The sequence below is a fragment of the Rhizobacter koreensis genome, from assembly GCF_013366375.1.
Taxonomy (GTDB): Bacteria; Pseudomonadota; Gammaproteobacteria; order Burkholderiales; family Burkholderiaceae_C; genus Schlegelella_A; species Schlegelella_A koreensis.
In genome coordinates this window covers 221136-276569 of the sequence record NZ_JABWMJ010000006.1, presented here as the reverse complement: position 1 = coordinate 276569, position 55434 = coordinate 221136, and the positions used below count along the sequence as shown (strand labels likewise).

The following is a 55434-nucleotide window of genomic DNA, read 5'->3' as shown; positions in this document are numbered from 1 at the left end:
CGCCCCGCTGCGCACCACTTCGGCGCTGCGCTCCGCGGCGTCGCCCGAGCCCCTCGAGCCGCGCATGACCTCGCACCCACCGTCGCGTCTGAGCCGCACCCTGCCGCCGATGTACGCGGCGGCGGCCACTCGCGCCGCGCTGCCGCTCCTGGTGCTGCCGTTGCTCGCGTCGCGTATCGGCGCCGAGGCGTTCGGGCGGCTCGGCTTCATCCTGGTCTGGTCAGGGCTGCTGTCGACGCTCGTCGAAGGCGGCTTCCTGGCCGCGGCGACGCGCGTCGCGGTGCACGCCGACGCCGCCGAGCGCTGGCGCCTCGCGCGCCAGGTGTTCAGCGCACGCTGCGTTCTGGCGCTGCCGGCGACGCTGCTCGCGTTCGCCGCGGTGCACTGGATCGCCCCGCAGGCGACGCACCCGTGGGCCGACGGTGCGGCGATCGCCGGGCTCGCCTGCGCCCTCGGCGCGCCGGCGACCTGGTACCTGCAGGCGACGCAGCAGCTCGGCCGCTGGGCGCGCGTCGAGCTCGTCGTCTACGGCCTGCTGCTCGGCGCGTGCTGGGCATTCGCGACCAGCGTGGCGGCGTTCGTGCTGCTGCAGCTCGCCGCCTCGGCATGCCTGGCGTGGGCCGGCTGGCGCTGGCTGCGCCGCGACCTCGCCGGCGCCGCCGAGGCGCACCGCCTGTGGTCCGCGCCGGCGGTGCTGCCGGGCCTGCGCCTCGGCGCGCGCATGCTGCCGGTGGCGATCGCCGGTGCCGCGTACTCGTTCGCGCTGCCTGCAGCCGCGTCGGCGCAGCTCGCGCGCGCCGAGCTCGGCGTCTACGTGATGGTCGACCGCATCGTGCGCGTCTTCCTCGCGGCCGCCGAGCCGATCTTCGGCGTCGTCTACCCGCACATCGTGGTGCTGTTCCAGACCGGCGCGCGCGCGGCGCTCCGCCTCGCGCTGCGCTGGGCCGTGCTCGGCGCCGCGACCGGGGTGGTGTTGATGCTGCTCGCGCACGCGCTCTGGCCGTGGCTCGAGCCGATCGCGTCGCGGCGCCTCGCGGGGTTCGACCCGGCGCTGCTCGCCGCGACCTTCACGGTCCTCGCGTGGCTCTGGCCGCTGCTGCTCGGCTGGAAGTTCATCGGCTACTGGATGCTGGGCAGCGGCCGCTTCGACGCCGCCTATCGCGTCGCGATGGTCGCCGGCGCGGTGGTCGGCGTCCTCGCCGCCGCGCGCTGGTCGGGCGCATCGCGCGCGCCCGGGCTGGCGAGCGTCGCGCTGGGCGCCGAGGTCCTGGTCGCGCTGCTCTCGGTCGCCGGCATCGCCGTCACGCTGCGCGTGCGCGGCGGCGATCCTCGCTGATGGGCGTCGACGTCCATTCGCTGGCCCTGCTCGCGCATGCGCGCGACCTCGGCGCGCGCTTCGACCGCACGCTCGGCATCGGCCGCCAGGCGGTGTTCGTCGATCCGCACGACGCGGCGCGGATCCGGGGCGCCGCCGGCCTGCCGACCCTCGGCGCGCCCGCCGGCGCCTTGCCTGCGTATTTCGAGCCGCTGCTGGCGGCGGCATTCGGTGCCTCGCAGGTCGACTCGATCGACGCCTCGCCGTACGAGAACGCGACCTTCGTGCACGACATGAACCGGCCGCTCGCGGCGGGCTCGGCGCCGCTCGGCGCGTACGACGCCGTGCTCGACTTCGGCTGCCTCGAGCACGTGTTCGACTTCCCGACCGCGTGGCGCAACTGCGTCGCGGCGTGCAAGGTCGGCGGTCACCTGCTGCACGCCTTGCCGGCGAACAACCTGCTCGGGCACGGCTTCTACCAGTTCTCGCCCGAGCTGTTCTTCAGCCTCTACCGGCCCGAGCGCGGCTTCGAACTCCGTGCGATGTTCGTCGCGACCAAGGCCGAGCCGCGGCACTGGTGGCGCGTCGCCGACCCGCGCGTGCTGAAGCGCCGCGTCACCCTGCGCAACGGCCACGAGCTCTATCTCCTGGTGGTCGCGCGCAAGCTCGCCGACGTCGCCGACCTTCCAGCCCCGCAGCAGTCCGACTACGCCGAGCAGGTGTGGACCGCTCCGGCGTCCGTCGATCCCGCAGAGGCTGCGGCAATCCGACCGTCGCTGCGTCGCCGCGTCGTCGCCGGCCTGGCCGCCGCCGGCCTGCTCGACCCGCTGCGCGCGGGGCGCGAGCACCTGCGTGCGCTGCGCTCGGCCGGCTTCGACCTGCCGGCGCCGGACTTCGAGCGGGTCGACGTGCTGGCGCTGCTGCGGGAGGGGCGCCGCGCATGAGTCGGGCGGCCGGCGCGGCGCCGCGCGTGCTGCTGATCGCCGATCGGCTGGACGTCGCCGGCGGCGTCGAGCGCTTCGTGTCGCGCCTGGCGGACGCGCTCCACGGCGAAGGCCTGGCGGTCGCGCTCGGCAGCGTCGACACGACGCGCGAGCGGCTCGCGTTCCCGGTGGGCGCCGGCGTGCCGGTGGTCGTGGCGCGCCGCCTGCCGCGCCTGCCCGCCGGCGTCGCCGAGCCGGCGCTCGGTGCCTGGGGCATCCTGCGCCGGCAATGGCGGATCGGCCGGGCGCTTGGCCGCCTGATCCGCCGCGAGCGGCCGGACGTGGTCGTCCTGAACGGCCTCGTGACCGCGCTGTCGGTGCTCGCGCTCAGCCCGCGCGTTGCGCCGCGCGCGATCTGCTGCGACCACAACCATTTCGACGCCCGCTCGCGGCCGTGGCGCGCGTTGCGGCGCCGGCTCTACCCGCGCGTCGGCGCGGTCGTGAGCCTGACCGAGGCCGATGCCGCGCGCTTTCGCACGCTCAACCGCCACGTGCGCGTGATCCCCAACGTGTCGACGCTGCGCGCCGACGCGCCGGCGCTGCCGACGGCGCCGCTCGTGCTGGCGATCGGACGTCACGTCGCGCAGAAGGGGCTCGACCTGCTGCTGCACGCGTGGGTCGACGTCGCTGCGGCTATCCAGGATGCGACGCTGCGCATCGTCGGTAGCGGCCCGCTCGAACGCGAGCTGCACGCGCTCGCCGATCGGCTCGGCATCGGCGCGAGCGTCGAGTGGGTCGCGCACAGCGACGACGTCGCTGCCGAGCTGCGTGCCGCCGCCGTGTTCGTGCTGCCCTCGCGCTACGAGGGGATGCCGCTCGCGCTGCTCGAGGCACAGGCGCTCGGCGTACCGGCGGTCGCGTTCGACTGCCCGACCGGCCCCCGTGAGATCGTCGCGCCGGAAACCGGGATCGTGGTCGCACCCGGCGACACGCGCGCGCTCGGCGCCGCGGTGATCCGGCTGCTGCGCGACCCGGCGCTGCGCGCCTCGATGGCGCACGCGGCCATCGCGCGCAGCCATGCGCATTTCGACGAGGCGGCGCAGGGGCGCCGCTGGGCCGAGCTGGTGCGCGAGGTGGCGGCCCGGGGAGCACGCGATGGCGGCTGAGGGCATCGATGCCGCGAGCGGACTCCGCACGGTGTCGGTGATCGCGCCGTGCCGCAACGAGCGCCGCCACATCGGCGCGTTCGTCGCGAGCGCGCTCGCCCAGCAGGTGCCGCCGGGCTGGCGTCTCGAACTCGTGGTCGCCGACGGGCAGAGCGACGACGGCACGCGCGACGAGCTCGCGCGGCTCGCCGCCGCCGACGCGCGCCTGCGCTGGATCGACAACCCGGGCCGCATCGTCTCGGCCGGGCTCAACCGCATGCTCGCCGCGGCGAGCGGCGACGTGATCGTGCGGATGGACATCCACAGCGAATACGCGCCCGACTACGTCGCGCAGTGCATCGCCGCGCTCGAGCGCAGCCGGGCCGACAACGTCGGCGGACCCTGGCGCGCCGAGCCCGACGCCGGCGCGGGGCCGTTGCAGCACGCGGTCGCGGCGGCGTTCCAATCGCCGGCAGTCGCGGGTGGCGCGCGTTCGCGCCGGCTCGACTACGAGGGGCCGGTCGACACGGTCTACCTCGGCGCGTGGCCGCGCAAGACGTTCGAGCGCTTCGGCGGCTTCGACGAGCAGCTGGTGCGCAACCAGGACGACGAGCACAACCTGCGAGTCGTCAAGGGCGGCGGCCGCGTCTGGCAGTCGAGAGCGATCCGCAGCGTGTACCGGCCGCGGGCGCGGCTCGGCCAGGTCGCGCGCCAGTACCTGCAGTACGGCTACTGGAAGCCGTTCGTGATGCGAAAGCACGGCCAGCCGGCGGCGCTGCGCCACCTGGTGCCGGCCCTGTTCGTCGCGGCACTCGGCGCCGGCGTGCTCGCGCTGCTGCTGGGGGCCGCGTGGCCGCTGCTGGCGCTGCTGCTCGCCTACGCCGCCGCGGTGCTCGCGATGACCGCCGGTGTCGCGCGCAGCCAGCGCGTCCATGCGCCCGTGCTGCTGCGGGTGCCGGCCGTGATCGTCGTCTATCACCTCGCCTACGGCGCCGGCTCGCTGGTCGGGTGGTGGGACGTGACGCGGCGCCGATCGCCGCGAGCGGGCTTCGGCAGCCTGACCCGATGAGCACGGCGCCCGAACCCGACGAGGCCGCCGAGGTCCGCGCGCGCTACGCGCGTCGTCATGCCGCCGACCGCCGCTACAGCCTGCTCGAGCCGGCCGCGCTGCTCGCCTCGCAGGAGCGCCAGCGCGCGCTGCAGCGCGCGTTCCGCACGGCCGGCATCGACGACGTCGCGCGGGTCACGCTGCTCGAGGTCGGCAGCGGCGGTGGTGGCAACCTGCTCGAGATGCTGTGGCTCGGCTTCGCGGCCGAGAACCTCGCCGGCGTCGAACTGCTTGCCGAGCGCCACGCGACGGCGCGCGCCCGCCTGCCCGAAGCGGTGCGGCTCACGCTCGGCGACGCCACGACCGCACCGCTCGGCGCGTCCGACGTCGTCTACGTCAGCACGGTGTTCTCGTCACTGCTCGACGACGCGTTCCAGCAGCGCCTCGCCGCCGCGATCTGGGCGGCGGTGAAGCCGGGCGGGGCGGTCCTCTGGTACGACTTCACCGTCGACAACCCGCGCAACCCTGACGTGCGTGGTGTTCCGCTCACGCGCGTGCGCGCGCTTTTTCCGCACGGCCGCGTCGGCGCGCGGCGGACGACCCTCGCGCCGCCGATCGCGCGCCGCGTCTGTCGCCTGCATCCGGCCCTCTACACTTGGCTGAACGCGCTGCCGTTCCTGCGCACCCACGTCGTCGCGTGGATTGCCAAGCCGCCGCTTCCCTCGCCATGAGCGCTGCCCGCCCCGACTTCCTGCCGTTTGCCCGCCCCGAGATCGGCGAGGACGAGATCGTCGAAGTGGTCGACACGCTGCGCTCGGGCTGGATCACCACCGGCGCCAAGGCGCAGCGCTTCGAAGCCGATTTCGCCGCATTCCTGGGTGACAAAGCGCTGCACGCGATCGCGGTCAATTCGGCGACCGCCGGCCTGCACCTCGCGCTCGAGGCGCTCGGCATCGGCCCGGGTGACGACGTGATCACGACGACGCACACCTTCACCGCGACCGCCGAGGTGGTGCGCTACCTCGGCGCCGACGTGAAGCTGGTCGACATCGATCCGGCGACGCTCTGCATCGACCCGGCGGCGGTCGAGCGTGCCGTCGGCCCCGCGACGCGCGCGATCCTGCCGGTGCACTACGGCGGGCGCGCCGCCGACATGGCGCCGCTGCAGGCGATCGCCGGGCGCCACGGCCTCGCGATCGTAGAGGACGCCGCCCACGCGCTGCCGACGACGTGCGGCGGGCGCCTCGTCGGCACGCTCGACAGCGCGGCGACGGTGTTCAGCTTCTACGCCAACAAGACCATCACCACCGGCGAGGGCGGCATGGTCGTGACGCGCGATGCCGCGCTCGCCAGGCGGATGAAGACGATGCGCCTGCACGGCATGAGCCGCGACGCGTTCGATCGCTTCACGGCGACGCGGCCGAGCTGGTACTACGAGATCGTCGCGCCGGGCTTCAAGTACAACCTCACCGACATCGCGGCGGCGCTCGGCATCCATCAGCTCAGGCGCGCGCACGCGTTCCAGCAGCGGCGCGCCGCGATCGCCGCTCGCTACACGGCGGCGCTCGCCGACCTGCCGCTCGTGGTGCCGCCAGGCCCGGCCGATGGCGACACCCATGCCTGGCACCTCTACCCGGTGCGGCTGACGGACGAGGCGCCGCTCGACCGCGATGGGCTCGTCGAACGCCTCTACGCCGCCGGCATCGGCTGCAGCGTGCACTACATCCCGCTGCACCAGCAGCCGTACTGGCGCGATCGCTACGGCCTCGACGCGCGCGACTTCCCGCATTCGCAGCACGCCTACGAGCGGATGCTGAGCCTGCCGATCTACACGGCGATGCGGGATGCCGACGTCGAGCGTGTGGTCGCGGCGCTGCGCGCCGCTCTCGCGTGACGCAGCCGCTCGGCGCGCGCGCCGCCAAGCGGGCGCTCGACGTCGTCGCGGCGGCCGTCGGCCTGCTGCTGCTGGCGCCGCTGCTCGTCGGCATCGCCCTGTGGGTGCGGCTCGATTCGCCCGGGCCGGCGCTGTTCCGGCAGGCGCGCGTCGGGCGCCACGGCCGCGTGTTCCGCATCCACAAGTTCCGCACCATGCGCGAGGCACCGCCGCCGCGGGGTGCGCCGGCCGGCATCACGGTGGGCGCCGACCCGCGCATCACGCGCGCCGGCGCGTTCCTGCGCCGCAGCAAGCTCGACGAGCTGCCGCAGCTGATCGACGTGCTGCTCGGTGACATGAGCCTCGTCGGCCCGCGCCCGGAGCTGCCGCGCTGGGTCGCGACCTACCCCGACGCCCTGCGCGCCAAGGTGCTGAGCGTGCGCCCCGGCATCACCGACCCGGCGTCGCTGCAGTTCAGCGACGAGAGCGAGCAGCTCGCGCGCGCGGCCGATCCCGAGCGCGAGTACGCCGACGTCGTGCTGCCGGCGAAGCTGCGCCTCGCGGTCGACTACGTCGACCATGCGACGCTGGTCACCGACCTGCACGTGCTCGGTCGCACGCTGCGTCTGCTGTTCCGCTGACCGACGATGAGCAGCACCGGGTTCTGGAGCCGCGTCGACGCCGGGCTGGCGCGCCTGCGCGTGCACCGCGTGCCGCTGATCGTCGCGGTCGACGCGCTCGTGGTCTGCTTCGCCTGGAATTTCACGTACCTGTTCCGGCTCGGCTTCGAGCGCTGGTGGTCGGCGCGGCCCGGCTACGACGCCTGGGTGATGCTCGGCGTCGCGCTCGTCTATTCGATCGCCTTCGTGGCGTCGCGCATCCCGCTCGGCATGTGGCGCTTCTCTGGCTTCGCCGAGGTCAAGCGGCTCAGCCTCGCGTGCCTGGTGGCGGGCGCACTGAGCGCGGCGGTGGTGATGGGGCTCGAGCTGCGCGCGGTGCCGCGCGCGGTGCTCGCGCTGCACCCCGTCGTCACGCTGATGAGCCTGTGCATCGTGCGCCTGGTCTATCGCGCGCTCTACGAGCACGCGCGCGCGCAGAGCCGCGGCAAGGCCGGCGATGCGAAGCGGGCGGTCGTGATGGGTGCCGGCGCGGCGGCGCGCCTGCTGCTCGCGGGCCTGCACGACGAGGGCTGGGACGTGCTCGCGCTGCTCGACGACGACCCGGCCAAGCGCGGCGCGCGCGTCGCCGGCGTGTCGGTGCGGGGCACGCTCGCCGACGTGGCCTCGGAGGCGATCCGCGGCCATGCCACGCACGTGATCGTCGCGATGCCGGGCGTCGCGCTGACCGCCCGCCGGCGCGCCATCGAGCTCGCGTCGGCGACCGGCCTCGCGGTGCTGACGGTGCCTTCCATGAGCGAGCTGCACGACGAGCGCGCGCCGATCGAGCGGGTGCGCCGCATCGAGCCCGAGGACGTGCTCGGCCGCGAGCCGGTCGAGCTCGACGAGCCGGGGATCGCCGGCATCATCGCCGGCAAGACGGTGCTGGTGACCGGCGCCGGCGGCTCGATCGGATCCGAGCTGTGCCGCCAGGTCGCGCGCTACGGCCCCGCGCAGCTGGTGCTCTTCGAGGCCAGCGAGTTCGCGCTCTACCAGATCGAGCAGTCGCTCGGCGCGCGTCACCCCGAGCTGCCGCTGGTGCGCCTGATCGGCGACGTGCGCAGCGGTGAGCAGCTGCGCAGCACCTTTCAGCGCCATCGACCCCAGCTGGTGCTGCACGCGGCGGCCTACAAGCACGTCCCGCTGATGGAGGACGACAACGCCTGGGCCGCGCTCACCAACAACACGCTGGGCACCGTGCGCGCGGCGCGCGCCGCCGCCGAGGCAGGCGTCGAGCGCTTCGTGCTGATCTCGACCGACAAGGCGGTCAATCCGACCAGCGTGATGGGCGCCAGCAAGCGGGCCGCCGAGATGGCGCTCTCGTACCTGGCGACGGAGGGCCACGCCACGCGCTTCTCGGCGGTGCGCTTCGGCAACGTGCTCGGATCGAGCGGCAGCGTGATCCCGAAGTTCAAGGAGCAGATCGCCGCCGGCGGCCCGGTCACGGTGACGCACCCGGCGATGACGCGCTACTTCATGACCATTCCCGAGGCCGCGCGGCTCGTCCTGCAGGCGGCGGCGCTCGCCGAGAGCGGACAGGTCTACGTGCTCGACATGGGCGAGCCGATCCGCATCGTCGACCTCGCGCGCCAGCTGATCCGCCTCGCGGGCTACGGCGAGCGCGAGATCGAGATCGTGTTCAGCGGCCCGCGGCCGGGCGAGAAGCTGTACGAGGAACTGCTCGGCGCGGCCGATCGCACCCTGCCGGCGGCGCATCCGAGCCTGCGCATCGCGCGCCTGCGCGACCATGCCGACGACCGCTGGATGAATGCGCTGCTGGACTGGCTGGAGGGCCTCGACGCGAGCGCGTCGCCCGAGTCGGTGCGCGCGAGGCTGCGCGAGCTGGTGCCGGAATACCAGGGTTGAGGCGCGGGCCGCGGCGTAGCGGGAAGCTTCGGCGCGACGCTAGCGCCGGATGACCAGCCACCTCGGCACCCGGAACCGCACGATGCTCCAGTACATCAGCAGGTAGCTGACGATGAACAGGGCGAGAAAGCAGGTCAGCACCGCCGTGTCGTTCCACCACAGGAGCGCCGGGATCACCGACGCCAGGCAGAGCAGCCACAGGTAGGGCGACGTCATCGAGTTGCGCGCCGTCTGGCGCTTTTCCTCGGTGCGGCCGAAGGCGGCGCGCACCACGCGACGGTGGATCAGCGTGTGCAGGTGGATGCCGTCGGGCAGCCCGGTCGGGACGCCTTTCAGCACGCGGCGCCGGTACATGGTGAACAGCGTCTCGAAGATCGGATAGGCGCACAGCAACAGCGCGAAGAGCGGGGAGACCGCCGGGTTGCGTGCGAGCAGCAGCACCACCAGCTCCGACACCATGAAGCCCAGCAGGTAGGCGCCGCCGTCACCGAGGAAGATCAGCCCGGCGGGGTAGTTCCAGATGAAGAAGCCCAGCACCGCGCCGGCCGCGAGCAGCGCCGCGCTGAACACGAAGCGGTCGTGCACCTGGAACGCCACGTAGGCGATGCCGAGCACCATCATCAGCACGCACATCGACGCGAGGCCGTTGAAGCCGTCGATGATGTTGATCGAGTTGGCGACGCCGGTGACGCACAGCATCGTGAGCGCGATCGCGAACGGCGTGTAGACCATCAGCGCGTCGACGCCGGGGATGGCGGTGCGGCGCAGCACGCCGTCGAGCAGCCAGACACCCAGCCCGGCGGACATCGCCGTGAAGAAGAGACGCCGGCGCGCCGACACGTTCTTGGTCAGGTCTTCCGCGAGGCCCGACCCGAACGCCGGCAGCGACGCCGCGAGCAGCAGCCAGAGCTGGTCGCGCGCGACGTGGCCGCTGACGTGCGCCAGGACGGTGCCGGCAAGCAGCGCGAGGAAGACGCCGACCCCGCCGATCCGCGGCACCGGCCGGGTGTGGAATTTCTGCGGGCCGGTGAGATCGCTGTCGGCCGAGACGCGGCCGTGCTTGTCGGCCGAGAACACGACGAACAGGGTGACGCACAGCGACACCAGGAAGCTGACGACGAGCTGCGTCATGTGCGGGCAGCGGCGCCGCGCCGCGCCGCGGGCGCACGCGCGCGGAGGCGTGGAAGGATCGACGTGTGCATGCGACGGAAAGGCCGGCCCGCGCGACGCGCGCGTGGCGACCGTCAGCAATGTAACCGCCCGGCCGCCGCCGATGCACCGTGTCGGGTCGGCACGGCACCGTTTGGGAACGCCGCGCCGGGTGCCAGCACGCCGCCACGTACCCGCTCCCCGGGGCTGCACCGAGACTCGGCGCCGTCGCGGTCCCGCGCGCTGCCGGCGGGAAGATCAGCGCTCGACGCGCCCGTACACGTCCTCGAAGCGAACGATGTCGTCCTCGCCGAGGTAGGCGCCCGACTGCACCTCGATGATCTCGAGCGGCACGTCGCCGCGGTTGGCGAGCCGGTGCGTGCGGCCGATCGGGATGTAGGTGCTCTCGTTCTCGTGCAGCGTGATCACCTGGTCGCCGTTGGTGACCTCGGCGATGCCCGAGACCACGATCCAGTGTTCGGCACGGTGGTGGTGCATCTGCAGGCTGATCGCGGCACCCGGCTTGACCATGATGCGCTTGACCTGGAAGCGCGGGCCGTGATCGATGCTGTCGTACCAGCCCCAGGGGCGGTGCACGCGCCGGTGCAGGTTGGCCTCGCCGCGCTCGCGCTGGCCGAGCGTCGCGACGATCTTCTTGACCTGCTGGCTGCGCGCGAGGTCGGTGACCAGTACCGCGTCCGGCGTCTCGACGATCACCAGGTTCTCGAGCCCGACCGCGCTGACGAGGCGGCTGCTGGCGTGCACGTAGACGTTGCGCGAATCCTCGATCAGCGCGTCGCCGTGCAGTGCGTTGCCGTCCGCGTCGCGCGGCGCGAGCGCCCACACGGCGTCCCACGACCCGAGGTCGCTCCAGGCGGCATCGAGCTCGACCATCTTCAGCGTGCGGTGCGACGCCGGCGCGGCGGCCGGCTCCATCACCGCGTAGTCGATGCTCTCGGACGGGATCGCCTCGAACATGGCGCGGTCGGGGCGGCAGAAGGGATGATCGCTCTTGCGTGCGGCCCAGGCGGCGCGCGTCGCCTGCTCGATGTCGGGGCGGAACTCGGCGAGCGCGGCGAGCCAGGTGCTCGCGCGCAGCACGAACATGCCGCTGTTCCAGAAGTAGTCGCCCTCGGCGACGTAGCGCTTCGCCGTCGCGAGGTCGGGCTTTTCGACGAACCCGGCGACATCGAGCGAGCCGTCTCTTGCGATCGCGCCGCCGGGCTGCGTGCGGATGTAGCCGTAGCCGATCTCCGGCCGCGTCGGGCGGATGCCCAGAACGACGATGCTGCCGTCGCTCGCGGCTGCGACGGCACGCTGCAGGGCGGCGTCGAATGCAGCCAGGTCGCCGACCGCGTGGTCGGCGGCGGCGACGACGAGGATCGGGTCTTCCTCGCCGGCGAACAGCGCGGCGAGTGTGAGCGCCGGCGCCGTGTTGCGACCGACCGGCTCGAGCAGCACGCCGCCCGGCTCGACGCCGATCTCGCGCAGCTGATCGAGCACCATGAAGCGGTGCTCCTCGTTGCCGATGATGCAGGGCGGCCGCAAGGCGACGCCGCTCGCGCCGAGCGCCTCGAGGCGCAGCACCGCCTGCTGGAACAGCGTTCGGTCGGAGCCGAACGCGAGAAATTGCTTGGGGTACAGCGCCCGGCTCAGCGGCCACAGGCGCGTGCCGCTGCCGCCGGCCATGATGACCGGCAGGACCTCGGACGTGCCGTGGGAAGGGTCGGGGGAACGGGTCAAGGTCGGCCTCTGTGCAACCGCAGCGGGCTGCGCGGCGGCGCGAGTCTAGCCGCCCCGACGTGCGCCGAGGGCCTCGTCCGCGCCCTCCCATATATCACGGGCTTTGCCCAGCGGCGATAATCCGCAGATGACAGACATGTTGAAGACCGAGGACGCCGAGCGTTCGGCGCCGCACGCCACCGAAACTCCCACCGATCCCACTCCCGCGTCGCTCGAGTTCTCGAGCGTCGGCCTCGACCCGGTCCTGCAGCGCGCCGTCGCGGACCAGGGTTACACGACGATGACGCCCATCCAGGCGAAGGCGATTCCGCACGTCCTGGCCGGCCGCGACATCATGGGCGCCGCGCAGACCGGCACCGGCAAGACCGCCGCGTTCTCGCTGCCGCTGCTGCACAAGATGCTGCGGCACGAGAACGCCAGCATGTCGCCGGCGCGCCATCCGGTGCGCGCGCTCGTCATCGCACCGACGCGCGAACTCGCCGACCAGGTCGCCGCCAACATCAAGGGCTACGCCGCCCATTCGAAGCTGCGCGTGGCGGTGGTCTACGGCGGCATCGACATGAAGCCGCAGACGCTCGAGCTGAAGCAGGGCGTCGAGGTGCTGGTCGCGACGCCGGGGCGCCTGCTCGATCACATCGAGGCGAAGAACTGCGTGCTGAATCAGGTCGAGTACGTGGTGCTCGACGAGGCGGACCGCATGCTCGACATCGGCTTCCTGCCCGACCTGCAGCGCATTCTTTCGTACCTGCCGAAGCAGCGGCAGACGCTGCTGTTCTCGGCGACGTTCTCGCCCGAGATCAAGCGTCTGGCCGAGAGTTACCTGCAGAACCCGCTGCTGGTCGAGGTGGCGCGGCCCAATGCCACTGCGACCAACGTCGAGCAGCGCTTCTACAGCGTCGCGACCGACGACAAGCGGCACGCGGTGCTCAAGCTCCTCAAGGACCGCGAGCTCTCGCAGGCGATCGTTTTCGTGAACTCGAAACTCGGCTGCGCGCGTCTCGCGCGCTCGTTCGAGCGCGACGGCCTCAGGACCAACGCGCTGCACGGCGACAAGTCGCAGGACGAGCGGCTGAAGGCCCTCGACGCGTTCAAGGCCGGCAGCGTCGACGTGCTGGTGGCGACCGACGTCGCCGCGCGCGGCCTCGACATCGCCGACCTGCCGGCGGTCTTCAACTTCGACGTGCCGTTCAATGCCGAGGACTACGTGCACCGCATCGGCCGCACCGGTCGTGCCGGCGCGTCGGGCCTGGCGGTGACGCTGGTCACGCGCGAGGATGCGCGCCTGATCGGCGACATCGAAAAGCTGATCAAGAAGAAGATCGAGCTCGAGCCGCTCGAACTCGACGACGCGCCGCCCCCGCGCGCCTATCGCGAACGCTCGCGCAGCGAGGCGCCGCGCAGCGAGGCTCCGGCCGCCCCGCGTGCGGCCGAGCGCAGCGCGCCGCGCCGGCCGCCGGGCGATCCGTTCTTCGACCGTCCGTACGAGCCCAACCCGAGCGCCGGCGAGCCGTCGTGGGAAAAGGCAGCGCCTCCGGTGCCGGTGCGCGGTCTCTCGCCGAACATCAAGCCCAAGAAGCGCGTCGCCGCGCTGTTCGGCGCCAAGCTGCCCGAGCCGCAGCAGGAAACCGAGACGAACTAGGGCCGCTGCCGGGGCGCCTGCTCAGGCTGCGAACGCAAACACCGCCGGCACATCAGCCGGCAGCGTCGTCGGCGAGCGGCGCCAGTCCGCAACGCGATCGCTGCGCGTGAACGCGCCGGGCAGCGTCAGGCCGCAGCTCACCGACAGGCGCGTCGCCGGCGCGAGGCGCTCGACCAGGGCGGCGAGCAGCGCCGGGTTGCGGTAAGGCGTCTCGATCATCAGCTGGGTCTGACCGAGGCGCCGCGACAGGTCCTCGAGCTCGCGGATGCGCGCGGCACGTTCCGGCGCGCCGACCGGCAGGTAGCCGACGAACGCGAAGCTCTGGCCATCGAGACCGCTCGCCGCCAGGGCGAGCAGCAGCGAACTCGGGCCGGCCAGCGGAACCACGGCGACGCCGAGGCGATGGGCGGCGTCGACCAGCAGCGCGCCGGGGTCGGCGACCGCCGGCAGGCCTGCTTCGGAGATCAGGCCGACGTCGTGCCCGGCGAGCGCCGGCGCCAGCAAGGCTCCGAGATCCACGGGTGCCGCCGTCGGCCGCCCCTTTGGCGGGCGCGGCAATTCCAACAGCGACAGGGACTGCAACGGTGCGGCAAGCGGCACCACCGCGTCGACGCGCTTGAGGAACGCCCGCGTCGTCTTGGCGTTCTCGCAGACCCAATGCGTGAGCGCGGCGGCGCGGCGCAGCGCGCCGAGCGGCAGCACGTCGTCGAGCGCCGATCCGGCGCCGGCGACGCCGAAGTCGAGCGTGTTCGGCACCAGGTAGAGCGTGCCCTTCGGAGCGCTCATGCGTCGCGGTCGACGCCGAGCGGGTCGATGCCGGCAGCGCGCAGCAAGGCGGTGGTTCGGATCAGCGGCAGCCCGACGAGTGCGCTCGGATCATCGGACTCGACCGCGTCGAGCAGCGCGATGCCGAGCGCCTCCGACTTCGCACTGCCGGCGCAGTCGTAGGGCTGCTCGAGGCGCAGGTAGCGCTCGATCTCCGCGTCGACCAGCTGCCGGAAGCGCACGCGCACCGGAACCACCGCGACGTCGCGAAAGCCAGTTTCGCGGCAGACCACCGCCACCGCCGTGTGGAACACGACCGTTTGCCCGCGCATCGTTCGCAGCTGCTCGACTGCGCGCGCGTGGTCGCCCGGCTTGCCGATCGCGACACCGTTCAGGTCGGCAACCTGGTCCGAGCCGATCACCACCGCCGCCGCGTGCCGGGCGGCGACTGCGTCGGCCTTGGCGAGCGCAAGCCGCGGCGCGAGCTCGGCCGGCTGCTCGCCGAAACGGGGCGCCTCGTCGACGTCCGGCGACTCGACGTCGAACGGCAGCCGCAGGCGCTCGAGCAGCTCGCGCCGGTAGCGCGAGGTGGAACCGAGTACGAGGCGACGCGGTGCGGGCATGCGGCGATTGTCCCATCGGGCGCGCGGGCGCCGATCGGGTGCCCGCCGGGTCAGACGCAGGCAATGACGGTCGATCGTCGTGGACGCCTCGAACGGAAGCCGGGCCGCTGCCAGCACCAGGGAGGGCGGCAACCCGCTGGCGATCGCGCCGCGGGCGCGCTCGTACACTCGCCCGGATGACGCGTGAATTCGATCCCCGCCGCCTCGATGTCGAGGCTTTCGCCGGCGAAGGCGCCACGCTCGGTGGCGACTGGCCGCTGCACGAGTTCGAGCGACTCGCCGAATCGACGCTGCCCGAGCCGGAGTCCGACCCGGGCGTCGCCTGGCGGGCCGTCGGCGAGCAGCGCGACACGCGCGGCAAGGATGCCGAGACGTGGCTGCGCCTCTACGCGCACACGCGTGTGCACCTGCAGTGCCAGCGCTGTCTCGAACCCATGGAGCTGCCGCTCGACGTCGAGCGCGAGTTCCGCTTCGTGCACGGCGAGGACAACGCCGCCGCGCTCGATGCCGAGGACGACGATCACGACGTGCTCGCGATGACGCGCACCCTCGACCTGCACGAGCTGGTCGAGGACGAGCTCATCCTGATGCTGCCGATCGTGCCGCGCCACGACGTCTGCCCGGCGCCGCTTTCGCTTCCGGACGACACCGCTGCCGATGCGCCCGAGGCGCCGAATCCGTTCGCCGCGCTCGCCGCGCTCAAGCGCGACCGCACCGACGATTGAGGCTTTCCGGCTCCCGGGCTGGCGGCCAGAGGGCGGCTCTTGCTATACTCTTGGGCTTTACGCAAATGCCCGGGTCTTGCCGCAAACCGCGCGTCGAGTCCGCGCCGCCGGCGCCGAGAACCGATCGGCTTGGCGTCAGCGACACCGCTCTCCGACCTTGGTGAGCCTCAGGAGTTAGCCCCCATGGCCGTCCAGCAGAACAAGAAATCGCCGTCCAAGCGCGGCATGCACCGTGCGCACTACGCGCTTGCCCAGCCGGGTACCGCGATCGAGCCGACCACCGGCGAGACGCACCTGCGCCACCACATCAGCCCGACCGGTTTCTACCGTGGGCGCAAGGTCCTGAAGACGAAGGCAGACGCCTGACGTCCGTTCCCCTTGCGGGGCGGGGCTCGACGTGTCCGACGTGATACGGCTGTCGGTCGACTGCATGGGCGGCGACCATGGCCCCTCGGTCACGCTTCCGGCGTGCCGGGCGTTCCTCGCCAGCCATCCTGAAGCCGAACTGATTCTGGTCGGCCGCTCCGACGCACTCGCGCCGGCTGCCGGCTGGCCGCGCACGACCCTGGTCGCCGCGAGCGAAGTCGTCGAGATGACCGACACGCTCGAGATCGCGCTGCGCCGCAAGAAGGATTCGTCGCTCCGCGTCGCGGTGAGCCAGGTCAAGAGCGACGGCGGCGAGCCCGCGGCCGCGCACGCCTGCGTCTCGGCCGGGAACACCGCCGCGCTGATGGCAGTGTCGCGCTACGTCCTCAAGACGCTCGACGGCATCGATCGCCCGGCGATCGCGACCGTCATCCCGAACGAACGCGACGCCTACACGACGGTGCTCGACCTCGGCGCGAACATCGACTGCTCGGCCGACCACCTGCTGCAATTCGCGGTGATGGGCAGCGCGCTCGTCGATGCCGTTGCCGGCAAGCGCGAGCCGACGGTCGGCCTGCTCAACATCGGCGAAGAGGCGATCAAGGGCGGCGAGACGATCAAGCGCGCCGGCGACCTGCTCCGCAAGGCCGCCGCGAGCGGCCTCATCAACTTCCACGGCAACGTCGAAGGCAACGACATCTTCAAGGGCACGACCGATATCGTCGTCTGCGACGGTTTCGTCGGCAACGTGCTGCTGAAGGCCTCGGAAGGCCTCGCGACCATGCTCGCCGGTTTCATCCGGCAGGAGTTCACGCGCAACCTCGGCACGCGCCTGGCAGCGCTCGTCGCGCTGCCGGTGCTCAACCACTTCAAGAAGCGGGTCGATCACCGGCGCTACAACGGCGCCGCGCTGCTCGGGCTGCGCGGCCTCGTCTTCAAGAGCCACGGTTCGGCCGATGCCTTCGCCTTCGAGCACGCGCTCAATCGGGCTTATGATGCCGCGCGAAACGGCCTGCTCGACCGTGTCCACGATCGGATTCTCGCCACGCTGGCTGCCATGCCGGCCGCTGCGGAGTTGGGTGACGCGCTGGCAGCCGACGACGCCCGCGTCTGAATGACACCCACTCCCCCCCGCTACTCGAGAATCGCCGGAACCGGCAGCTACCTGCCGCCGAACCGCGTGACCAACGCGGCGCTTGCCGAACGGCTCGCCGCCGACGGCATCGAGACCTCCAACGCCTGGATCGTCGAGCGCACCGGCATCGAGTCGCGCCACTTCGCCGAGCCGGACGTCGCCTGCAGCGACCTGGCGGTGCTCGCAGCGCAGCAGGCGCTCGCCGCCGCCGACTGCGACCCGGATTCGCTCGACCTGATCATCGTCGCGACCTCGACGCCCGACATGGTGTTCCCGTCGTCGGCGTGCATCGTGCAGCGCAAGCTGGGCATCCACGGCTGCGCGGCGTTCGACGTGCAGGCCGTGTGCGCCGGCTTCGTCTACGCGCTCTCGGTCGCCGACTCGATGATCAAGAGCGGTGTCGCCTCGAAGGCGCTGGTGATCGGCTCGGAGGTGTTCTCGCGCCTCTTGGACTTCTCGGACCGCACCACCTGCGTGCTGTTCGGCGACGGGGCCGGCGCGGTGGTGCTCGAGGCGAGCGACACGCCCGGCATCCTGGCGACCGAACTGCACGCCGATGGCCGCTACGTCGACATCCTCTGCGTACCGGGGCACGTGTCGGGCGGCAACGTGCTGGGCGATCCGCTCCTCAAGATGGACGGGCCGGCGGTGTTCAAGCTCGCGGTCGGCGTGCTCGAAGAGGTCGCGCGGGCGGTGCTCGAGAAGGCGGGGCGCGCTGCGAGCGATATCGACTGGCTGATCCCGCATCAGGCCAACATTCGCATCATGCAGAGCACGGCCAAGAAGCTGAAGCTCGCGCCCGAGCGCCTCGTCGTCACGGTCGACCACCACGGCAACACGTCGGCAGCGTCGATCCCGCTGGCGCTCGACGAGGCGGTGCGCGCTGGCAAGGTGCGGCGCGGCGACACCGTCATGCTCGAGGGCGTCGGCGGCGGCTTCACCTGGGGCGCCGCGCTGCTCGACTACTAGCGGGCGGCGCGGGCGCAGCGGCGCCGCGCGGAGCTCCTGCCGGTGCGCCGGCTCCCGTCATCCCGGACTCAACCGAATCTCCGATGCAGCCATTCGCGATCGTCTTTCCCGGCCAGGGCTCGCAAGCCGTCGGCATGCTCGACGCCTGGGCCGGGCATCCGGCCGTCACCGCCACGCTCGAGGAAGCCTCGGCGGCGCTGGACACCGACGTCGCGCGCCTCATCCGCGAGGGCCCGAAGGAGCAGCTCGACCTCACGACCAACACGCAGCCCTTGATGCTGACGGCGGGCGTCGCGTGCTACCGGGCCTGGCTTGCCGAGACCGGCGCGCGCCCGATGCTGCTCGCCGGTCACTCGCTCGGCGAGTACAGCGCGTGGGTGGCGGCGGGCTCGCTGACGCTGGGCGACGCGCTGCCGCTGGTGCGCTTTCGAGCGCAGGCGATGCAGGAGGCGGTGCCGGTCGGCGTCGGCGCGATGGCGGCCATTCTCGGCCTCGAGCCGCAGGTCGTTCGCGAGCGCTGCGTCGAGGTCGCCGGGCAGACCGGCGAAGTCGTCGAGGCGGTCAACTTCAACGACCGCAGCCAGACCGTGATCGCCGGCACCAAGTCCGGCGTCGAGCGCGCCTGCGAGGTGCTCAAGGCGGCAGGCGCCAAGCGCGCGATGCTGCTGCCGGTGTCGGCGCCGTTCCACTCGCAGCTGATGCGGCCGGCCGCCGAGCGACTGAAGGAGCGCCTGGCCGGCGTCGCGATCGCCGCACCGACGATCCCGGTCGTCAACAACGTCGACGTCGCGGTCGAGAGCGACCCCGCGACGATCCGCGACGCGCTCTACCGGCAGGCGTTCGCGCCGGTGCGCTGGGTCGAGACGATCGAGGCGATGCGCGACCGCGGTGCCCGTGCGATCGTCGAGTGCGGGCCGGGCCGCGTGCTCGCCGGGCTCGTCAAGCGCATCGATGCCGGCCTGGTCGCGGCGCCGGTGTTCGACCCGGCCTCGCTGGCCGCTGCGCGCGAGGTGCTGGCATGAGCGCGCCGGGCCGCTCCCGGGCGCTCATCCCGGAGCGCGCAGCGCGGAGGGTCGCCCCATGAGCATCGAAGCCCCCAAGGATCAGGTCGCGCTCGTCACCGGCGCGTCGCGCGGCATCGGCCGGGCGATCGCCCTCACGCTCGCGGAACGCGGCTTTCGCGTCGTCGGCACCGCCACCAGCGAAGCCGGCGCGGCGGGCATTTCGGCCGAGCTCGCGCGCTTCGAGCGCTGCAGCGGCGCCGTGCTCGACGTCAACGACGCCGCCGGCGTGCAGACCCTCGTCGACCGCGTGGTCGCCGAGCACGGGGGGCTGCACGTGCTCGTCAACAACGCCGGCATCACGCGCGACACGCTCGCCATGCGGATGAAGGACGACGACTGGGACGCCGTCGTGTCGACCAACCTCAGCGCCGTGTTCCGCGTCAGCCGGGCGGCGATCCGCCCGATGATGAAGCAGCGCTACGGCCGCATCGTGAACATCACGTCGGTGGTCGGCGCGAGCGGCAACGCCGGTCAGGCCAACTACGCCGCCGCCAAGGCGGGCGTCGCGGGCATGACGCGCGCGCTGGCGCGCGAGCTCGGCAGTCGCAACATCACCGTCAACTGCGTTGCGCCGGGCTTCATCGAGACCGACATGACCAAGGCGCTGTCGGAGGCGCAGACCGCCGGCCTGATGGCGCAGATCCCGCTCGGGCGGCTGGGTCAGCCCGGCGAAATCGCCGACGCCGTGGCGTTCCTCGCGTCGCCCCAGGCGTCGTATATCACGGGGTCGGAACTGCACGTCAACGGCGGCATGTTCATGTCCTGAACCGCCGGTCGAGGGGGCTTCCGGCACGCCGCGTGCTGGGGTTTGCCAGCAGTTTGCTGGCCGTAGAATGCGGCACAACTTTTTTCACCATTTCCCGGAGGAGTCATGAGCGACATCGAAGCCCGCGTCAAGAAGATCATCGCCGAGCAGCTCGGCGTTCCTGAGGCGGACGTCGCCAACGACAAGGCCTTCGTTGCCGACCTCGGCGCCGACTCGCTCGACACCGTCGAACTCGTGATGGCGCTCGAAGACGAGTTCGGCATCGAGATTCCCGACGAGGAAGCCGAGAAGATCACGACCGTGCAGCTCGCGATCGACTACGCGGTCAAGCATCAGAAGGCTGCCTGAGCGTTGGGCCTGGGCACGAACCGGTCATCGCGCGCATGAAGCGACGCGTCGTCGTCACCGGCCTGGGCATCATCAGCCCGGTCGGCAATTCGGTCGATGAGGCCTGGGGCAATCTGCTCGCGGGCCGCTCCGGCATTGCCGACATCACGAAGTTCGACGCCTCGGGCTTCGCCTGCAAGTTCGCCGGCGAGGTCAAAGGGTTCAAGGTCGAGGACTACTTCCCCGCGAAGGAAGCGCGTCACATGGACGCGTTCATCCATTACGGGCTCGCGGCCTCGATCCAGGCGGTGCGCGACGCCGGTCTGCCGACCGGCTCGGACCTCGGCGAGGAGGAGGCGCAGCGCATCGGCTGCCTCGTCGGCTCGGGCATCGGCGGCCTGCCGCTCATCGAGGAGACGCACGCCGAGCTCGCGTCGCGCGGGCCGCGCCGGATCACGCCGTTCTTTGTGCCGGCGTCGATCATCAACATGATCTCGGGCCACGTCTCGATTGCGTTCGGCTTCCAGGGCCCGAACCTCGCCATCGTCACGGCCTGCACCACCGGTCTGCACAGCATCGGCGCGGCAGCGCGCCTGATCGCGTGCGACGACGCCGACGTGATGATCGCCGGCGGCGCCGAGGCGACCGTGTCGCCGCTCGGCGTCGGCGGCTTCGCCGCCGCGCGTGCGCTCTCGACCCGCAACGACGACCCGCAGACGGCGTCGCGGCCGTGGGATCGCGATCGCGACGGCTTCGTGCTCGGCGAGGGTGCCGGCGTGCTGGTGCTCGAGGAGTACGAGCACGCCAGGCGACGCGGCGCGAAGATCTATGCCGAGCTCGTCGGCTTCGGCATGACCGCCGACGCGTTCCACATGACCGCTCCCAACGTCGATGGCCCGAAGCGCTCGATGCAGGCGGCGCTGCGGTCGGCCGGCGTCGGCGCCGACCAGATCCAGTACCTCAACGCGCACGGCACCTCGACCCCGCTCGGCGACATCAACGAGACCAACGCGATCAAGCTCGCGTTCGGCGACCATGCGAAGCAGCTGGTCGTCAACTCCACCAAGTCGATGACCGGCCACCTGCTCGGCGGCGCGGGCGGCATCGAGTCGGTGTTCACCGTGCTGGCGCTGCAGCGCCAGGTTTCGCCGCCGACCATCAACATCTTCAACCCCGATCCGGAGTGCGATCTCGACTACTGCGCGAACACCGCGCGTGACCTGAAGATCGACTTCGCGATGAAGAACAACTTCGGCTTCGGCGGCACCAACGGCACGCTGGTCTTCAAGCGCGTCTGACCCGCCCGCGCTCGCGGCGCCGATGCGCACCTCTTCGCCGCTCCAGGTCTCGATTCGCCGCTTCGCCGTCTGGCGCGGGCTGGTCGCGACCTTCGCGGGGCTCGCGAGCGTCAGCATCGCGGCCTGGGCGGTGCTCGGGCCCGAGCCGCTGGCGCTGCGCATCGCGCTCGGCGCGCTCTGCCTCGTCGCAACCGCGTATGCCGCGCGCTGGCTGCTGCTGATCCCCGCTCACCCGGTCGACCTGCGCTGGGACGGCGCGCGCTGGCTCGTCGCTGCAGCCGACGCGCCGGCGCGGGACGCCGTGCCGACCCGCCTCGAGGTGGCGATCGATGCCGGCGGCTGGATGCTGCTCCGGCTGCAGCCCGAGCAGCCGACCATGCGTGGCGACACCCGCTGGCTGCCCGTCGAGCGCGGCGCGCTCGGCGTCGACTGGCACCTGCTGCGGTCGACCATTTACACGGCGCGCCCGGCCGACGAGGGCGCCGACGCCGGCGTGCTCGCGCCATGAACGGTCCCGATGCCGACGCCCCGCTGATCGAGCGCGTCAAGCAGGGCGACGTCCGCGCGTTCGAGATGCTGGTGGTCAAGTACCAGCGCCGCATCGAGCGCCTGATCGGGCGCATGGTGCGCGACGTCGACCTGGTGCCCGATATCGCCCAGGAAACCTTCATCCGCGCCTACCGCGCGATTCCGCAGTTCCGCGGCGAGAGCGCGTTCTACACCTGGCTCTACCGCATCGCGGTCAACACGGCCAAGAAGGCGCTGCTCGAGCTCAAGCGCGATCCGCTCGTCACCGAGGCGCTGCGCACGCCGCGCGAGGAGGGCGATGAAACTTCCCGCACGGAAAACGAACTAACCACCGGCGAGACACCCGACGCGGTGCTCGCCAGCAAGCAGATCGCCGATGCGGTGAACTTTGCGATCGAAGCCTTGTCCGACGACTTGCGCCAGGCCATCACGTTGCGCGAGATCGAAGGCCTCAGCTATGAAGAGATCGCAGAATTGATGAATTGCCCGATCGGCACCGTGCGTTCGCGCATCTTCCGGGCGCGCGAAGCGATCGCGGCCCGTCTGCGTCCGCTGCTCGACACGCGCGAGGGCGACCGCTGGTGAGCACGGCCGGCACGCAGACACCCCAGACAGGATCGTTGGAGACAGACATGCAGACCCCCGCAGGGAGCGACGCCGCCATGGAGCGCCTTTCGGCGCTCGTCGACGGCGAGCTCGACCTCATCGGCGCCGACCAGGCGTGCAGCAGCTGGCGCGACGACGCGTCGGCACGCAGCACCTGGCACGCCTACCAGCTCATCGGCGACGTGCTGCGCTCCGACGACCTTGCGTCGGACGGCGACCACGACGCCTCGTTCCTCGCCGCATTCCGCGAGCGCCTCGCTGCGGAGCCGGTGGTGCTGGCACCGGCAGCCTTGCCGGACCGGGTGCAACATGCCGACGATGCCGAGCGGGTTGGTTCGCGCACGACGTGGAAGATGCCGGTCGCGCTCGCAGCCGGATTCGTGATGGTGATCGGGGTCACGGGGCTCGTGCGCACGAACGACGCTCCGTCGACGACCGCGGCGGGGCCGATGCCGGTGGTGGCGCCTTCGATGCCGGCTCCGGCCACCGTCGCCAGCAACGGCGTGATCCGCGACCCGACGCTCGACCGCTACCTCGCGGCGCACCGCCAATTCGGCGGCACCTCGATGCTGGGTGCGTCGTCGGTGTTCGTGCGCAGTGCTGCGGCCGACGGCCCGCGCCGCTGACCCGCGATGATGCGCCGAGCCTGCGCTGCCTCGGCGCTCGCACTTTCGCTGTTCGCGCCGGTCTGCGCGCAAGTCCCTGCCAGCCGGCCGGCGAGCGCCGTCCCGCCGCGCGAGGTGCGCGCGTGGCTCATGCGCATCCATGACGCCGCCAGCCACAACAACTATCACGGCACCTTCGTGGTGAGCGGCGGCGGCAACGTGGCCAGCGCGCGCATCGTCCATTACAGCGACCGTGCCAACCAGTTCGAGCGCATCGAACCGCTCGACGGCAAGGCGCGGCGCGTGTTTCGACACAACGACGTGGTGCAGACCGTGTGGCCCGGCAGCGGTGTCGCGATGATCGAGCAGCGCGGGCTCCTCAACTCGTTTCCGGCGCTGCTGCAGGGCGGCAACGACGCCATCACCGACCACTACGACGTGGGCGTGGTCGATGAAGACCGTGTCGCGGGCCACGTGGCCAAGGTGCTCGCGGTGCGCCCGCGTGATGACCTGCGTTACGGCTACCGACTGTGGGCCGAGAAGCAGACCGGGCTCCTGCTGCGCGTCGACGTGCTCGGTGAACGGGGCGATGTGCTCGAGACGTCGGCGTTCTCGGACGTCACGATCAACGTCAAGCCGCAGCCTGCCGCGATCGTGCAGGCGATGAAGCAGCTCGACGGCTACCGGATCACCAAGCCGGTGCTCACGCGCACCGCGCTCGAGGACGAGGGCTGGAGCCTGCGGCAGGTCGCGCCCGGCTTTCGCCGCGTCAGCTGCGTGATCCGCCAGATCGGCAGCCCGCCCGACGGTCTCGAGTCAGGTGCCGAGCCGGTGCTGCAGGCGATCTATTCGGATGGTCTGACCTACGTGTCGCTTTTCATCGAGCGCTTTCGTCCCCATCTGCACGTACGGCCGACGGTCACGTCGGTCGGTGCGACGCAGACCCTCACGAAGCGGCAGGGCGACTGGTGGCTGACGGTCGTCGGCGACACCCCGGTAGCCACGCTGCGGCTTTTCGCCGATGCCCTGGAGCGCCGCAAGTGACGTGGCGATGACGCGGCTTGGCACTGCCGGTCATCGCTGCCGGCGCGCTCGCCGTTCGATCGATACGACTCCAATGCATCAACCGTGGCTTTCATGAACCTCATCAGGAACGACATGCAACGTCTTCGCTCTTTCCGCCCCTGGAGCGCCGGCCTCGGCGCGCTGCTGCTCGCCTTCGGCCTGGCGACGGGCGTCGCGCCCGCGCCGGCACACGCCCAGGGTCTGCCCGACTTCACCGAGCTCGTCGAAAAGGTCGGGCCGGCGGTCGTCAACATCCGCACCACCGAACGCGCGCGACAGATGGCGCGGCCCGGTCAGAACCCGGAGATCGACGAGGACATGCTCGAGTTCTTCCGGCGTTTCGGCATTCCGATCCCGAATCGGCCCGGGCCGCGTGGCCAGCAGCCGGCGCCGGGTGGCGGCGAGGCCCAGCCGCGCGGCGTGGGCTCGGGCTTCATCCTCACCGCCGACGGCTTCGTGATGACCAACGCCCACGTCGTCGAGGGTGCCGAGGACGTGATCGTCACGCTTGCCGACAAGCGTGAGTTCAAGGCCAAGATCGTCGGCGCCGACAAGCGCTCGGACGTCGCGCTGGTGAAGATCGACGCCAGCGGTCTGCCGTTCGTGCGCACCGGCGACGTGTCGCGCCTCAAGGCGGGCGAGTGGGTCATCGCGATCGGCTCGCCGTTCGGCCTCGAGAGCACGGTCACCGCCGGCATCGTGAGCGCCAAGTCGCGCGACACCGGCGACCTGCTGCCGCTGATCCAGACCGACGTCGCGATCAACCCCGGCAACTCGGGCGGTCCGCTGATCAACATGCGCGGCGAAGTGGTCGGCATCAACTCGCAGATCTACAGCCGCTCGGGCGGCTACATGGGCATTTCGTTCGCCATCCCGATCGACGAGGCGATTCGCGTCTCCGAGCAGCTGCGGGTCGGCGGACGCGTCATCCGCGGCCGCATCGGCGTCGTCATCGACCAGGTCACGCGCGAGGTCGCCGAGGCGATCGGCCTCGGCAAGCCCACCGGTGCGCTGGTGCGCAGCGTCGAGGCGGGCGGCCCGGCCGACAAGGCCGGCGTGGAGGCCGGCGACATCATCACCCGGGTCGACGGCCGCACCGTCGAGAGCTCGCGCGATCTGCCGCGCGTGATCGGCGCGATCAAGCCGGGGACGCGTGCCACGCTGCAGGTGTTCCGCCGCGGAGCCACGCGTGATCTGGCGGTGACGGTGGCCGAGTTCGAAGCCGAGCAGAGCGCGCGGGCGACCCCGGATAAAGGCGAGGGTGCCAAGCCGGCGCCGGTCGGTGCGCTCGGCCTTGCAGTCGCCGATCTCACCGATGCGCAAAAGCGCGAGCTGAAGGTGAAGAACGGCGTGCGCGTCGAGAGCGCCGAGGGCGTCGCGGCGCGCGCGGGTCTGCGCGAGGGCGACGTGATCATGACGATCGACAACGTCGAGATCACGAGCGCCCGCCAGTTCGCGGCAGTCACGGCCAAGCTCGACAAGAGCAAGCCGGTGACGCTGCTGGTCAAGCGCGGCGACGCCGCGACCTTCCTGATCCTGCGGCCGGCGCGCTGAACGGCGCCGTGCGGTACGTGAGCAGATGCTTACGTACTGCGATGGCGTTCGAGCCTCGCGTAGCGGGAATCAGGAGGTTCCCGCCGCCGATTCCTGCGCATGGGTCAAGAGCAGGGCAGCTGCTGTTGATATCCTGTGTACAACGCCGTTCGGCACGGCACCGGCACTGCTGGAAATCGGGTCTTTGAGGGGCTTTCGGCCAGGTCTTTTGGCTACAATGAAGCCCCAACAAGCAGTTGCCAAACGTTTTTGTTGGAAGGCGCGTCGGTTCATCGACGTGCCTTTTTTTTAGCTTCCGCACGGCGCTTCGCGCGTCGCACATCGCTTGGCGATGCGAGCCTGAGCGCTCGGACGGCCGGTCCGTCGCGCGTGCCAGACGGCTCAACCCACCTCCTCGCGACGGCATGGACCACATCCGTAATTTCTCGATCATTGCGCACATCGACCATGGCAAGTCGACGCTCGCCGACCGCCTGATCCAGCGCTGCGGCGGCCTCAGCGATCGCGAGATGGAAGCGCAGGTGCTCGACTCGATGGAGATCGAGCGCGAGCGCGGCATCACGATCAAGGCGCAGACGGCGGCACTGCAGTACGTCGCGCGGAACGGTCGGACCTACAACCTCAACCTGATCGACACCCCCGGCCACGTCGACTTCTCGTACGAGGTGAGCCGCTCGCTGTCGGCCTGCGAAGGCGCGCTGCTAGTCGTCGACGCCAGCCAGGGCGTCGAGGCGCAGACCGTCGCCAACTGCTACACCGCGCTCGACCTCGGCGTCGAGGTGGTGCCGGTGCTCAACAAGATGGACCTCCCGCAGGCCGACCCGGCTCGTGCTCGCGAGGAGATCGAGGACGTGATCGGCATCGACGCGACGGACGCGATCCCGTGCAGCGCCAAGACCGGCGAGGGCATCGACGACATCCTCGAGGCGGTGGTGCATCGCATGCCGTCGCCGCGCGGGTCCGTGGAGGCGCCGCTGCGCGCGATGATCATCGACTCGTGGTTCGACAACTACGTCGGGGTCGTCATGCTGGTGCGCGTCGTCGACGGCTCGCTCAAACGCGGCGAGCGCATCCGCCTGATGGCGAGCAACGCCGTCTACAACGCCGAGCAGCTGGGCGTCTTCACGCCCAAGGCGGTCGCGCGCGACGACCTGCACGCCGGCGAGGTGGGCTTCGTGATCGCCGGCATCAAGGAGCTGCAGGCCGCCAAGGTGGGCGACACCATAACGGTCGAGAAGAAGCTGCCGAACAACCGCGGCGTCGCCGAACAACCGCTGCCCGGCTTCAAGGAGGTCCAGCCGCAGGTGTTCGCCGGCCTCTATCCGGTCGAGGCCAGCGAGTACGACCAGCTGCGCGACGCGCTCGAGAAGCTCAAGCTCAACGACGCCTCGCTGCACTACGAGCCCGAGGTGAGCCAGGCGCTCGGCCTCGGCTTCCGCTGCGGGTTCCTCGGCCTCCTGCACATGGAGATCGTGCAGGAGCGCCTCGAGCGCGAGTTCGACCAGGACCTCATCACGACCGCGCCGTCGGTGGTCTACGAGGTCGAGCTCAACAACGGCGAGCTGCTGCACGTCGAGAACCCCTCGAAGATGCCCGACCTCGGCCGCATCAAGGAGATCCGCGAGCCGATCGTCACGGTGCACCTCTACATGCCGCAGGACTACGTGGGGCCGGTGATGACGCTGGCCAACCAGAAGCGCGGCAACCAGCTCAACATGGCCTACCACGGCCGTCAGGTCATGCTGACCTACGAGATGCCGCTCGCGGAGATCGTTCTCGACTTCTTCGACAAGCTCAAGAGCGTCTCCCGCGGCTACGCGTCGATGGACTACGAGTTTAAGGAGTACCGCGGCGCCGACGTCGTGAAGGTCGACATCCTGCTCAACGGCGATCGCGTCGATGCGCTCTCGATCATCGTCCACCGCAGCCAGAGCCAGTTCCGCGGCCGCGCCGTGGTGGCCAAGATGCGCGAGCTGATCTCGCGGCAGATGTACGACGTGGCGGTGCAGGCCGCCATCGGGGCCAACATCATCGCGCGTGAGACAATCAAGGCCCTGCGCAAGAACGTCATCGCCAAGTGCTACGGCGGCGACATCACCCGCAAGCGCAAGTTGCTGGAAAAGCAGAAGGCCGGCAAGAAACGCATGAAGCAGATCGGCTCGGTCGAGGTGCCGCAGGAGGCGTTCCTCGCCATTCTCCAGGTGGACGATTGATGGGAGCGCTTACCGCCGTCCTCTACGGCCTGCTCGGCGTGTTCCTCGCGGGCTGGTACTTCAACCGGTGGAGCGGCAACTTCTCGCTGCTGCTGTTCGTGATGACACTGGTCACGTTCGCGTACTGGCTGGCCGAGCGCTTCCATTTCGCGCCGCGCCGGGCCGCGGCGGCGCGGGCGCTCGAGGCCGAGGAGGCGCGGCGCCGCGAGCAGCTGAAGGCACAGGGCATCGACAAGGTCGACGACAACCTCGCATCGGCGAAGCAGGCCGTGCTGCTGCAGCCGTGGTGGCTCGACTGGACCGCGGGCCTCTTCCCGGTGATCCTCGCGGTGTTCCTGCTGCGCTCGTTCCTGTTCGAGCCGTTCAAGATCCCCTCCGGTTCGATGATCCCGACCCTGATGGTGGGCGACCTGATCCTCGTCAACAAGTTCCACTACGGCGTGCGGCTGCCGATCATCAACAAGAAGATCGTCGCCAACCACGACCCGCAGCGCGGCGACGTGATGGTGTTCCGCTACCCCAAGGACACCAGCACCGACTTCATCAAGCGGGTGGTCGGCGTGCCGGGCGACGAGGTGTCGTTCCGCCAGCAGCGGCTCTACATCAACGGCGCGGAGGTGCCGCGCGAGCCGCTGCCGCCGCCGGGCTACTACGACGAAGAGTCGATGCGCTACCAGCCCGCGTTCAAGGAAAAGCTCGGCACGGTGGAGCACGGCATCCTCATTAATCCGCAATCGCAGCAGTTTCATTGGGCCGATGAATCGGTCACCTTCCCGTATCGGGAGAACTGCCGCTACAGTGCCGAGGGTGTGACCTGCAAGGTGCCGCCGGGGCACTACTTCATGATGGGCGACAACCGCGACAACTCGCAGGATTCCCGCTTCTGGGGCTTCGTTCCGGACGAGAACATCGTCGGCAAGGCGTTCTACATCTGGATGAATTTCGGGAACCTGAAACGCATCGGCGCGTTTCACTGACCCATGGCTGCGTTCGACCACCAGCGACCCGTGTCCCGGCCCGCAGGGGCCGCCGAGCGCGGCATCACCCTCATCGGCCTGCTGTTCTGGGCGGCCGTGATCGGCTTCGTCGCGCTGATCGCCATGCGCGTGCTGCCGACGCTGAACGAATACTTCACGATCAAGCAGGCGGTCAACAAGATCGCCGGCGAGGGCGCCGGCACGGTCGCCGAAGTCCGCAACGCCTTCGAGAAGCAGCGCACCATCGAATACTCGATCACGTCGATCTCGGCCAAGGACCTGGCGATCACCAAGGAAGACGAGAAGATCGTGATCAGCTTCGCCTACGACAAGGAGATCGAGCTGATCAAGCCGGTCTACCTGCTCATCAAGTACGAAGGACGATCGAACCGCCAGTGACGCGTCACTGATTGCAGCGCGGCCGCAGGCTTGCGCGACACCGATTGCTCATGGACTCTCGCCTCCTTGCCCTGCAACAGCGCACGGGCCACCGCTTCGCAGACCCCGCGCTCCTGCAGCGCGCCCTCACGCACCGCAGCTTCGGCACCGATCACAACGAGCGGCTCGAATTTCTCGGCGACGCGGTGCTGAGCCTGGTGGTGTCGAGCATGCTGTTCGAGCGCTTCGCCGGCTCGGACGAAGGCGACCTCAGCCGCATCCGCGCACACCTGGTGCGCGAGGACAGCCTGCACCGCGTCGCCCTGCAGCTCGGCCTTCCCGAGCTGCTCAAGCTCGGCGAAGGCGAGGCGCGCGGCGGTGGTGCGCAACGGGCATCGATCCTCGCCAACGCGGTCGAGGCGCTGATCGGCGCCACCTTCCAGGACGGCGGCTTCGACGCTGCCCGCGCGCTGGTCCAGAACCTGTTCGGCGAGATCATCGAGACCACCGACATCGGCAGCTGGAGCAAGGACGCCAAGACCGAACTGCAGGAGTGGCTGCAGGCGCGGCGCCTGCCGGTGCCGGTCTATCGCATCAGCGCGACTCGCGGCCAGGCCCACGCGCAGACCTTCGAGGTCGAGTGCGCGGTGCCGACGCTCGGCCTCTCCGAAGCGGGCGAGGGCAAGTCGCGCCGGGCCGCCGAGCAGGAAGCCGCGCGCCGCATGCTCGACACCCTGCGCAGCAGCGACCGCCCCGGCAGCGCGCTGCAGTCCTGATGGCCAGGAAGCCCCGCTCCGTGCCGCAGGGCGTCGAGCCTGCCGCGGACGCGGGCGGCGGCGAGGCGGCACCCGAAGGCGCCGCTCCGGCCGACGCGCCCGAGGTCGATGCCGGGTCGCCAGCGCACGCTGGAGGTGTCGCGCACACGGCCGTCGAGGCGGGCCTCGACGCCACGCCTCAGCGCTGCGGCCGCGTCGCCATCATCGGTCGGCCCAATGTCGGCAAGTCGACGCTGCTGAACGCGCTGGTCGGTCAGAAGATCAGCATCACCTCCGACAAGGCGCAGACCACGCGGCACCGCATCGACGGGGTGCAGACGCGCGGCGACACGCAGTACATCTTCGTGGACACGCCGGGTTTCCAGACGCGTCGTGTGGCGGCGCTCAACCGTACGCTCAACCGCACCGTGCACGGCGTGCTGACCGACGTCGATGCGGTGCTGCTCGTCGTCGAGGCCGGCCGCTTCGGGCCCGACGACGAGAAGGTGCTCGCGCTCGTGCCGCGCGACAAGCCGGTGCTGCTGGTCGCCAACAAGCTCGACACGGTGGTGCGGCGTGCCGACCTGATGCCGTGGCTGCAGTCGATGCAGCAGCGCTTCCCGTTCGCCGAGTTCGTGCCGATGAGCGCGAAGAAGAACGCGGACGTGGAGCGCCTGTTCGACATCGTCCGGCCCTACCTGCCCGAGCAGCCCTGGATCTACGACGCCGACGCGCTCACCGACCGGACCGACCGTTTCCTGGTCAGCGAGATCGTGCGCGAGAAGCTGTTCCGCCTGACCGGCGACGAGCTGCCCTACACCTCGACCGTCGTGATCGACTCGTTCGTCGAGGAGGGCGAGCTGCGTCGCATCGCCGCGACCGTCATCGTCGAGCGCGAGAGCCACAAGGGCATCGTGATCGGCACCGGCGGCGAGCGCCTCAAGCGCATCGGCTCGGAGGCGCGTCAGGAACTCGAGCGCCTGCTCGACGCCAAGGTCTTCCTCGAGCTCTGGGTCAAGGTGCGCGCCGGCTGGGCCGACGACGAGGCCCACCTGCGCTCGTACGGCTACTGAGACGGTGTGAACGGATCCGGCATGCCCGCTCATCACGCTCAGGCACGCCCGCTCCGGCGTTGCAGATGCTCGCCGTGACGCAACGCCACGGCTGCGCCTTGCGCCTGGGCCCGCCGCGTCCGGGCGCGCTGCTCGGGCCCGCCGGGCCCATTCATATCTTCTAGCCCGCGTGGCCAAGGCTCTGCGCAGCGGCCCGATGGCCGCGTACGTGCTGCATCGCTACGACTGGAGCGAATCGAGCCTGATCCTGGACGTGTTCACGCGCGAGCGCGGCCGCGTTGCGGTTGCCGCCAAGGGCGCCAAGAAACCGTACTCGCAGCTGCGCAGCGTGCTGCTGCCGTTCCAGCGCCTGCTGCTCTCGTTCGGGCGGGCACCCGACGACGACGACAGCCGCGAGGTGCATAACCTGCGCTCGGCCGAGTGGGCCGGCGGCGGCCCGATGCTGAGCGGGGCGGCGCTGTTCAGCGGCTTCTACCTCAACGAGCTGCTGATGAAGCTGCTCGCGCGGCAGGACCCGCACCCCGTGCTGTTCGACATCTATGCGGCAACGCTCGGCACCCTCGCGCTCGCCGACGACGGCGCGATGCAGGGCGCCTTGCGCGCCTTCGAACTGGTGCTGCTGCGCGAGATCGGCTGGCTGCCGGACCTCAGCGTCGAGACGCAGACCCAGCAGGCTGTCGAGCCCGGGCGCGGCTACGCGCTGCGACCCGACGCCGGCGTTGCGGCATCGACGTCAGCCGACGCGGCGATCGGCGGCGCCGCGCTGGTCGGCCTCGAGGCGGCGCTGCGGCACGGCGACGTGCGGGCGATCCAGGCCGCCTGCGCCGGGTCGCTGGCCGAGCTGAAGAGCGTGCTGCGCGCCCAGCTTCACTATCATCTCGGCGCGCCGCTGCTGCGAACGCGGCAGGTGATGATCGACGCCCAGAACCTGGTCTGACCCTTTGCGGCGTTCGCGCCGAACACAGCCCGATGAACCCCCTCGTCAGCAGCGGCCTCGCCGCGCATCCGGCCACCGCGCTGTCGGTCAACGTGAACAAGGTGGCGCTGCTGCGCAACCAGCGCGCGCTGACGATCCCGAGCGTGACCCGCATCGCCGAGCTCGCGCTCGACGTCGGCGCGCACGGCATCACCGTGCACCCGCGCCCCGACGAGCGCCACATCCGCGCCGCCGACCTGCCGGAGCTCGCCGCGCTGCTGGCGGAGCGGCCGGGTGCCGAGTTCAACATCGAGGGCAACCCGTTCCACAACCTGATGCCGCTGGTGCGCCGCTTCCGGCCCGACCAGTGCACCTTCGTTCCCGACGCCGTCGGTCAGTCGACGTCGGACCACGGCTGGGACTTCGCGGCCGACGGCGAGCGCCTCGCTCCGCTGATCGCCGAGGCGAGGGCGCTCGGCGTGCGGGTGAGCCTCTTCGTCGACGCCGACCCGGCCGCGATGGCGACCGCGCGCGCGCTCGGCACCGACCGCGTCGAGCTCTACACGGAGCCGTATGCCGCCGCCCACGGCGCGCCACATCAGCGCGAGGTGCTGGCGCGCTTCGCCGCGGCCGCGAACGCGGCGCTTGCCGAGGGCCTTGGCGTCAATGCCGGCCACGACCTCAACCACGAGAACCTCGCCGAGTTCCTGCGCGCGGTGCCAGGGGTGCTCGAGGTGTCGATCGGGCACGCGCTGATCGCGCGCGCACTCGAGCTCGGCATCGACGCCGCGGTGCGCGAGTTGCTGCGCGCGATCGCGAGCGGCGCCCGCGGATGATCTTCGGCATCGGCACCGACATCTGCGACGTGCGACGCATCGCCGCATCGCTCGAGCGGCGCGGCGATCGCTTCGCCGAGAAGGTGCTCGCGCCCGGCGAGCTCGCGACCTTTCACGCGCGCCGCGCCAGCCACCCCGAGCGCGGCATCCGCTTCCTGGCGACGCGCTTCTCCGCCAAGGAAGCCTTCTCGAAGGCGATCGGCATGGGCATGCGGATGCCGATGACCTGGCGTGGCTGCGAAGTCGTCAAGCTGCCGAGCGGCAAGCCGGCGATCCGCCTGCACGGCGAGCTCGCGGCCTGGTTCGATGCCCGCGGCCTGGTCGCGCACGTCAGCGTCACCGACGAGACCGATTACGCGGCGAGCTTCGTCGTCGTCGAGCAGCGCGAGCCCGCGCGCTGATACCTGCCGGTGCGAGCCGCGCACCGTTTTCGCTGATCCAACCGACCCTGCCCATGACCGACCACGCCCCGATCGTCCTCGACGTCGCCGGACTCGCCCTCACGCGCGACGACCGCCGGCGCCTGAAGCACCCGCTCTGCGGCGGCGTCATCCTGTTCGGCCGCAACTGGGAGAGCCGGCACCAGCTCGTCGAGCTCACCCGCGAGATCAAGTCGGTCCGCGCGGACCTGCTGATCGCGGTCGACCACGAGGGCGGTCGCGTGCAGCGCTTCCGCACCGACGGCTTCACCCACCTGCCACCGATGCGCGTGCTCGGCGAGCAGTGGATGAACGACGGCCGTGCCGGCGCCCGCAGCGGCGCCATGCGGGCGACCGAGGCGGCGACCGCCGCGGGCTACGTCCTCGGCGCCGAGCTGCGCTCGTGCGGCGTCGACCTCAGCTTCACGCCGGTGCTCGACCTCGACCACGGGCCGAGCGCGGTCATCGGTGATCGCGCGTTCCACCGCGACCCGCGCGTGGTCACGGTGCTCGCCAAGAGCCTGATGCACGGCCTGCTGCTCGCCGGCATGGCGAACTGCGGCAAGCACTTTCCGGGGCACGGCTTCGTCGCCGCCGACAGCCACGTCGACGTGCCGGTCGACCGGCGCCCGCTGCGCGCCATCCTCGCCGACGACGCGAAGCCGTACGAGTGGCTCGGCTCGAGCCTCTCGAGCGTGATGCCGGCACACGTGATCTACCGCCGTGTCGACTCGCGCCCGGCGGGCTTCTCGGCGCGCTGGCTCAAGGACATCCTGCGCCTGCAGCTCGGCTTCGACGGCGCGATCTTCAGCGACGACCTCAGCATGGCCGGGGCGCGCCAGATCGACGGCGCCGAGCTCTCGTACGCCGACGCCGCTGCGGTCGCGCTGAGCGCCGGCTGCGACCTGGTGCTGCTTTGCAACCAGTCGGTGGGCAACGGCGATGCGCTCGATGCGCTGCTCGACGAACTCGCCGCGGCGCAGTTGAACGGCCTCTGGCACGCCGATCCGGACAGCGAGCGGCGTCGCCGCGAGCTGCTGCCGAAGGTGGCGCCGCTGCCATGGGACGAGCTGATGCACGACCCGATGTACCAGCGCGCGCTCGAGCGGCTGCCCTGAGGGGAAGGTCGCTGCAGCCCTGATGGCTGCGGCGACGAGAGAGCGGCCGCTGCCGGCGCGGGGGCCGTGCCGTCAGGCGCCGAGACGTCGCCGCGCGCGGGGTGCCGTTCCGTCGTGGCTCGCCCGCGGAAGGGCCTGCGCCGCTCTCGGCTTCTACTCTCTCCGCACGTGAAAACGCCGCCGCGCCCACAGGCTGCGGCGGCGCCGCTCGGAAGCGGCGCGTCAGACCGCGCCGGTCGAGCCCTGCTGCGCGCGTTCGAACGGCAGCTGCACCTGCGCGAGGTCCTTCCGGGTCTCGACCAGGATCAGCGGGCCCTGGTCGAGCACCGGCACCGGCGGGCGCTCGCGCGGCACATGCACGGGCCTGGGCTGGCTCGCGAGCGCGTTCTGCGCGGCGCGGATCTTCTCGGCGTCCGAGTGGACCCACTGCAGCCCGGCGCTCTCGGCGAGCTCGCGCAACGAGTCGATCGGCAGCTCGAAGGGCTCGGCGCGCGAGGCCGCGGCCTGGGCCTCGCGCCGCGGAGCGGCTGCGCCGTTGCCGTCGCCGCCGGGCACCCGGGCCGGCGCAGCCGGTTCGACGCCGACCGACGATGCCGGCTCGGCAGAAGCGGCCTCGTCGGGCCGGACGTCGACGGCGGAGACGCGGGTCACCGTGTGCGGCGCCTCGGCCATCTCGGCACCCACCACCTCGGCCGGCTCGCTCGCCACGGCGTCGGCACGCACGACGTCGGCGTCGAACGCGGTCGCCTCCGCGGCCCGACTGCTCTCGCCCTCGCCGCGGTCGCGGCGCTGGCGGCCACGCCCACGCCGGCGACCTTCACCGGACGGTGCTGCCTCGTCGGCGGTCGGCGCACCGCCGATGCGCTCGGTCTCGCCGCCATCGGCTCCAGCGCCGCCTCCCGGCGCCGCAGGGCCCGACTCGAGGCTCGCGCCATCGCCGGCGGCGATCGCTACCGGATCGCTGCCGACGTTCAGGCCGTCGAGGCCCTCGGCGGCGTCGCCGGTGGCATCGGCAGCGCGGTTGTCGTCGCGCTCGCGGTTCCCGCGACCACCACGGCGGTTGCGGCGCCGTCCGGTGCGTTCGCCCGTGGCCTCGCTGCCGTTGCCAGACTCGGTGGCGGCAAGCTCGCCCGCGCCTTCGCCGGACTCAGCCGGTGCCAGCGTGCCGAGCGGCATCGGCTCGGCGGCGTCCTCGCGGACCCGAGGTTCGCGCTCGGCGCGTTCCCGGCGAGCTTCGTTGCCGGTTTCGCCGTCGGCGCGCGGCTCGACGCCGGCGTCAGCGGGACGCGCCTCGCCGCGACTTTCGCGTGCGTCGCGCGGCTCGCGGCCTTCGCGAGCCTCACGGCCTTCGCGCCGCGATTCGCGAGCCTCGCGATTTTCGCCTCGCTCGGCGCGCTCGCCACGCTCGCCACGTTCACCGCGCGGACCACGTTCCGCGCGCTCGCCGCGTGCTTCGCCACGACCTTCGCCGCGCGTCGCGCGCTCGTCCGTCCGTGCGCCTTCCGCGGCGCCGCCGCGTGCGGTCTGCTCCTCGGTGCCGCGCTCGTTGCGGCGCCCGCGGTTGTCACGGCCGCCTTCGGTGCGCTCGCCGCGCTCACCACGCTGGCCCTCGCGCTCGCCGCCGCGACCCCGACCACCGCGGCCGCCACGGCCGCTGCGCTCCGGACGCGCCTCTTCGGCGGACGGCGCCTGCGGAGCCGGTGCGGCGACCGGTGCCGCCGGCGTCGCGGCCGGCGCCGGCTCGCTGCCGAACAGGCTCTTGACCCACGAGAAGAAGCCGCCGCCCGCGGGCAGCGGTGCCGGGGCACGCGCGGGTGCGGGTGCCGGGGCGACCGGAGCTGGCGCGGCGACCGGTGCGGGAGCCGCTGGTTCGGGCTTGGCCACCGGCATCGGCGCCGGCGTCTCGGGCAGGATGCCCTTGATGACGGGTTCCTGCTTCGGCTTGGCCTTCTCACGCCGCGTGATGCCGACTTCCTCTTCGGGCTCGTCGATCATCGTGTAGCTGGCCTGCAGGTTCTCGAGGCGCGGGTCGTCGTGGCGCAGTCGCTCGAGGCGATAGTTCGGCGTCTCGAGCGCCTTGTTCGGCACCAGGAGCACGGTCACGCGCTGCTTCAGCTCGATCTTGGTGATCTCGGTGCGCTTCTCGTTGAGCAGGAACGACGTCACCTCGACCGGCACCTGCACGTGCACCGCCGCGGTGTTTTCCTTCATCGACTCTTCCTGCACCATGCGCAGGATCTGCAGCGCGCTCGACTCGGTGTCGCGGATGTGGCCGGTGCCGTTGCAGCGCGGGCAGGTGATGTGGCTGCCTTCGCTGAGCGCCGGGCGCAGGCGCTGGCGGCTCAGTTCGAGCAGGCCGAACTTCGAGATCGACGAGAACTGGACCCGGGCGCGGTCCTGACGCAGCGCGTCGCGCAGGCGCGTCTCGACCTCGCGGCGGTTCTTCGACTCCTCCATGTCGATGAAGTCGACGACGATCAGGCCGCCCAGGTCGCGCAGGCGCATCTGGCGCGCGATCTCGTCGGCGGCCTCGAGGTTGGTACGGGTCGCGGTCTCCTCGATGTCGCTGCCGCGCGTCGAGCGCGCCGAGTTGACGTCGACCGAGACCAGCGCCTCGGTGTGGTCGATCACGATCGCGCCGCCCGACGGCAGGTTGACGGTGCGCGCGAACGCGGTCTCGATCTGGTGCTCGATCTGGAACCGGCTGAACAGGGCCGCGTCGTCGCGGTAGCGCTTGACCTTGTGCGCCGTCTCCGGCATCACGTGGGTCATGAACTGCTGCGCCTGATCGAAGATGTCGTCGGTGTCGATCAGGATCTCGCCGATGTCGGCGGTGAAGTAGTCGCGGATCGCGCGGATCACCAGCGACGACTCCTGGTAGATCAGGAACGCGCCCTTGCCGACCTTGCCGGCGCCGTCGATCGCGGTCCAGAGCTTGAGCAGGTAATTGAGGTCCCACTGCAGCTCGGGCGCGCTGCGGCCGATGCCGGCGGTGCGTGCGATCAGGCTCATGCCCTTCGGGTACTCGAGCTGGTCGAGGTTCTCCTTGAGCTCCTCGCGGTCCTCGCCCTCGATGCGGCGCGAGACGCCGCCGCCGCGCGGGTTGTTGGGCATCAGCACCAGGTATCGGCCGGCGAGGCTGATGAACGTCGTGAGGGCGGCGCCCTTGTTGCCGCGCTCTTCCTTCTCGACCTGGACCAGCAGCGCGTCGCCTTCCTTGATGGCGTCCTGGATGCGCGCCGTGCGCGCGTCGGTGCCCTCGCGGAAGTAGTTCTTCGAGATCTCCTTGAACGGCAGGAAGCCGTGGCGGTCCTCGCCGTAGTCGACGAAGCAGGCTTCGAGCGACGGCTCGACCCGCGTCACGACCGCCTTGTAGATGTTCCCCTTGCGCTGTTCGCGGCCTTCGATCTCGGTCTCGAAGTCCATCAGCTTCTGGCCGTCGACGATCGCCAGGCGGCGCTCTTCCGGCTGAGTCGCGTTGATCAGCATGCGTTTCATCGGCAAATCCTCTCTCGCGCGCCGTTCGCGGCGCGCGTCTCAACAGCCACCGGGCGGCAAGCCCTCAGGTGGCGGATCGATGCACGAGAAACGCGATGGAACCGGAAGGAATCGCCCTGGACCGCGGGAGCCGGATGCCGAAGGTTCGGCGGCTCGCGCAGCGTTGGCGCTGGCGTCGCAGCGATCGGGCGGGGAGCAGGCCGGCAGCGCCGGGGAGGCGCTGCGTCGGACCGGTCGGTGGCGCGCCGCAGACACGAGGCCGCGCCGCGGCAGCCCGGCCTGCGAGCGGGTGGCTCGTGCCGGGCGCGTGGCGCGCCTGCGAAGGGGGCTTGCTCGACATCCGCGTGAGACTGGACGCGTGGGCCGGAGAGCGGGAATCGCGGTCAGGAACGAGGCCTGGATGCGAAGGGGTGCTCTACGGCCGGGAAAACCTTTTGCTGAGGGTTCGTTCTTGTTCGCTCATTCCGCTGCGACCCAGCGGCTGCGCCGTCACTCGGGGACGACGCCCGCCGCCACATCGAGGCGTTGCATCACCGTCTGAGCCGGGGCCGCTGCCTCGCATGGGACAGCAAGTCGGTACCCTGGCCAGCCACGTCTCCTGCAGTGCGACGCTAAACTCTGCTGGAATCAAACACTTACAGCGAGGTCGTGGTGCGGCGAATTATACGGGGCAATCCGGCCGGCGCGACCGCGCCCGCCGCCCCGGGTCGCGCCAGGGCACCGCAGCGGTCCGCGGGACCTCGCGCGGGTGCCGCGAAGGGCGCGCCGCCACCCACGCCCGAACCGGCGGCGCACGGGGCCCCGGCGATCGCCGACGGGCCGAGCGTGCGCCACGTCGTCGTCGACGAGAGCGGCGCCGGGCAGCGCCTCGACAACTTCCTGGTCAAGCTGCTCAAGGGCGTTCCCAAGACGCACGTCTACCGGGTGATCCGCTCGGGCGAGGTGCGCGTCAACAAGGCGCGCGCGAGCGCCGACACTCGCGTCGAGCTCGGCGACGACGTTCGTGTGCCGCCGATCCGCACCTCGAGCGCGGCCGACGATCGCGCCGCCGTGCCGGCGCGCGAGTTCGCGACGGTCTACGAGGACGACCACCTCATCGTGATCGACAAGCCGGCGGGCGTCGCCGTGCACGGCGGCAGCGGGGTGAGCTTCGGCGTCATCGAGCAGCTGCGGCGGGCGCGACCCGACGCCCGCCTGCTCGAGCTCGTGCACCGGCTCGACAAGGAAACCTCCGGGCTCCTGATGATCGCCAAGACGCGTGCCGCGCTGGTCCGCCTGCAGGACGACCTGCGCCAGCGCAGCGGCGAGCGCGCGGTCGGCAAGACCTACGCCGCGCTGGTCGCGGGCGCCTGGCCGGCCAACCTGAAGGTGATCGACGAGGCGCTGCACAAGTACCTCGGAGCCGACGGCGAACGGCGCGTTCGGGTCGTCGACGCCGACCACGACGACGGCCGACGCTCGATCACCCTGGTGCGCGTGGTGCAGGCGTTCGCCGCGTTCACCTGGCTCGACGTGACGATCAAGACCGGCCGCACGCACCAGATCCGCGTCCACCTCGCGCACCAGGGTCACCCGATCGCCGGCGATCCCAAGTACGGCGACTTCGAGCTCAACAAGGCGCTGGCGCGCGGCAGTGCGGTCGCCAGCTGCCGTTTCGAGCGCATGTTCCTGCACGCGCGCGCGCTGCGCTTCGTGCACCCGGTCACCGATGTCCCCGTCGCGCTCGAGGCGCCGCTGCCCGACGCATGCATGCGGCTGCTGCATGCGCTCGAATCGGCGTCTGCTTCCGCGCACGCCTGAGGCGGCGCGCGTTTTCCTGTCTCCCGACGCCTCGGCGTCGCCTCCCGCGACCCGGTCGCCCCCGAATGACTCCTGACGCCCCCTCTTCGCCGCCGCGCCCGCGCCGCTTCGACCTCGTCGTCTTCGACTGGGACGGCACCCTGTTCGACTCGACGGCTCTGATCGCCGACGCGATCCGCGCCGCCTGCGCCGATGTGGGCACGCGGGTGCCGAGCGAGGTCGATGCACGCTACGTGATCGGCCTCGGCCTTGCCGAAGCGCTGCAGCACGCCGCGCCCGAGCTGCCGGCCTCGCGCTATCGCGAGCTCGCCGACCGCTATCGCCATCACTACCTCGCGCGCGAGGACGATGTGGTGCTGTTCGAGGGCACCGTGCAGATGCTCGAGGCGCTGAAGTCGCGCGGCCACCGGCTCGGCGTCGCGACCGGCAAGTCGCGGCGCGGCCTCGACCGCGTGCTCGAGCGCTCGATGCTCGGCAGCCTGTTCGACGCGACGCGCACCGCCGACGAGACCTTCGGCAAGCCCCACCCGCAGATGCTGCTCGAGCTGATGGACGAGCTCGCCGTCGGGCCCGAGCGCACGCTGATGATCGGCGACACCACGCACGACCTGCAGCTCGCCGCGAACGCCGGCTGTGCCGCGATCGGCGTCGGGTACGGCGCCCATGCGCACGACGCGTTCGAGGCGCACGCGCCGCTCTTCGTCGCGCACTCGATGGCCGAGCTCGCGCAATGGCTCGAACGGCATGCCTGAGCCCGCGCCGCCGCAGCGGCTCTGGCTCTGCGCGTCGGACGCGCTGGTCGAGAAGGGCACCGCCGTCCTCTTCGACGTGCTCCAGTTCCGCGAGCCGCTGCGCGCATTCGCCTTGCGCTTCGAAGGTCGCGTCGTCGCCTATCTGAACCGCTGCGCGCACGTGCCGGCCGAGATGGACTGGCTGCCGGGCGAGTTCCTCGACTCGAGCCGCGAGTTCATCATCTGCTCGATCCATGGCGCCGAGTACGCGCCGGCGAGCGGCCGCTGCGTCGGCGGTCCGTGCGGGCGCGGCAAGCTGCAGCCGGTCGAGGTGTTCGAGCAGGACGGCGCGGTGTTCTGGGTGCCGACACGCGACATCACGCCGGCCTGAGGGGATCGAGCCGCCGGCCGCCCCGGCACCCCGGAGCCGGTCACTCGCCGCGGGCCCGCCAGGCGCTGCGCGTGCATGGCTCGCCGGCTCCAAGGTCCCGCCGGTCGCGAACCGTCCGGCGGCTTGCCGCGCGAGTCGTGACCGAAGTCACGCGTGGCAGCGTCGATCCGAGCCGCGCCCGCGGCAGAGCCCGGTAGCCTGCGGCGATCGCGGGCGCTCGGTCCGCACACGGGGCCGACCCCATGCGCAAGCTTCTCTTCGCCTTCGCCCTCCTGCTCGCCGCGCCCGCGTTCGCCATGCCGGTGAGCTACCGCTTCGTGCTCGACGGCTTCATGCTGCCGCTCGGCGTCGACACCGCCCGGTTCGCGGCCGCGCGCGACTATCTCTCGCAGGTCGGCTTCACGCTCGACGACCCCGGCAGCGTCGGCACGCTGTCGTGGCACGCCGACAACGCCGGCCACCAGACCAGCGCCGGAAGCGGCCTGCAAGCAGTCGGGCCCGGCTTCACCACGCCGTCGACATGCGCATGGGCATTCTGCGACGTCAGCGCGGCGTTCTCGTGGGTGCCGGGCGTCGGGCTGGTCGGCGGCTATGCCCTCAGCACGCCGTTCGACGCCTTCGCGATCGGCGGCGCGGGCGACCTGTTCTTCGGCAGCCTCTGGAGCGCGTCGCCGGCGATCGGCGCGGCGACGGTGTTCGGGCACTTCGCCGAGCTCGTCGCGGTGCAGCCGGCGGCGGTGATCCCCGAACCCGGGATGCTGGCGTTGCTCGCCGTGGCGCTCGGCGTCGCGGGCTGGTCCCGGCGCCGCCGCGCCAGCATCGCGACTGCCGCGTAGCGGGCCCTTCCGGCGGCGCCCCCGCCGGGCGAATGACGACGAGCCGCTGCGCGCGCGGTCAGCCGGCGGTCAGCAGGCCGCGCTTCTCGATGAAGTCGACCACCGCCGCGAGCCCCTCGCGGGTCTTCAGGTTGGTCATCACGAACGGCCGCGTGCCGCGCATGCGCTCGGTATCGGCGCGCATCACCTCGAGGTTCGCCCCGACGTGCGGGGCGAGGTCGGTCTTGTTGATCACGAAGAGATCGCTCTTGGTGATGCCGGGCCCGCCCTTGCGAGGAATCTTCTCGCCCGCGGCGACGTCGATCACGTAGATCGTCAGGTCCGACAGCTCGGGGCTGAAGGTCGCCGCGAGGTTGTCGCCACCGCTCTCGACGAACACGATGTCGGCGTCCGGGTAGCGCTCGAGCATGCGGTCGATCGCCTCGAGGTTGATCGAGGCGTCCTCGCGGATCGCGGTATGCGGGCAGCCGCCGGTCTCGACGCCCATGATGCGGTCGGCGTCGAGCGCGCCGGCGACCGTGAGCAGGCGCTGATCTTCCTTGGTGTAGATGTCGTTGGTGACGACCACGAGGTCCCAGCGGTCGCGCATGGTCTTGCAGAGCATCTCGACCAGCGTCGTCTTGCCCGATCCGACCGGGCCGCCGACACCGACGCGCAGCGGTGGCAGCCGGCGGGTGCGGCGCGGGATCGTGTGGAGCGCGGAAGGGGCGGCAGGCATCGGGCGATTATCGGCGGCGCCCTGCGCTCAGGAGCGGAACAGCCGCGAATACTGCGCCTCGTGCTGCGCCGACAGCACGCCGAGCATCGGGGCGAATGCCTGGCGCTCCGCGGCCGCAAGCGCGAGGGCGTGCTCGACCGCCGCCGGGATCTCGCGGGCGAGCGCCGCGAGCAGGCGCTGGCCGGCGGCCTGACCGAGCGGCATCGCCTTCACCGCCGCCTGCACCATGTTCTCGGCCCAGCCGAACGCGCAGGCGAGCAGGGCGTCGCGCGGGCCGACGCTCTCGATGCGCGCGGCGCACAACGCGAAGGCGACCGGCCACTGCGGCGCCGGCTCGAGGCTGCGCAGTGCGTCGAGCCCCGGGGCGCCGGCGTCGAGGCCGTGCAGCCACGCCGCCAGCGAGCGCCCCATCTGCGCCGCCTGCTGGGCCGACTCGGCGCTGTCGCGGGTCGATGCGAACCAGCCGTTGAGGGCGGCGATTTCGGCATGGTCGCCGCGGCGCCAGGCCGCGAAAGCCGCCGCGAGCAGCGGCAGGTCGCTGCGCGCGGCGACCAGGTGCAGCTGGTCGACGAGCCAGGCGGCCGCGCCGGCTTCGTCGCTCACGTGGCCGGCGTCGATCGCGCGCTCGAGCCCTTCCGAATAGCTGAAGCCGCCGACCGGCAGCGCCGGCGAGGCGAGCCAGATGAGTTGCAGAAGTGCGGACGAGGCCAGCGTCGGCGACGGTCCCGGCAACGACCCGGAGAGGCGCACCCCGTCGGGGTCGCAGGCCACCGCGGCGCCGGCGCCATCGGCCCGGGCGGCGTCGACAGCCTGCGCCGTGGCGTCGGCTGCCGACGCGGTCGAGGCTCGCGCGGCGTCAGCCTCCGCGCGGTGCATCGGCTCGCGACGCGGGCGGCATCGCCGCACCGACGGGCAGCGCATCGTGGGTGCCGTGCGCCTGCTCGTGGCGCTGGGCGGCCGGCGCGCCGGCCGCGGGTGCATGGCATGGCCCCTGGTCGGCAGTCGCATGGCCCTGCTCGGCATGGCCGTGCGACTGCGCGTGACCGGCCGCACCGTGGTGGTCGCCGCACGCCCCGCATTCGTCCGCGTGCGCGTGTTCGTCCGCGTGCGCGTGTTCGTGCGTGTGCGCGGGCGCGCCGGGCGTGTGGGAATGCGCGTGCTCGTGCTGACGGTGCGCGTCGGCCGCACGCTGTTCGCCATGCCGGTGACCGTGTGCCTCGTGGCCGCCGTGCGCGTGCTCGCGATGACGATGGCCGTGGTCGTCATGGCCGTGACCGTGACCGTGGCCATGCGCCGCGTGGCCGTGGTCGTGTCCGTGCCCCGCCGCACCTTCGGCGTAGGCGCCGGCCTCCGGCTCGAACGGCAGCATCGCTTCGGTCACGTCGAGGTGCATGCGGCGCAGCATTTCGGCGAGCACGTGATCGGGCTCGAGCAGCAGCCGGTCGGGCTGCAGCTCGAGGGCGACGTGGCGGTTGCCCAGGTGATAGGCGGCGCGCAGCAGGTCGTGTGCGCTGCCGTGCTCGGCGCACGCGCGGACGACCAGCACCGGCTGCGCGGCCGCGCGCGCGACACGCAGCGAGCCGTCGTCGGCGACCAGCACGTCGCCGCCGCGCACCACCGCGCCGCGCGGCAGGAACACCTGCAGCGCGGCGCCGTCGCTGGCGCTCGCCTCGAAGCGGCTGCGCTGGCGCACGTCCCACTCGAGGTCGACGTACGGCAGGCGCTTGAGCAGCACGGCGGCGAGCCCGCCACCGCGGGGAAGAATCTTGCTGACGGTCGGCATGGAAGAAGCAGTCGAGTGGGATCGCGGGAAGCTCAGCGCGGGTCGGTCGAAGCGGTCGTGCCGGGCAGACGGGCGCCGCAATCCTTGCAGAACGCGGCGGCCGGCTCGTGGCCGTCGCTGCCGCAGCGCGCACAACGCAGACCGCCGGCGCGCCGATCGCGCTGTCCGCCGAAGCGCTGCGCCGTGAATTCGGCGCTCACGATGCCGGTCGGCACGGCGAGGATGCCCCAGCCGAGCAGCATCTGGAACGATGCGACGAAGCGGCCGAGCTCGGTCTTGGGCGTGATGTCGCCGAAGCCGACGGTCGTCATCGTGACGATGGCCCAGTACATGCCCACCGGAATGCTCGTGAAGCCGTTCTGCGGCCCTTCGATCACGTACATCAGGGTGCCCATCACCAGCACGACCATCAGCACGAACGACAGGAAGATGAAGATCTTGCGCCGGCTCGCCGCGAGCGCGCGCCCGAGCGCACGGTACTCGGCGATGTACTCGCTCATCTTCAGGATCCTGAAGATGCGCAGCAGGCGCAGGATCCGCACGTCGATCAGCGCGTGCAGGTCGGGGAAGAAGAACGCCAGGTACGTCGGCAGCACCGCCACGAGGTCGATCACCCCGAACAGGCTGGTCGCGTAGCGCAGCGGGTGGCGCACGCACAGCAGGCGCGCCACGTACTCGAGCGTGAACAGCAGGGTGAACGCCCACTCCAGGCGCTCGAACATCACCCGCTGGGCGCCGTCGGCGGCCTGCATGCTGTCGAGCACGACGACGCCGACGCTGACCAGGATCGCGCCGATGAGCACCAGGTCGAATGCTCGGCCGCCTGGCGTGTCGCTCTCGAAGACGATGCGGTAGAGCTGCCGGCGCCAGCCGCTCTCGGGCCGGCCGAATGCGTGCTCGATCTCCGCGGCGGCTTCGACTTCGGCCGCCGACGCGCCGCCGCTCACGGCGGCGCCCACGCCACGCCCGCACGCGCGGCGAGACGAGCGGGGTTCGGGCTGCAGATGGGGTGCACGGATGCGTCCGGTCGAGCGGCGCATTGTGGCCCCGCGCGCGGCCATGCGCGCGAGCCGCTGGCGGGCACGACAGCGCCACAGCGCGCGAGCGCAGCGGCGATGCTTCGGCCGCCCGCGGCCCCCGCGATCGGCGAGCCTGCCGGGCTCGCCGAAGCAAGCCGAAGCGGACCGAACCGCGCCGGTCGCCTCAGAACAGGAAATAGCGCTGCGCCATCGGCAGCTCGGTCGCCGGCTCGCAGGTCAGCAACACGCCGTCGGCACGCACCTCGTAGGTCTGCGGGTCCACCTCGATGGCCGGCGTCCCGGCGTTGTGGACCATGTCGCGCTTGCCGATGCTGCGCGTCTGGCGAACGGTTTCGATGCGGCGGCGCAGGCCCAGCTTGTCGGCCACGCCCGCCTCGTGCGCCGCTCTCGACAAAAAGGTGACCGAGGTCGGGTTCAGCGCCGGCCCGAACGAGCCGAACATCGGACGGAAGTGCACCGGCTGCGGCGTCGGGATCGACGCGTTGGGGTCGCCCATCGCCGCCGCCGCGATCATCCCGCCCTTGAGGATCAGCGCCGGCTTGACGCCGAAGAACGCCGGCTTCCAGAGCACGAGGTCGGCGAGCTTGCCGGGCTCGATGGAGCCGACGACGTGCGCGATGCCCTGCGTGATCGCCGGGTTGATCGTGTACTTGGCGATGTAGCGCTTCACTCGGAAGTTGTCGTTGCGCTCCTGGCCCTCGCAGCCGTTCGGCGCGGGCGCGGCCAGCCAGCCGCGCTGCGCCTTCATCTTGTGCGCGGCCTGCCAGGTGCGCACGATCACCTCGCCCACCCGGCCCATCGCCTGGCTGTCGGACGACATCATCGAGAACACGCCGAGGTCGTGCAGGATGTCTTCGGCGGCGATGGTCTCGCGCCGGATCCGGCTCTCGGCGAACGCCAGGTCCTCGGCGACGCCGGCGTCGAGGTGGTGGCACACCATCAGCATGTCGAGGTGCTCGTCGACCGTGTTCACGGTGTACGGCATGGTCGGGTTGGTCGACGACGGCAGCACGTTGGCGAGGCTCGCGACCTTGATGATGTCGGGCGCATGGCCGCCGCCGGCGCCCTCGGTGTGGAAGGTCGAGATGGCGCGTCCGCCGATCGCCGCGACCGTGTCCTCGACGAAGCCCGATTCGTTGAGCGTGTCGGTGTGGATCGTCACCTGCACGTCGTGCGCGTCGGCGACGCCGAGGCAGCAGTCGATTGCCGCCGGCGTGGTGCCCCAGTCCTCGTGCAGCTTGAGGCCGATCGCGCCGGCCTCGATCTGCTCCTCGAGCGCGCGCGGCCGGCTGGCGTTGCCCTTGCCCATGAAGCCGAGGTTCATCGGGAACGCCTCGGCCGCGCGCAGCATCGAGTGGATGTGCCACGGCCCCGGCGTGCAGGTCGTCGCGAAGGTGCCGGTTGCCGGCCCGGTGCCGCCGCCGAGCATCGTGGTGACGCCGCTCATCAGCGCCTCCTCGATCTGCTGCGGGCAGATGAAGTGGATGTGCGAATCGATGCCGCCCGCGGTGAGGATCATCCCTTCGCCCGCGATGATTTCCGTGCCCGGGCCGATCACGATGTCGACGCCGGGCTGCACGTCGGGGTTGCCGGCCTTGCCGAGCCGCGCGACGAGGCCGTTCTTGATGCCGACGTCGGCCTTGACGATGCCCCAGTGGTCGATGACCAGCGCGTTGGTGATCACCGTGTCGGCGACTTCGTCGGCCAGGCGCTGGCTCTGCCCCATGCCGTCGCGAATCGTCTTGCCGCCGCCGAACTTCACCTCTTCGCCGTAGCTGCCGGCCTGCAGCGTGAAGTCGCGCTCGACCTCGACGACGAGTCCGGTGTCGGCGAGGCGCACCCGGTCGCCAATGGTCGGACCGAACATTTCCGCATAGGCGCGGCGGCCGATCGAAGTCATCAGAGCTGTCCCTGCACGAGGCCCCGAAAGCCGTACACGGTGCGCGCGCCGGCGTAGTCGACGAGCTCGACCGTGCGCTGCTGGCCGGGCTCGAAGCGGACCGCGGTGCCCGAGGCGATGTCGAGCCGCATGCCGCGCGCGGCGTCGCGGTCGAAGCGCAGCGCCGCGTTGGTCTCCGCGAAGTGATAGTGCGAGCCGACCTGGATCGGACGGTCGCCGCTGTTCTCGACCACCAGCGTCAGCGTGCGTCGGCCCGCGTTGAGCTCGAGCGCCCCGTCGGCGACGAGCAGTTCGCCCGGGATCACCGCGAGCGCCGGTCGATCCACACCGCGAGAGCGGCGAGGCCCGCCACCGCGGCGAGGCCGAGCAGGTCGCCGGGATGCCAGTGCGCATGCGCCGGATCGGACGCGACCACGTGGGCCAGGGCGGGTGACGCGGCGGCTGCGGCGGCGAGGGTCGCCATCGCAAGTCGCATGAGCGGACGGAACATCGGAGCCCTTTCGCGGTTCTGCCGATCATTCGATCGGCTGGTGCACGGTGACGAGCTTGGTGCCGTCGGGGAACGTCGCCTCGACCTGGATGTCGGGGATCATCTCGGCGACGCCTTCCATCACGTCGGCGCGCGTCAGCACCTGCTTGCCTTCGCTCATCAGCGCGGCAACGCTCTTGCCGTCGCGGGCGCCTTCGAGAATGGCCGCGCTGATCAGCGCGACGGCCTCGGGGTGATTGAGCTTGAGACCCCGCGCCCGGCGCCGCTCCGCGAGCAGGCCCGCCGTGAAGATCAGCAGCTTGTCCTTCTCGCGCGGGGTCAGGTCCATCGATCGTGTCGGTTGTCGAAGCAGTGCGGGCGCATCTTAGCGACGGCGTGGCGAGGCGGGCAAGGCGACGCGGCGACGCCACGCTTGCACGAACCGAGCCCGGCACGCGCCTTCGCGGCGCATCACGCGGCGGCGCCGACGCGTGTTGGTGCCTGCAGCGCAGCGATCAGCCATCTTGGTGCGCGCAAGCACGATTCGGTGCGAGGGATTTGGTCCATGGCGCTGTGATGAAGCATGCAGACGCGGCGTCGTCCTATTGCGGCACCAACTTGGCATGGGCCTTGCGATCTGGCCGCGACGTGGCGGGGAATCTCCCGCCCGGCTTTCGCACATACAGGAGGTACTTCCATGCAACGTCGCCATCTGATCAAGGCGCTCAGCGCCGCCCTCGCCACCACGGGGCTGCTGTCGTTCTCGCTCGGCGCGCAGGCCGCCGACACCATCAAGGTGGGCATCCTGCACTCGCTGTCGGGAACGATGGCGATCTCCGAGACCGTCCTCAAGGACGTCGCCCTGATGACGATCGACGAGATCAACGCCAAGGGCGGCGTGCTCGGCAAGAAGCTGGAGCCCGTGGTCGTCGACCCGGCGTCGAACTGGCCGCTGTTCGCCGAGAAGGCCAAGCAGCTGATCGGCCAGGACAAGGTCGCGGTGATGTTCGGCTGCTGGACCAGCGTGTCGCGCAAGTCGGTGCTGCCGGTCGTCGAGGAGCTCAACGGGCTGCTCTTCTATCCGGTGCAGTACGAGGGCGAGGAGCTCTCGAAGAATGTGTTCTACACGGGCGCCGCGCCGAACCAGCAGGCCATCCCTGCCGTCGAGTACCTGATGAGCAAGGACGGCGGCGGCGCCAAGCGCTTCGTGCTGCTCGGTACGGACTACGTGTACCCGCGCACCACCAACAAGATCCTGCGCGCGTTCCTCAAGTCGAAAGGCATCAAGGACTCGGACATCGACGAGAAGTACACGCCGTTCGGCCACAGCGACTACCAGACCATCGTCGCCGACATCAAGAAGTTCTCGGCCGGTGGCAAGACCGCGGTGATCTCGACCATCAACGGCGACTCGAACGTGCCGTTCTACAAGGAGCTCGGCAACCAGGGCCTGAAGGCGACCGACGTGCCGGTGGTCGCGTTCTCGGTCGGCGAGGAGGAGCTGCGCGGTGTCGACACCAAGCCGCTGGTCGGTCACCTGGCGGCATGGAACTACTTCATGAGCCTCAAGAACCCGACCAACGACGCGTTCAAGAAGCAGTGGGCCGACTATGCGAAGGCGAAGAAGCTCCCGGGCGCCGACAAGCCGCTCACCAACGACCCGATGGAGGCGACCTACATCGGCATCCACATGTGGAAGCAGGCGGTCGAGAAGGCCAAGAGCACCGACACCGACAAGGTGATCGCCGCGATGGCGGGGCAGACCTTCAAGGCACCGGGCGGCTTCACGTCGACCATGGACATGAAGAACCACCACCTGCACAAGCCGGTGTTCATCGGCGAGGTGAAGAGCGACGGCCAGTTCAACGTGGTCTGGAAGACGCCGGCGCCGATCCCGGCCAAGCCGTGGAGCCCGTACATCGAAGGCAACGACAAGAAGAAGAACGAGCCCGAGAAGAAGTGAGTCCTGCGGCGCTGCAAGGCGCCGCCGGCCCCCGCGTCGGCGGCGTTCCGCAGCGCTCGACGAGGCGCGGCGGCTGAACCCCGCCGCGGCCGCGTCGCGCCCGCTCGTGATCCCGCACTTTCGAAGGTTTGCGTTGAGTCCTCTTCGTCTTCTCGCCTGCCTGCTGCTCTGCCTGCCGTGGGCCGCGCATGCGCTCACCGCCGCGCAGGTGCAGGGCATGGCCACCGGTGACAGCGACAGCCGCGCCGCGGCGATCGCTGCCGCGGCGGCGAGCGGTGACCCTGCCGTGCCGGCGTTCCTGAAGGCGCTCGCCGACGGCGACGTCAAGGTGGCCGGCGAACGCGTCTTCGTGGTCAAGGACGACGCCGCTCGCGATGCCGCCACCGGCGCGCCGGTTGCGCTGCCCGGCGATGCCGAGGACGTCGTCAACAACAACCGCATGCGGCGCGAGATCGACGCCGCGATCGCGTCGCTGCACCTGCTCTCGAGCGACGTGGCCGAGCGCCGCACGGCGGTCGCCGAGCTGAAGAGCCAGGTCGACGAAGCCAAGCTGCCGCTGATCGAGAAGGCATACGCGGCGGAGACCGACGCGCGCCTCAAGGCCGAGCTCGGCCTGCTGCGCTCGGCGGCACTGGTCTCGTCGAGCGACCGCGGCAAGCGCCTCGAGGCGGCGCGCCTGCTCGGCGAGAGCCGCGAGCCCGCGACCAAGACGCTGCTGCTCGAACGCCTCGCGGCCGACGTCGAAACCGACCCCGAGGTGCGTGCGCAACTGCGCGCTTCGCTCGCCGGCATCGACTCGCGCCTCGCCTGGGGCGAGCGCGTCGGCGTCGTCTTCACCGGCGTCAGCCTGGGCTCGATCCTGCTGCTGGTCGCACTCGGCCTCGCGATCACCTACGGCCTGATGGGCGTCATCAACATGGCGCACGGCGAGCTGATGATGATCGGCGCCTACGCGACCTACGTGGTGCAGAACGCGTTCAAGGCCTGGTGGCCGGGTGCGTTCGACTGGTACGTGCTGGCCGCGATCCCGACCGCGTTCGCGAGCGCGGCGCTGGTCGGCGCGGTGCTCGAGCGCAGCGTGATCCGCTGGCTCTACGGCCGCCCGCTCGAGACGCTGCTCGCCACCTGGGGCATCAGCCTCGTGCTGCAGCAGGCGGTGCGCTCGTACTTCGGCGCGCAGAACGTGCCGGTCGAGAACCCGGCGTGGCTGTCGGGCGGCGTCGAGCTGATGAGCAACCTCACGCTGCCGTTCAACCGCATCGCGATCGTGATCTTCGCGGTGCTCGTGCTCGCCGGCGTGACGGTGCTGATCGCGCGCACGCGGCTCGGCCTCTTCGTGCGCGGCGTCACCCAGAACCGGCAGATGGCGTCGTGCATCGGCGTCGACACCGCCCGCGTCGACACCTATGCGTTCGCGCTCGGCTCGGGCATCGCGGGGCTCGCCGGCTGCGCGCTCTCCCAAGTCGGCAACGTCGGCCCCGACCTCGGCCAGGGCTACATCGTCGATTCGTTCATGGTCGTCGTGCTGGGCGGCGTCGGCCAGCTCGCCGGCACCGTGTACGCCGCGCTCGGCCTCGGCGTGCTGAACAAGCTGCTCGAAGGCTGGCAGGGTGCGGTGCTCGCCAAGATCACCGTGCTCGTCTTCATCGTGATCTTCATCCAGAAGCGGCCGCAGGGCATCTTCGCGATGAAGGGCCGGAGCGCCGAAGCATGAGCGCCGTCCTGCCACCGCTCGGCTCGACGCCGCTGCCCGCCACCGCGAAGGGCTCGCGCGGCATCGGCGGGAAGCGAACCGCGGCCGTCCTCGCTGCGCTTCTCGCCCTCGCCGTCGTCGTGCCGGTGCTCAACCTCGTGGTTCCGGCCGGCCACGCGCTGCACCTCTCCGACTTCGCGGTGCAGCTGATCGCCAAGATCATGTGCTACGCGATCTGCGCGCTCGCGATCGACCTGATCTGGGGCTACACCGGCATCCTCTCGCTCGGTCACGGCATCTTCTTCGCGCTCGGCGGCTACGTGATGGGCATGTACCTGATGCGCCAGATCGGCCGCGACGGCAACTACCAGTCGGACCTGCCCGACTTCATGGTGTTCCTCGACTGGAAGGAGTTGCCCTGGCACTGGGCCCTCAGCAATTCGTTCGTCGCGACGCTGCTGCTGGTGGTGCTGGTGCCGGGCCTGGTGGCCTTCGTGTTCGGCTACTTCGCCTTCCGCTCGCGCATCAAGGGCGTCTACTTCTCGATCATCACGCAGGCGCTCACGTTCGCGGCAATGCTGCTCTTCTATCGCAACGAGACCGGCTTCGGCGGCAACAACGGCTTCACCGACTTCAAGCGCATCCTCGGTTTCGCGGTCGCGACGCCGGGCATGCGGATGGTGCTGTTCGTGCTCACCGGGCTCACGCTGATCGGCTTCTACGTCGCCGCGCGCTGGCTCGTCGCCACCAAGTACGGGCGCGTCCTGCAGGCGATCCGCGATGCCGAGTCGCGCGTCATGTTCACCGGCTACGACCCGCTGCGCTACAAGCTCAGCATCTGGGTCATCTCGGCGGTGATGTGCGGCATCGCCGGCGCGCTCTACGTGCCGCAGGTCGGCATCATCAACCCCGGCGAGATGTCGCCCGCGGCGAGCATCGAGATGACGATCTGGGCCGCGGTCGGCGGGCGCGCGACCTTGGTCGGACCGATCGTCGGCGCGTTCTTCGTCAACGGCGCCAAGAGCTGGTTCACCCAGGTGCTGCCCGAGTACTGGCTCTACGTGCTGGGCGCGCTGTTCATCGCGGTGACGCTGTTCCTGCCCAACGGCCTCGTCGGCCTGGTGCGCGGCGACACCTCGATCGTGGCGCGCTGGCGCGCACGCGCGCGCCGCGAAGCCGGCCAGGAGGCGCCATGACGCCCGATCTGATGAACGCCGGCACGCGCGCGCTCGATGCCGCGCAGGCGCGCCGCGCCGCCCTGCAGGGCGCGTCCGGCGATCGCGGGGCGAGCTGGTCGCGCGTCCACGAGCCGGGCCGCGTCGACACCACGCATGGCGCGATCCTCTACCTCGACGACATCACCGTCAGCTTCGACGGCTTCAAGGCGCTGAACGCGCTGTCGATGAGCATCAGCGCCGGCGAGCTGCGCTGCATCATCGGCCCGAACGGCGCCGGCAAGACGACCATGATGGACGTGATCACCGGCAAGACGAAGCCCGACAGCGGGCGCGTTTACTTCGGTTCGACCATCGACCTGCTGCGCATGCGCGAGAACGACATCGCCTCGAGCGGCGTGGGTCGCAAGTTCCAGAAGCCGACCGTGTTCGAGCGCCTCACCGTGTTCGAGAACCTCGAGCTCGCACTCAAGGCCGAGCGCGGGGTCGGCGCGGCGATGCGTTTCCGGCTCTCGGGCGAGCAGCGCGACCGCATCGATTCGACGCTCGAGCTGATCCACCTGCAGGGCAGCGCCGACCGCGTCGCCGGGTTGCTGTCGCACGGCCAGAAGCAGTGGCTCGAGATCGGCATGCTGCTGATCCAGGACCCGCAGCTGCTGCTGCTCGACGAGCCCGTGGCCGGCATGACCGACGAGGAGACCGAGCGCACCGCCGAGCTGTTCCTCTCGCTCGAAGGCAGCCACTCGCTCGTCGTGGTCGAGCACGACATGACGTTCATCCACGCGCTCACGGCCGGTGATCCGGCCAAGAAGGTGACCGTGCTGCACGAGGGCAGCGTGCTCGCCGAAGGTTCGCTCGCCGACGTGCAGGCGAACGAACAAGTGGTGGAGGTCTACCTTGGACGCTAGCGGGGTTCCGTTGCCGGCCGTCCCGTTGCCGCTCGGCGCCGGCGGGCGCGCGACGGTCGCGACGCCGACCGGCGTTCGCGGCGGCGCGGCGAGCGCGCTCGCGCCCGATGCAGCGGCGCCGCTGCTCCAGGTCGACGGCGTCAACCAGTACTACGGCGGCTCGCACATCCTGCGCAACGTCGCGTTCGAGGCGCGCGTCGGCGAGATCACGGTCGTGCTCGGGCGCAACGGCGTCGGCAAGACCACGCTGCTGCGCAGCCTGATGGGCGTGGTGCCGGTGCGCACCGGTCGCATCGTGCTCGGCGGCGTGCCGATCACGCGCGAGACGCCGTACCAGCGCGCGCGTCGCGGCATCGGCTACGTGCCGCAGGGCCGCGAGATCTTCGGCCGCCTCACGGTGCGCGAGAACCTGCTGATGGGCCTGGCGACGCGGCCCGGATCGACACCGCTTCCGGATGCGCTGTTCGAGCTGTTCCCGGTGCTGCACACGATGCTGAACCGGCGCGGCGGCGACCTCTCGGGCGGCCAGCAGCAGCAGCTCGCGATCGGCCGGGCGCTCGCCGCGGGACCGCGCCTGCTCGTCCTCGACGAGCCGACCGAAGGCATCCAGCCGAGCATCATCAAGGACATCGGGCGCGTGCTGCGTCGCCTCGCGACGCAGGGGCTCGACGGCGCGCCGATGGCGATCGTGCTGGTCGAGCAGTACTACGACTTCGCCGCCGAGCTCGCCGACCAGTACCTGGTGATGGAGCGCGGCGCGATCGTGCAGCGCGGCGCCGGCCGCCAGATGGACGCCGACGGCGTGCGGGCGCGAATGTCGATCTGACGCGCCGGGCGTCGCGCCTGCTCGCCGTGACAATCGCCGCGCTGCCGGCTCGCAGCGCCGGAGGCTCCCATGATCGTCGTCCATCACCTCAACAACTCGCGTTCGCAGCGCGTGCTGTGGCTGCTCGAGGAGCTCGGCCTCGGCTACGAGATTCGCAAGTACCAGCGCGACCCCAAGACGATGCTCGCGCCGCCCGAGCTGCTCGAGGTGCACCCGCTCGGCAAGTCGCCGGTCATCAGCGACGGCGACGTCACGATCGCCGAGTCGGGCGCGATCGTCGAGTACCTGGTCGAGACCTACGGCGGCGGGCGCCTGGTGCCGCCGCGCGGCACGCCCGAGCACCGGCGCTACACCTACTGGCTGCACTTCGCCGAAGGTTCGGCGATGCCGCCGCTGTTGCTGAAACTGATCTTCGAGCGCATGAAGAGCGCGCCGATGCCGTTCTTCGTCAAGCCGATCGCGCGCGGCATCGCGAACAAGATGCTCGGACTCACGGTCGACCCGAACCTGAAGCGCCAGCTCGACTTCATGGAAAGCGAGCTCGCGGCGTACGCGTGGTTCGCCGGCGCGGAGTTCACGGCGGCCGACATCCAGATGAGCTTTCCGGTCGAGGCCGCGGCGCAGCGCGCCGGGCTCGACGCGAGCCGGCCGCACCTGATGGCGTTCCTGCAGCGCATCCACGAGCGCCCGGCGTACCGGCGCGCGCTCGAGCGCGGCGGCCCGTACGCCTTCGCCAGCGACTGAAGCGCGGCGGCGCGTCGGGCGCCGGGCGGTTCTACCCCGCTGCGCGGCACGCGGCCGGCGCCGGCAGCGCGACGCGATCGACCAGCCGACGCGCCGGCGTCTGCCACGGGCCTTCGATGCGGATCGAGCGGTCAAGCGCGAGCCACGACGCGCCCTTCGCTTCGGGCGTCAGCAGCACGTCGAGGCGGCGCCGGCGCAGGTCGATGCTGCCGCGCCCGACGACATGCTCGCCCTCGGTGTCGAGCACCCAGCCGCGCGAGCGCGCGATGCCGTTCTCGACGTCGAGCCCGGCGCGCGCGCAGCGGATCGGCGCCCGCCCGCCGGTCAGCATGGCGCCGAGCACGCGCGGGCCGTGCAGCGCGAGCTTGGCGTCGAGCGATGCCGGAAGGCTTCCGCCGGTCACCTGCAGGTCGACGCTGCCGGCGACGCTTGCCAGCCAGTCGTCCTGGGCACGGCCACGTGCCGCGAGCCGCGCGCTGCCGTTCAGCACCGCCTCGACACGCCGCTCGACATCGGTCTGA

Annotated in this window: 55 protein-coding genes (1 of these 55 cut by a window edge); 41 read left to right on the top strand and 14 right to left on the bottom strand. The window is 71.2% G+C overall.

Annotated features, from left to right (window positions below; all coding sequences use genetic code 11):
* Positions 1–64: 64 nt before the first annotated feature.
* The 8 genes from HQN59_RS14580 to HQN59_RS14545 are packed head-to-tail and all read left to right on the top strand — an operon-like array spanning position 65 to position 8826.
* The gene (locus HQN59_RS14580; protein ID WP_176069830.1) at positions 65–1336 is read left to right on the top strand and encodes an oligosaccharide flippase family protein; all 1272 of its coding nucleotides are present in this window, start codon (positions 65–67) and stop codon (positions 1334–1336) included.
* Positions 1336–2259 (top strand): class I SAM-dependent methyltransferase, encoded by a 924-nt coding sequence (locus tag HQN59_RS14575; protein ID WP_176069829.1) that lies wholly within the window; start codon positions 1336–1338, stop codon positions 2257–2259. The genes HQN59_RS14580 and HQN59_RS14575 overlap by 1 nt, the downstream gene beginning before the upstream one ends.
* The gene (locus tag HQN59_RS14570; protein ID WP_176069828.1) at positions 2256–3404 is read left to right on the top strand and encodes a glycosyltransferase; all 1149 of its coding nucleotides are present in this window, start codon (positions 2256–2258) and stop codon (positions 3402–3404) included. Before HQN59_RS14575 ends, HQN59_RS14570 begins: the two co-directional genes overlap by 4 nt.
* Positions 3394–4452, top strand: coding sequence for a glycosyltransferase family 2 protein (locus HQN59_RS14565; protein ID WP_176069827.1), 1059 nt, complete (start codon positions 3394–3396; stop codon positions 4450–4452). The genes HQN59_RS14570 and HQN59_RS14565 overlap by 11 nt, the downstream gene beginning before the upstream one ends.
* Entirely contained in the window at positions 4449–5162 is a 714-nt protein-coding gene (locus tag HQN59_RS14560) for a class I SAM-dependent methyltransferase (RefSeq protein ID WP_176069826.1), read from the top strand. Before HQN59_RS14565 ends, HQN59_RS14560 begins: the two co-directional genes overlap by 4 nt.
* The gene (locus HQN59_RS14555) at positions 5159–6325 is read left to right on the top strand and encodes a DegT/DnrJ/EryC1/StrS family aminotransferase (RefSeq protein WP_176069825.1); all 1167 of its coding nucleotides are present in this window, start codon (positions 5159–5161) and stop codon (positions 6323–6325) included. Before HQN59_RS14560 ends, HQN59_RS14555 begins: the two co-directional genes overlap by 4 nt.
* The gene (locus tag HQN59_RS14550) at positions 6322–6945 is read left to right on the top strand and encodes a sugar transferase (protein WP_176069824.1); all 624 of its coding nucleotides are present in this window, start codon (positions 6322–6324) and stop codon (positions 6943–6945) included. Before HQN59_RS14555 ends, HQN59_RS14550 begins: the two co-directional genes overlap by 4 nt.
* Positions 6946–6951: 6 nt before the next feature.
* On the top strand, positions 6952–8826 hold the full coding sequence (locus HQN59_RS14545; RefSeq protein ID WP_176069823.1) for a polysaccharide biosynthesis protein: 1875 nt from the start codon (positions 6952–6954) through the stop codon (positions 8824–8826).
* Between the two features lie 39 nt (positions 8827–8865).
* On the opposite strand, the gene HQN59_RS14540 is transcribed toward HQN59_RS14545, so the two are convergent.
* Together HQN59_RS14540 and HQN59_RS14535 are read right to left on the bottom strand one after the other, a co-directional pair.
* Positions 8866–9957 carry an MraY family glycosyltransferase gene (locus HQN59_RS14540; protein WP_176069822.1) on the bottom strand — a complete coding sequence of 364 codons (1092 nt, stop codon included), beginning with the start codon at positions 9955–9957 and terminating at the stop codon, positions 8866–8868.
* Positions 9958–10233: 276 nt separating this feature from the next.
* Positions 10234–11664: a mannose-1-phosphate guanylyltransferase/mannose-6-phosphate isomerase gene (locus HQN59_RS14535; RefSeq protein ID WP_176069924.1), complete on the bottom strand. Its 1431-nt coding sequence runs from the start codon at positions 11662–11664 to the stop codon at positions 10234–10236.
* 190 nt (positions 11665–11854) lie between these two features.
* On the opposite strand from HQN59_RS14535, the gene HQN59_RS14530 reads away from it, so the two are divergent.
* On the top strand, positions 11855–13357 hold the full coding sequence (locus HQN59_RS14530) for a DEAD/DEAH box helicase (protein ID WP_176069923.1): 1503 nt from the start codon (positions 11855–11857) through the stop codon (positions 13355–13357).
* A gap of 21 nt (positions 13358–13378) precedes the next feature.
* On the opposite strand, the gene HQN59_RS14525 is transcribed toward HQN59_RS14530, so the two are convergent.
* Positions 13379–14143, bottom strand: coding sequence for an SAM-dependent methyltransferase (locus HQN59_RS14525; RefSeq protein WP_176069821.1), 765 nt, complete (start codon positions 14141–14143; stop codon positions 13379–13381).
* Positions 14140–14745 (bottom strand): Maf family nucleotide pyrophosphatase, encoded by a 606-nt coding sequence (locus HQN59_RS14520; RefSeq protein ID WP_176069820.1) that lies wholly within the window; start codon positions 14743–14745, stop codon positions 14140–14142. Before HQN59_RS14520 ends, HQN59_RS14525 begins: the two co-directional genes overlap by 4 nt.
* 176 nt (positions 14746–14921) lie before the next feature.
* Between HQN59_RS14520 and HQN59_RS14515 the strand changes: the two genes are divergently transcribed.
* The 22 genes from HQN59_RS14515 (at position 14922) to nagZ (ending at position 34438) form a co-directional block, all read left to right on the top strand.
* Positions 14922–15470 carry a YceD family protein gene (locus HQN59_RS14515; protein WP_176069819.1) on the top strand — a complete coding sequence of 183 codons (549 nt, stop codon included), beginning with the start codon at positions 14922–14924 and terminating at the stop codon, positions 15468–15470.
* Between the two features lie 183 nt (positions 15471–15653).
* On the top strand, positions 15654–15836 hold the full coding sequence (rpmF, locus tag HQN59_RS14510; RefSeq protein WP_176069818.1) for a 50S ribosomal protein L32: 183 nt from the start codon (positions 15654–15656) through the stop codon (positions 15834–15836).
* Between the two features lie 40 nt (positions 15837–15876).
* On the top strand, positions 15877–16950 hold the full coding sequence (gene plsX, locus HQN59_RS14505; protein WP_176069922.1) for a phosphate acyltransferase PlsX: 1074 nt from the start codon (positions 15877–15879) through the stop codon (positions 16948–16950).
* Positions 16951–17940: a beta-ketoacyl-ACP synthase III gene (locus tag HQN59_RS14500; RefSeq protein ID WP_176069817.1), complete on the top strand. Its 990-nt coding sequence runs from the start codon at positions 16951–16953 to the stop codon at positions 17938–17940.
* 83 nt (positions 17941–18023) lie between these two features.
* Positions 18024–18962, top strand: a complete 939-nt coding sequence (gene fabD, locus HQN59_RS14495; protein ID WP_176069816.1) for an ACP S-malonyltransferase — start codon at positions 18024–18026, stop codon at positions 18960–18962.
* A gap of 58 nt (positions 18963–19020) precedes the next feature.
* Positions 19021–19770, top strand: a complete 750-nt coding sequence (fabG, locus tag HQN59_RS14490) for a 3-oxoacyl-ACP reductase FabG (RefSeq protein WP_176069815.1) — start codon at positions 19021–19023, stop codon at positions 19768–19770.
* A gap of 105 nt (positions 19771–19875) precedes the next feature.
* Positions 19876–20118 (top strand): acyl carrier protein, encoded by a 243-nt coding sequence (gene acpP, locus HQN59_RS14485; protein ID WP_176069814.1) that lies wholly within the window; start codon positions 19876–19878, stop codon positions 20116–20118.
* 35 nt (positions 20119–20153) lie between these two features.
* A complete protein-coding gene (gene fabF / locus HQN59_RS14480) occupies positions 20154–21395 on the top strand; it encodes a beta-ketoacyl-ACP synthase II (RefSeq protein ID WP_176069813.1) in 1242 nt (413 codons plus the stop codon).
* Between the two features lie 22 nt (positions 21396–21417).
* Entirely contained in the window at positions 21418–21903 is a 486-nt protein-coding gene (locus HQN59_RS14475; RefSeq protein WP_176069812.1) for a hypothetical protein, read from the top strand.
* Entirely contained in the window at positions 21900–22508 is a 609-nt protein-coding gene (gene rpoE, locus HQN59_RS14470) for an RNA polymerase sigma factor RpoE (RefSeq protein ID WP_176069811.1), read from the top strand. The genes HQN59_RS14475 and rpoE overlap by 4 nt, the downstream gene beginning before the upstream one ends.
* 47 nt (positions 22509–22555) lie before the next feature.
* A complete protein-coding gene (locus HQN59_RS14465) occupies positions 22556–23155 on the top strand; it encodes a sigma-E factor negative regulatory protein (protein ID WP_176069810.1) in 600 nt (199 codons plus the stop codon).
* A gap of 6 nt (positions 23156–23161) precedes the next feature.
* Positions 23162–24178 carry a MucB/RseB C-terminal domain-containing protein gene (locus HQN59_RS14460; RefSeq protein WP_342451209.1) on the top strand — a complete coding sequence of 339 codons (1017 nt, stop codon included), beginning with the start codon at positions 23162–23164 and terminating at the stop codon, positions 24176–24178.
* Positions 24179–24292: 114 nt separating this feature from the next.
* Positions 24293–25753: a DegQ family serine endoprotease gene (locus HQN59_RS14455; RefSeq protein WP_176069808.1), complete on the top strand. Its 1461-nt coding sequence runs from the start codon at positions 24293–24295 to the stop codon at positions 25751–25753.
* A 404-nt stretch (positions 25754–26157) separates the two neighbouring features.
* Entirely contained in the window at positions 26158–27966 is a 1809-nt protein-coding gene (lepA, locus tag HQN59_RS14450; RefSeq protein WP_176069807.1) for a translation elongation factor 4, read from the top strand.
* Positions 27966–28943: a signal peptidase I gene (lepB, locus tag HQN59_RS14445; RefSeq protein ID WP_176069806.1), complete on the top strand. Its 978-nt coding sequence runs from the start codon at positions 27966–27968 to the stop codon at positions 28941–28943. The genes lepA and lepB overlap by 1 nt, the downstream gene beginning before the upstream one ends.
* A gap of 3 nt (positions 28944–28946) precedes the next feature.
* Positions 28947–29342, top strand: a complete 396-nt coding sequence (locus HQN59_RS14440) for a DUF4845 domain-containing protein (protein ID WP_176069805.1) — start codon at positions 28947–28949, stop codon at positions 29340–29342.
* Positions 29343–29392: 50 nt separating this feature from the next.
* Positions 29393–30097 carry a ribonuclease III gene (rnc, locus tag HQN59_RS14435; RefSeq protein WP_176069804.1) on the top strand — a complete coding sequence of 235 codons (705 nt, stop codon included), beginning with the start codon at positions 29393–29395 and terminating at the stop codon, positions 30095–30097.
* Positions 30097–31149 (top strand): GTPase Era, encoded by a 1053-nt coding sequence (gene era / locus HQN59_RS14430; protein WP_176069803.1) that lies wholly within the window; start codon positions 30097–30099, stop codon positions 31147–31149. Before rnc ends, era begins: the two co-directional genes overlap by 1 nt.
* Positions 31150–31318: 169 nt before the next feature.
* A complete protein-coding gene (recO, locus tag HQN59_RS14425; RefSeq protein ID WP_425342728.1) occupies positions 31319–32086 on the top strand; it encodes a DNA repair protein RecO in 768 nt (255 codons plus the stop codon).
* 32 nt (positions 32087–32118) lie between these two features.
* On the top strand, positions 32119–32901 hold the full coding sequence (locus HQN59_RS14420; protein ID WP_176069802.1) for a pyridoxine 5'-phosphate synthase: 783 nt from the start codon (positions 32119–32121) through the stop codon (positions 32899–32901).
* Complete coding sequence (gene acpS, locus HQN59_RS14415; protein WP_176069801.1) at positions 32898–33302, top strand: holo-ACP synthase; 405 nt, start codon at positions 32898–32900, stop codon at positions 33300–33302. The genes HQN59_RS14420 and acpS overlap by 4 nt, the downstream gene beginning before the upstream one ends.
* A gap of 53 nt (positions 33303–33355) precedes the next feature.
* Positions 33356–34438, top strand: a complete 1083-nt coding sequence (gene nagZ, locus HQN59_RS14410; RefSeq protein ID WP_176069800.1) for a beta-N-acetylhexosaminidase — start codon at positions 33356–33358, stop codon at positions 34436–34438.
* Between the two features lie 222 nt (positions 34439–34660).
* Here nagZ and HQN59_RS14405 read toward each other — a convergent pair whose 3' ends face one another.
* Positions 34661–37936, bottom strand: coding sequence for an Rne/Rng family ribonuclease (locus HQN59_RS14405; RefSeq protein WP_176069799.1), 3276 nt, complete (start codon positions 37934–37936; stop codon positions 34661–34663).
* 825 nt (positions 37937–38761) lie between these two features.
* Here HQN59_RS14405 and HQN59_RS14400 point away from each other — a divergent pair.
* From HQN59_RS14400 to HQN59_RS14385, 4 genes are all read left to right on the top strand, one after another.
* A complete protein-coding gene (locus HQN59_RS14400) occupies positions 38762–39736 on the top strand; it encodes an RluA family pseudouridine synthase (protein ID WP_176069798.1) in 975 nt (324 codons plus the stop codon).
* Between the two features lie 65 nt (positions 39737–39801).
* The gene (locus HQN59_RS14395) at positions 39802–40488 is read left to right on the top strand and encodes an HAD family hydrolase (RefSeq protein WP_176069797.1); all 687 of its coding nucleotides are present in this window, start codon (positions 39802–39804) and stop codon (positions 40486–40488) included.
* Positions 40481–40858 carry a Rieske (2Fe-2S) protein gene (locus HQN59_RS14390; RefSeq protein WP_176069796.1) on the top strand — a complete coding sequence of 126 codons (378 nt, stop codon included), beginning with the start codon at positions 40481–40483 and terminating at the stop codon, positions 40856–40858. Before HQN59_RS14395 ends, HQN59_RS14390 begins: the two co-directional genes overlap by 8 nt.
* 242 nt (positions 40859–41100) lie before the next feature.
* Complete coding sequence (locus tag HQN59_RS14385; RefSeq protein ID WP_176069795.1) at positions 41101–41694, top strand: PEP-CTERM sorting domain-containing protein; 594 nt, start codon at positions 41101–41103, stop codon at positions 41692–41694.
* Positions 41695–41752: 58 nt separating this feature from the next.
* On the opposite strand, the gene ureG is transcribed toward HQN59_RS14385, so the two are convergent.
* The 8 genes from ureG to HQN59_RS14345 form a co-directional block, all read right to left on the bottom strand.
* Positions 41753–42412, bottom strand: a complete 660-nt coding sequence (gene ureG / locus HQN59_RS14380) for an urease accessory protein UreG (protein ID WP_176069794.1) — start codon at positions 42410–42412, stop codon at positions 41753–41755.
* A gap of 27 nt (positions 42413–42439) precedes the next feature.
* Positions 42440–43288, bottom strand: a complete 849-nt coding sequence (locus HQN59_RS14375) for an urease accessory protein UreF (RefSeq protein WP_176069793.1) — start codon at positions 43286–43288, stop codon at positions 42440–42442.
* Positions 43269–44195, bottom strand: a complete 927-nt coding sequence (ureE, locus tag HQN59_RS26145) for an urease accessory protein UreE (RefSeq protein ID WP_176069792.1) — start codon at positions 44193–44195, stop codon at positions 43269–43271. Before ureE ends, HQN59_RS14375 begins: the two co-directional genes overlap by 20 nt.
* A 32-nt stretch (positions 44196–44227) precedes the next feature.
* Entirely contained in the window at positions 44228–45142 is a 915-nt protein-coding gene (locus HQN59_RS14365) for an ion transporter (protein WP_342451208.1), read from the bottom strand.
* Between the two features lie 256 nt (positions 45143–45398).
* Positions 45399–47135, bottom strand: a complete 1737-nt coding sequence (ureC, locus tag HQN59_RS14360) for an urease subunit alpha (RefSeq protein WP_176069790.1) — start codon at positions 47133–47135, stop codon at positions 45399–45401.
* Positions 47135–47440 carry an urease subunit beta gene (locus HQN59_RS14355; RefSeq protein WP_176069920.1) on the bottom strand — a complete coding sequence of 102 codons (306 nt, stop codon included), beginning with the start codon at positions 47438–47440 and terminating at the stop codon, positions 47135–47137. The genes ureC and HQN59_RS14355 overlap by 1 nt, the downstream gene beginning before the upstream one ends.
* Positions 47437–47625 carry a hypothetical protein gene (locus HQN59_RS14350; protein ID WP_176069789.1) on the bottom strand — a complete coding sequence of 63 codons (189 nt, stop codon included), beginning with the start codon at positions 47623–47625 and terminating at the stop codon, positions 47437–47439. The genes HQN59_RS14355 and HQN59_RS14350 overlap by 4 nt, the downstream gene beginning before the upstream one ends.
* A 25-nt stretch (positions 47626–47650) precedes the next feature.
* On the bottom strand, positions 47651–47953 hold the full coding sequence (locus HQN59_RS14345; RefSeq protein ID WP_176069788.1) for an urease subunit gamma: 303 nt from the start codon (positions 47951–47953) through the stop codon (positions 47651–47653).
* Between the two features lie 348 nt (positions 47954–48301).
* Between HQN59_RS14345 and urtA the strand changes: the two genes are divergently transcribed.
* The 6 genes from urtA (at position 48302) to HQN59_RS14315 (ending at position 54913) form a co-directional block, all read left to right on the top strand.
* A complete protein-coding gene (gene urtA / locus HQN59_RS14340) occupies positions 48302–49567 on the top strand; it encodes an urea ABC transporter substrate-binding protein (protein ID WP_176069787.1) in 1266 nt (421 codons plus the stop codon).
* Between the two features lie 133 nt (positions 49568–49700).
* The gene (urtB, locus tag HQN59_RS14335; protein WP_246294918.1) at positions 49701–51281 is read left to right on the top strand and encodes an urea ABC transporter permease subunit UrtB; all 1581 of its coding nucleotides are present in this window, start codon (positions 49701–49703) and stop codon (positions 51279–51281) included.
* Entirely contained in the window at positions 51278–52456 is a 1179-nt protein-coding gene (gene urtC, locus HQN59_RS14330; protein WP_176069786.1) for an urea ABC transporter permease subunit UrtC, read from the top strand. The genes urtB and urtC overlap by 4 nt, the downstream gene beginning before the upstream one ends.
* Positions 52453–53343 carry an urea ABC transporter ATP-binding protein UrtD gene (gene urtD, locus HQN59_RS14325; protein WP_176069785.1) on the top strand — a complete coding sequence of 297 codons (891 nt, stop codon included), beginning with the start codon at positions 52453–52455 and terminating at the stop codon, positions 53341–53343. The genes urtC and urtD overlap by 4 nt, the downstream gene beginning before the upstream one ends.
* A gap of 121 nt (positions 53344–53464) precedes the next feature.
* Positions 53465–54169 (top strand): urea ABC transporter ATP-binding subunit UrtE, encoded by a 705-nt coding sequence (gene urtE / locus HQN59_RS14320; RefSeq protein ID WP_176069918.1) that lies wholly within the window; start codon positions 53465–53467, stop codon positions 54167–54169.
* A gap of 69 nt (positions 54170–54238) precedes the next feature.
* Positions 54239–54913: a glutathione S-transferase gene (locus tag HQN59_RS14315; protein ID WP_176069784.1), complete on the top strand. Its 675-nt coding sequence runs from the start codon at positions 54239–54241 to the stop codon at positions 54911–54913.
* A 31-nt stretch (positions 54914–54944) separates the two neighbouring features.
* On the opposite strand, the gene HQN59_RS26825 is transcribed toward HQN59_RS14315, so the two are convergent.
* On the bottom strand, positions 54945–55434 hold the 3' end of the coding sequence (locus HQN59_RS26825) for an AsmA family protein (RefSeq protein ID WP_176069783.1). It continues 1553 nt past the right edge of the window; the window shows 490 of its 2043 coding nt (coding positions 1554–2043); its start codon lies off the right edge, out of view; it ends in the stop codon at positions 54945–54947.

Bases quoted from the DNA above. Each gene is read 5' to 3' on its own strand.
- HQN59_RS14580 (WP_176069830.1), top strand. From the start codon at position 65: ATGACCTCGCACCCACCGTCGCGTCTGAGCCGCACCCTGCCGCCGATG.
- HQN59_RS14575 (WP_176069829.1), top strand. From the start codon at position 1,336: ATGGGCGTCGACGTCCATTCGCTGGCCCTGCTCGCGCATGCGCGCGAC.
- HQN59_RS14570 (WP_176069828.1), top strand. From the start codon at position 2,256: ATGAGTCGGGCGGCCGGCGCGGCGCCGCGCGTGCTGCTGATCGCCGAT.
- HQN59_RS14565 (WP_176069827.1), top strand. From the start codon at position 3,394: ATGGCGGCTGAGGGCATCGATGCCGCGAGCGGACTCCGCACGGTGTCG.
- HQN59_RS14560 (WP_176069826.1), top strand. From the start codon at position 4,449: ATGAGCACGGCGCCCGAACCCGACGAGGCCGCCGAGGTCCGCGCGCGC.
- HQN59_RS14555 (WP_176069825.1), top strand. From the start codon at position 5,159: ATGAGCGCTGCCCGCCCCGACTTCCTGCCGTTTGCCCGCCCCGAGATC.
- HQN59_RS14545 (WP_176069823.1), top strand. From the start codon at position 6,952: ATGAGCAGCACCGGGTTCTGGAGCCGCGTCGACGCCGGGCTGGCGCGC.
- HQN59_RS14540 (WP_176069822.1), bottom strand. From the start codon at position 9,957: ATGACGCAGCTCGTCGTCAGCTTCCTGGTGTCGCTGTGCGTCACCCTG.
- HQN59_RS14535 (WP_176069924.1), bottom strand. From the start codon at position 11,664: ATGGCCGGCGGCAGCGGCACGCGCCTGTGGCCGCTGAGCCGGGCGCTG.
- HQN59_RS14530 (WP_176069923.1), top strand. From the start codon at position 11,855: ATGTTGAAGACCGAGGACGCCGAGCGTTCGGCGCCGCACGCCACCGAA.
- HQN59_RS14525 (WP_176069821.1), bottom strand. From the start codon at position 14,143: ATGAGCGCTCCGAAGGGCACGCTCTACCTGGTGCCGAACACGCTCGAC.
- HQN59_RS14520 (WP_176069820.1), bottom strand. From the start codon at position 14,745: ATGCCCGCACCGCGTCGCCTCGTACTCGGTTCCACCTCGCGCTACCGG.
- HQN59_RS14515 (WP_176069819.1), top strand. From the start codon at position 14,922: ATGACGCGTGAATTCGATCCCCGCCGCCTCGATGTCGAGGCTTTCGCC.
- rpmF (WP_176069818.1), top strand. From the start codon at position 15,654: ATGGCCGTCCAGCAGAACAAGAAATCGCCGTCCAAGCGCGGCATGCAC.
- HQN59_RS14500 (WP_176069817.1), top strand. From the start codon at position 16,951: ATGACACCCACTCCCCCCCGCTACTCGAGAATCGCCGGAACCGGCAGC.
- fabD (WP_176069816.1), top strand. From the start codon at position 18,024: ATGCAGCCATTCGCGATCGTCTTTCCCGGCCAGGGCTCGCAAGCCGTC.
- fabG (WP_176069815.1), top strand. From the start codon at position 19,021: ATGAGCATCGAAGCCCCCAAGGATCAGGTCGCGCTCGTCACCGGCGCG.
- acpP (WP_176069814.1), top strand. From the start codon at position 19,876: ATGAGCGACATCGAAGCCCGCGTCAAGAAGATCATCGCCGAGCAGCTC.
- fabF (WP_176069813.1), top strand. From the start codon at position 20,154: ATGAAGCGACGCGTCGTCGTCACCGGCCTGGGCATCATCAGCCCGGTC.
- HQN59_RS14475 (WP_176069812.1), top strand. From the start codon at position 21,418: ATGCGCACCTCTTCGCCGCTCCAGGTCTCGATTCGCCGCTTCGCCGTC.
- rpoE (WP_176069811.1), top strand. From the start codon at position 21,900: ATGAACGGTCCCGATGCCGACGCCCCGCTGATCGAGCGCGTCAAGCAG.
- HQN59_RS14465 (WP_176069810.1), top strand. From the start codon at position 22,556: ATGCAGACCCCCGCAGGGAGCGACGCCGCCATGGAGCGCCTTTCGGCG.
- HQN59_RS14460 (WP_342451209.1), top strand. From the start codon at position 23,162: ATGATGCGCCGAGCCTGCGCTGCCTCGGCGCTCGCACTTTCGCTGTTC.
- HQN59_RS14455 (WP_176069808.1), top strand. From the start codon at position 24,293: ATGCAACGTCTTCGCTCTTTCCGCCCCTGGAGCGCCGGCCTCGGCGCG.
- lepA (WP_176069807.1), top strand. From the start codon at position 26,158: ATGGACCACATCCGTAATTTCTCGATCATTGCGCACATCGACCATGGC.
- lepB (WP_176069806.1), top strand. From the start codon at position 27,966: ATGGGAGCGCTTACCGCCGTCCTCTACGGCCTGCTCGGCGTGTTCCTC.
- HQN59_RS14440 (WP_176069805.1), top strand. From the start codon at position 28,947: ATGGCTGCGTTCGACCACCAGCGACCCGTGTCCCGGCCCGCAGGGGCC.
- rnc (WP_176069804.1), top strand. From the start codon at position 29,393: ATGGACTCTCGCCTCCTTGCCCTGCAACAGCGCACGGGCCACCGCTTC.
- era (WP_176069803.1), top strand. From the start codon at position 30,097: ATGGCCAGGAAGCCCCGCTCCGTGCCGCAGGGCGTCGAGCCTGCCGCG.
- HQN59_RS14420 (WP_176069802.1), top strand. From the start codon at position 32,119: ATGAACCCCCTCGTCAGCAGCGGCCTCGCCGCGCATCCGGCCACCGCG.
- acpS (WP_176069801.1), top strand. From the start codon at position 32,898: ATGATCTTCGGCATCGGCACCGACATCTGCGACGTGCGACGCATCGCC.
- nagZ (WP_176069800.1), top strand. From the start codon at position 33,356: ATGACCGACCACGCCCCGATCGTCCTCGACGTCGCCGGACTCGCCCTC.
- HQN59_RS14405 (WP_176069799.1), bottom strand. From the start codon at position 37,936: ATGAAACGCATGCTGATCAACGCGACTCAGCCGGAAGAGCGCCGCCTG.
- HQN59_RS14395 (WP_176069797.1), top strand. From the start codon at position 39,802: ATGACTCCTGACGCCCCCTCTTCGCCGCCGCGCCCGCGCCGCTTCGAC.
- HQN59_RS14390 (WP_176069796.1), top strand. From the start codon at position 40,481: ATGCCTGAGCCCGCGCCGCCGCAGCGGCTCTGGCTCTGCGCGTCGGAC.
- HQN59_RS14385 (WP_176069795.1), top strand. From the start codon at position 41,101: ATGCGCAAGCTTCTCTTCGCCTTCGCCCTCCTGCTCGCCGCGCCCGCG.
- ureG (WP_176069794.1), bottom strand. From the start codon at position 42,412: ATGCCTGCCGCCCCTTCCGCGCTCCACACGATCCCGCGCCGCACCCGC.
- HQN59_RS14375 (WP_176069793.1), bottom strand. From the start codon at position 43,288: ATGCACCGCGCGGAGGCTGACGCCGCGCGAGCCTCGACCGCGTCGGCA.
- ureE (WP_176069792.1), bottom strand. From the start codon at position 44,195: ATGCCGACCGTCAGCAAGATTCTTCCCCGCGGTGGCGGGCTCGCCGCC.
- ureC (WP_176069790.1), bottom strand. From the start codon at position 47,135: ATGACTTCGATCGGCCGCCGCGCCTATGCGGAAATGTTCGGTCCGACC.
- HQN59_RS14350 (WP_176069789.1), bottom strand. From the start codon at position 47,625: ATGTTCCGTCCGCTCATGCGACTTGCGATGGCGACCCTCGCCGCCGCA.
- HQN59_RS14345 (WP_176069788.1), bottom strand. From the start codon at position 47,953: ATGGACCTGACCCCGCGCGAGAAGGACAAGCTGCTGATCTTCACGGCG.
- urtA (WP_176069787.1), top strand. From the start codon at position 48,302: ATGCAACGTCGCCATCTGATCAAGGCGCTCAGCGCCGCCCTCGCCACC.
- urtC (WP_176069786.1), top strand. From the start codon at position 51,278: ATGAGCGCCGTCCTGCCACCGCTCGGCTCGACGCCGCTGCCCGCCACC.
- urtD (WP_176069785.1), top strand. From the start codon at position 52,453: ATGACGCCCGATCTGATGAACGCCGGCACGCGCGCGCTCGATGCCGCG.
- HQN59_RS14315 (WP_176069784.1), top strand. From the start codon at position 54,239: ATGATCGTCGTCCATCACCTCAACAACTCGCGTTCGCAGCGCGTGCTG.